Here is a 55980-nt window from a genome sequence, read left to right as displayed (position 1 = left end):
ACCCAGCGTTCGATGCTGTCGAGGAAGCTGGCCAGCGCGACCCGGTCGCTGGTGCCGAGCGCGTCGCCCAGGGCATGCAGCTCGCCGGCGTCGATTCGCGGCAGGCTCGCGAGCAGCGCTGCCGTGCGGGTCTGCAGTTGCAGCCCGTCGCCGCCCATCAGCATCAGGGTCCTGGAGACGCTGCCCTCGGAGGCCTTGGCGGCCTCGCGCAGCGCCGGCTCGCCGCCATCCATGCCGATGGCCTCGGCCGCGGCGCTGATGACGTCCTCGGTCGACAAGGCTCGCAACGACAGCCGGCGGCAGCGCGATTTGATGGTGGCGAGCACCCGCGCCGGCGCGTGGCTGACGAGCAGGAACAGCGATTGCTGCGGCGGCTCTTCGAGGATCTTCAATAGCGCGTTCGCTGCGTTGGGATTGAGCTCGTCGACGGTGTCGACGATGCAGATGCGCCAGCCCTCGACCGCTGCCGTCGAGCCGAAGAACGAGATCGTCTCGCGCGTCTCGTCGACCGTGATGACGGTGCGCAGCACGCCCTTGTCGTTCGCCGACCGCTCCAGGGTCAGCAGCCCGCCATGCGCTTCCGAGGCGATCAGCCGGGTGACGTGATCGTCCGCATCGACATGGAGCGATTCGGCGGCAAGCACCTCCGCAGCCCTGGGATCGCGGTGCGTCAGCACGAAGCGCGCCATGCGATAGGCCAAGGTCGCCTTGCCGATGCCCTGGGGCCCACCGATCAGCCAGGCATGCGCCATCCGTCCGCTGCGGTAGGCCGACAGCAGCGCCGCCTCCGCCTCGCAATGCCCGAACAGCGCCGTGGTCTCGCGCGGATGCCGGACCGCAATCTCAGGCTCGACCTTGCGCGCGCTCATGACGCCGCCGCCACGGCCGTGAACAATCGCTCGCGCACCGCGTCCCAGACGATATTCGACACAGCCTCGGCGCTCGCGGTCGCGTCGATCAGCACGCAGCGCCTGGGCTCAGTCGCCGCAATCTTGTGAAAGGCGTCGCGCAGACCCTTGTGGAACTTGATGTCCTCGCTTTCGAACCGGTCCGGCGCGCCGCTGCCCCGCCGCGCCGAGGCGCGCTGCAGTCCGACCTCGACGGGCACGTCGAGGATCAGCGTCAGATCCGGCTTGAGATCGCCGATCGTGACCCGCTGCATCGCGTTGAGCACGTCGGGCGCGACTTTGCCCTGGCTGCCCTGATAGGCCCGCGTCGAATCGAAGAAGCGGTCGCAAAGCACCCAGCTGCCCTGGTTGAGCGCCGGCAGAATCACGTTGCGGACATGGTCGTCGCGAGCGGCCGCGAACAGCAGCGTCTCCGCCTCCGCGCCGAGCAGCTTGCCCATGCCGGACAGTACGAGGTGGCGCATGATCTCTGCGCCCGGCGAGCCGCCGGGCTCACGGGTCAGCACGACGCGCACACCGTCTTTCTCCAGGCGGTCTGCCAACATCTTGATCTGCGTGGATTTTCCGGCGCCCTCGCCGCCCTCGAAGGTGACGAACCGGCCGCGGCCAGGACCACGTTTCAAAGCTGCATCCGCCATGTCTTCAGAGCTTCTCGGCCCCGGCGCGGAACATTCCGATCACGAGCTCGCTGGCCCCATCGATCGCGCGCCGCATCGTGGACCCCATGCCCACTGCCTCGCCGGCATAGACGGGGGCCTCCATGGCGATATTGGGGCCGCGCCAAACCCTGACAACCCCGACCTTCTGCCCGGCCTCGACCGGCGCCTTGACCGGGCCGCTATAGATGATGCGCGCGAGCAGCTTCTCGCCGCCGTTCTTCTGCACCATCACTTTGACCGGCACCGGGCTCGACAGCTTCACCGAGCGGCTCTCGCCACCGAATACTTTGGCGTAGCCGAGCGTCTGGTCGGCCGCGAAAAGGGTGCGGGTCTCGAAGTTGCGGAAGCCCCATTCCAGCATCTTCTTGGCCTCGGTGGCGCGGTCCTCGGGATCCTCCAGGCCGTTGACGACGACGATCAAGCGCGTGCCGTTCTGCACGGCGGAGCCGACCATGCCGTAGCCGCCCTCCTTGGTGTAGCCGGTCTTCAGCCCGTCCGCGCCTTCCATCGCGTTCAGCAATGGATTGCGGTTCTGCTGGCGGATCTTGTTCCAGGTGAATTCCTTCTCGCCGAAGATCTTATAGAACTCCGGGAAATCCAGGATGATGTGGCGCGCCAGCATCGACAGCTCGCGCACCGTCATCTTGTTGCCGGGATCCGGCAAGCCGTTGGAATTGGCGAAGGTCGATTTGGACAGGCCAAGCTCGCGGGCGCGCTTGGTCATGTAGTCCGCGGCAAAGATCTTCTCGTTGCCAGCCATGCCCTCGGCGAGCGCGATGCAGGCATCGTTGCCGCTCTGGATGATCGCGCCATGCAGGAGGTCGCTGACCGGGACCTTGCTGTTCAGCGCGGCGAACATCGTCGAGGTGCCGGACGGCGCCCCGCCCTTGCGCCACGCGTTCTCGCTGATCCGGTATTCGTCGTTGAGCTTGACCGTGCCCTCCTTGACGGCGTTGAACACCACCTCGGCGGTCATCAGTTTCATCATGCTGGAGGGCGCGCGCAACTCGTCGGCGTTCTTCTCGAACAGCACGCTGCCGCTGGTCGCTTCAACGAGGATCGCGGTCGGTGCATCGCCATCGAAGCCGCCATCGTCTTTCTTCGCGCCTTGGACGCTCTGGTTGGCGGCGTAGAGCATCCCGCTCCAGCCGATCACCAACGCCGCCGTCACGACAAGGAGCGCGCGCGCCGTCCATCCGGTCGTGAAACCGGAGCGGCGGAACGGTGAGGTCATGAAAGCCATCGGCCAAGCCCTGGAGCGCACGCCATTTCTACCAGCTGGCTGCAGCGCAAACAACTCGGCAGTCATGCGGGTGCAGCTGCTGTCCCATGGTTTGCGCGGTCGCGCGTGTGGTGCGATAGGGTGGGGAAACATCAGAAGAGCAAAGGCTCAACGGGAGGGCGGAATGTCATCCACGCGGATGGTAAAGGCAAATGGGATCGAGCTGTTCGTGCGGGAACAGGGTGAAGGTCCGCTCGTCCTGCTGTGTCATGGCTGGCCGGAGCTGTCCTATTCCTGGCGGCACCAGATTCCGGCCATTGCCGCGGCCGGCTATCGGGTCGTGGCGCCCGACATGCGCGGCTTCGGCCGCACGCAGGCATCTTCCGACGTCACCGCCTATTCGATCTTCGATCATGTCGGCGACATGGTCGCGCTGGTCACCGCGCTCGACGCGGACAAGGCCGTCATCATCGGCCACGACTGGGGCGCGCCGGTGGCCTGGCACGCGGCTTTGTTCCGGCCCGACATGTTCACCGCGGTTGCCGGCCTGAGCGTGCCGCCGCCGTTCCGCGGCCGCGGCAAGCCGCTCGACACGCTCAAGGCCGGCGGCATCGCGAACTTTTACTGGCAGTACTTCCAGACGCCAGGCATCGCCGAGACCGAGCTCGAGCGCGACGTCGCGCTGACCATGCGCACAATGCTGGCGCGCGGCTTCTCCGACCCGCAATCGCTGTTCGTGGCGCCGGACAAGGGCTTCCTCGGCGAAGCGGATCCCAATCTGCCGCTGCCCGTGTGGCTCAGCGAGTGCGACCTCGCCGAGTTCGTCGCGGCCTATCGCGCCTCCGGCTTCCGCGGCGGTCTCAACTGGTATCGCAACATCGATCGCAACTGGGAGCTGACCGCGCCGTGGCAGGATGCGCCAATCCGCCAGCCCTCGCTGTTCATCGCCGGCAGCGACGATGCCGTAATCAAGGGGATCATCGGTGCCAAGCGGGTCCAGGACATGGAGCGCGTGCTGCCGAATCTCCGGCGCAAGCTGATCATCGACGGCGCCGGTCACTGGATCCAGCAGGAATGCGCCGATGAGGTGAACGCGGCGCTGATCGGGTTCCTGCAAGAGGTGGCGCCAGCCTGCTAGCGCGCCAGCGCCAGCTCCATCCGGCGATGCGACGGCGTCGCGTCGCCGGCGATATCAAGGAAGCCGAGCCGTGCGTAAAACCGCATCGCATCCTCATTGCTGGCCGCCAGCGGCAGGGACAGCATTTCGGCGCCCGGCTCGCGCCCCGCCGTGGCGACAGCCTCCATGATCTCGCGCCCGACGCCGGCGTTGCGGGTGCCCGGCAGCAGCGCCAGATCGACCACATGCGATTGCGCCGCTGTACGGTCGAGCAGCAGCCGCCCGACCGGCGAACCATCGCGCAGGATGACGAGCGATTGCGCCTGCGGATACTGCACCGCATAGCCCGCGACCTGCGCGCGGTATTGCTGCGCCAGCGAGCCACACGTCAATCGCGCGATGTCAGCACGCTGCAGTTTGACGGCTGAAGCCCGCAAATCGCCGGATGAGTTCAAACCGCCAGGCGGGTCCGTCGTTTGCGGATGAGTTCGCAAGGCATCTCGGATGTCCGTATCCATCCGGGCCATCAGCGCTCGCCCTGAAATCAATTGGTTAATTTTATCTGGCTAATCGAGATTAAGAAGGTTCCCGTGAGATTCGGAACCGCGGCGACGACGCCGGGCAAATCAGCCGATCAGAGATCATCCTCTAGATGAGCGAACCAAATCGGACGGTGCTTGATCGAGACTCAGGTTCTTTCCGGGAGCGCCTGAGCGAATGATGGGCCGATCGGCGAACGGTCTTGAGTTGATCCGGCTGAGCCTGCGGCGCGCGCTCATGCCTGTCTGGGTCGCCGTCGTCCTGCTGCTCGGCTCGATCCCCGCTGCTGAGGCCGGCTGCAATCTCACGTCCAACTCGGCGACCAGTGCGACGATCATCATGCTCGGGACGGGCCCGGCCAATACACTCGGCGTGTGCGTCACCAAGGACGCCGTGCTCTGGGGGCTCTACGGCACATCGAACGGCGCCAATCCGAATGCCGACGCGAAGAACAATCTTCCGATGACCGCGAACGGCCAAACCTACACGAGCCTGAGCTACACGACCTCGAAGGCAAGCTATTCGCTGGTGCCCGTTCCGATCGGCGGCGACACGTCGCAGCTGCCGGAGTACGACCTCACGATCAACACGCTCGCGGGCTCCGGCACCGACACGATCACGTTGTGGTATGCGAGCGACTGCTCACATGCCGCCAACGGCTGTAGCGGCGCGGGCACGACCAACACCACCTTCACCATCAACGTCGTCCTGCCCTCGCCGACCGTGACCGCGATTGCGCCGTCCGCCGGCCCGATATCGGGCGGAACGAGCGTCACGATCTCCGGCACGGGATTTACCGGGGCCAGCGCCGTCAAGTTCGGCGCCGCCAACGCGACGAGTTTTACCGTCAATTCGTCGGCCTCGATCACCGCCACCTCGCCGGTGGGCACGGCCGGCGCCGTCGATGTGACCGTCACCAATTCCGGCAAGACCTCGGCGACGTCGGCCGCCGATCAGTTCACCTACACGCCGGCGCCGACGGTGACTGCGATCTCACCGGCGACCGGGACCGCGGCGGGGGGAACGTCCGTGACAATCACCGGCACCAACCTGGCCGCGGCCTCCGCAGTCAGGTTCGGAAGCACGTCCGCGGCGAGCTACACGGTCAACTCGGCGACGCAGATCACCGCGACGTCCCCGGCCGGCAGTGGAACGGTGGACGTGACCGTCACGACGGCCGGCGGAACATCGGCGACCTCGGCCGCCGATCAGTTCACTTACATTCCCCTCGTGACAGCAATCTCGCCGGCATCCGGGCCGACCACCGGCAGCACCGCTGTCACGATCACCGGCAACGGCTTCACCGGTGCGTCGGCGGTCAAGTTCGGCGCCGCGAATGCAACGAGCTTCACGGTCAACTCGGCGACGCAGATCACCGCGACATCGCCGTCGGGGGCGGCCGGGACGATCGACGTGACCGTGACGACCAGCGGGCAGACCTCGCCGACCTCCGCGGCCGATCAGTTCACCTATGCCGCCGCCCCGACGGTCACATCGATCTCGCCGAGCTCTGGTCCAGCCTCCGGCAGCACCTCCGTCATCATCACCGGCACAGGTTTCACGGCAGCAACCGCGGTCAGCTTCGGCGCGACGGCGGCGACGAGCTACACGGTGAACTCCGCCACTCAGATCACGGCCTTCGCCCCGGCCGGCACCGGCACGGTCGACGTGCGCGTGACGGGCGTGGGAGGCACGTCGGCGACATCAGCGGCCGATCAGTTCAGCTATCTCGGCGCGCCCGCGATCACCGCGATCTCGCCGGCCACGGGTCCGTCCGCCGGAGGGACATCCGTGACAATCTCCGGGTCAGGGTTCGCGGGGACGACGGGGCTGGGCGCGGTGAAGTTCGGAGCGGTGAACGCCACGAGTTATACTGTCAACTCGGCAAGCTCCATCACGGCGATCGCGCCGGCCGGGACTGGAGCCGTCGACGTGACCGTCACCAACAATGCGCAGACATCGGCCGTGACGGCTGCAGGCCGGTTCAGCTACGTGACGACAGCGACTCAGACCTCACTTGCCTCATCGCGGAACCCGAGCGAGTTTCGCCAGCCAGTCACCTTCACCGCGACGGTGACGGCCGTCAGTGGCACCGCGACGGGCACAGTCACCTTCGCCGACGGCGGCTCGCCGATCGGCTCGGCGACCCTGTCGGCCGGCGTCGCCACGTTGACGATCTCGATGCTCGCGGTCGGCAGCCACAGCATCACCGCGAGCTATGCCGGCAGCACTCTGTTTTCGGCCAGCACCTCGCCCGCTCTCGCCCAGACCGTGAACGTGCCGATCGACAGCGTACGGCTGCGCTCGCTCCAGCAGACCGTCAGCAAGATGGTGGCGCAGAATTCGGGACAGGCGCTCTCCGGCGCGATCGACGATGCCATCGCCGACGGCTTCAGCGATGGCGGCGGGACGTTCATGACGCCCGGCAGCACCCGCATGCGCTTCAACTTCTCCGTCGATCCGCGCGATCAGGACGAGCGGGCGGCCGACCGGGTCGGCGGCGGCACCGACGCCTATTCGTCCGGACTGCCGGGCGCGCCGCAGCGCGGCCGCGCCGTCAACCGCAATCGCGTCGACGATGCCTTCGCCGCCATCGATCGCGGCGAGAAGAAGCAGGCGGCGCCGAACTGGCACGAGCAGAAGGAGTGGCTGCTGTGGGCCGACGTCCGCAACAGCGGCGTGGATCGTTGGGGAACGACGACAACCGGCGGCGTCACCCAGGCCAGTCAGGCCTCGCTCTACGGCCAGCAGCTCAACGCCGCGATGGGCCTGACCTATCGCGCCACCCCGAGTGTCCTGGTCGGTGTGCTCGGCGGCTACGAGACGTTCAGCTACACCCAGCAGGACATCAACGGCAAGCTGAAGGGCGATGGATGGACCACCGGCGCCTATCTCGGCTGGAAGATCGTGCCGACCTTGCGCTTCGACGCCGCACTCGCCTATTCAGGCACCGGCTACAATGGCAGCGCCGGCACCGCGCAGGGCAGCTTCACTGGGCAGCGCTGGATGGCCTCCACGGGGCTGACCGGCACCTACAAATGGGCGGGCTTCGTGATCGAGCCATCGGCCAAGGTCTATGCACTGTGGGAGCACCAGAACGCCTACACGGATTCGCTCGGCACCCGGCAGGGCTCCTATGACTTCGCCAGCGGCCGCGCCTCCGGCGGTCTGCGCGCCGCCTACACCGTGGCCTCGCTGGACAGCGGCCTCATGCTGACGCCCTTCCTCGGCATGTATGGCGACTATTACTTCAACAAGGAGGACGCCAACGCGCTGGTTGCCAATGCGCCGGCGTCGACGCCGCTGCTGCAGGGCTGGTCGGCACGCGCGACCGGCGGGTTGGGTATCCGGACCGCTGGAGGCGCCGCCCTGGGCTTTGGCGCCGAGCGCGGCGGCATCGGCGGCAGCATCCGCGCCTGGACCTTCGCGGCCAGGGCGCGCTTGCCGTTCGATGCGCGATGATGTCGACGCGCCGCCCGGGGTTCAAGCCGCCCCGTCACGGGGCGGTCAGGCTGACCGGCCGCGTCTCGAAGTCAGGGAAGACTGTCGTCAGTAAAGGCCGCGGCCACTCATGATGTCGCGGGCCTCGTCGGCGCCATCATTGCCGCTGGCTTGACCCTGCGGGACATAGCGGCCGTCCTGGTCATACGAGACTGCGCGCGGGTTATCGAGGATGCGCCCGCGCGTCCGGCTCGAGGCCGACATTTCCGATGCGGCGCCCATCGAGGCCATGGCGGCCGACGTGTCGCCGAGCGTATAGGGGCGTCCCTCCGGCAGCGGGATCTCGCCGCGAATCGGCCGGCCGGAGCCGACCTCGGGAACGAACGGCTTGGCTGAGGCGACGCGCACCAGGGATGGCGCCGGCGCCGGGATGCCGGTGCGCAAGGTGGCGATCAACTGCGTGTCGTCCGAGCCCTCGAGCGGCGCCCGGCCGACATATTCGACCCGGACACGCGCCACGCCGCTGCCCTTGAACTCGAGCAGGTCGGCCGCCTTGTTCGAAACGTCGATCAGACGGTTGGCATGGTAGGGGCCGCGGTCGTTGATTCGAACGATCAGCGATTTGCCATTGGCGAGGTTGGTGACGCGCGCATAGCTCGGCATCGGCAGCGTCGGGTGTGCCGCCGTCAGCGAGGTCATGTCGAACACCTCGCCATTGGCGGTCAGGCGGCCGTGGAAATCATCGCCGTACCAGGACGCCATGCCCTCGGCGCGGTAATTGACGTCCTCCTCCGGCACGTAGGTCTTGCCGGCGACCGTATACGGCTTGCCGATCCGGTAGACGCCACCGCCCTTCGGCACCGGCTCGCCGAAGCCGACGACGCGCGGGCTCGACGACACGCCATATTTCGGATCGACCTTGCTGGCGAACTTGTTCGATGAGGCGCAATTCGCGACCATCAGGCAGGCCAGGATAGCGACGGCACTGCGCACCGCTCGCCCGGCCGGATCTGTTTGAGCAATCCCCATCGACCCCGAATACCACTATGCCGGTCGTCGCCCGAGCCCCATCCATCGGCCCGCACGTCCCAGCGTCTCCCCGAGTCGCGTCCCCCGCAACTCACTGCACAAGAATAACGCAACCCGAACACGGCGGAAATGGGGTGGCCCCAGCCGTGGTTAACCGGAGCTTTCCGGAGCGTCTCGCCCCTGTCACAGCAGTTGATCACCCGTGCGTTAGCTGCCCAGGCGTGCAGTCATCAGCACGGCATGGTTGCAAGTGCACCTTTTTAGACACATATGTTGCGTGGAATCCTCACCGCGTGCCGTTCTCATTTACCGGTCCCTGAATCATTTTGACTGTGCAGGGCTGCACGTCGTTTCCTTCACACGGGGCGCAACAAGGGTGTGTTCACGATGATCGAAGCAATGACAGCGGTGATGGGCTTGGTTGGCGCCGGCATCTTCCTCGCTCACGCATTTGAAGGTGTCCGTTCGCGGGCCTGAGATGGAACGGTCGGACAGCCGGCGTCATGGCCGGCTTTCGTCCGCTCACCTGTTCCGACTGACGACAGCGACACTTCAGGATGACCTGAAGCCAGGATTTCCATCAGCAGCGTTTCAGCGACCATTTTTGAAAGCCTTTGATTGAGTTCGGACCGGCGCTCCTGCCGCATCCGTTGAACTGCAGATCGATTTGACCCGACGATACCCGCCTGTCCGCTGACGGGTGGAGTCGATAGACCTGAAGCGATCGGCAAAGCGCGAATGCAAAGATAATTCCAGCGCTGGACGGCGAAATCTGTCGCCGCCCTCACCCAGGCGACTGCGCGGAATGTAGCGCAAACTGACATTGCTCGTCGTTGTTGCTCGTCTTCGACGCTGGCCGGACTGGCTCGGTCGCACGCAAAGCCGAGTCTCCTTGCTCGCGGGGGCAGCCGCAAATTATCAGCCATGATCGTCCGTCCCCCCAAACGAGCACCTCTCGGGGGCAGCCCGGGCGACGTCTTGGCCGCAATCGCCGACGATCCGCAGAGAGGCGACATCCTTCGCCTTGCGTTCAATCGCCCCATTCGCTAAGCGGTTGAAACTGCTGAGACGGAAGGGTGGCCGAGTGGTTTAAGGCACCGGTCTTGAAAACCGGCGTGCCCGCAAGGGTACCGTGGGTTCGAATCCCACCCCTTCCGCCAGGGTCTGCCAATGATCTCTGACGAGAGACGGCACCTGCATCTCAGACAGCGACGAGCGCAGTCGGACTCCGGAACTGAGCGCCGACGTGTCCGACAGACGCGGAGCAGCCGGTCAACTTGAGCGAAAGATCAGAGACCTGCGCCGCCGTCGGGCCGACGCCTGCTCGACTAACTAGTCCAGCCCCCTCTCCCGGCTGAGGCGCACCATTTCGTCGATGAAGATCTGCTTCTGCTTGTCGTCGAGGCTGGTGAACAGCGGCTCGGAGGCATCGGCGACGGCGCGCTGGTCGGCGGCGCGGTCGACCAGGAACTGCGCCTCGTTGCGCATCTGCTCGACGATATCGTCGGGCGGATCGCGCTTGGCCCGGGCGATGCGCAGGTTCAGACGCTCGGCGCCGTTGCGGCCGAGCGCATGCATCGCGTTGGCGAACGGCCCCCAGGTCTTGGCCTGCTCCTCGGTGAGAGCCAGCCCGTTCTTCAAGCGCTCGACATTGGCATCGCTGTTGGCGACGATCTGCTCGGCGGTGAGCTCCGGAACGCCCGGCTGTGTCAGCATCGGCGCCGCCTTGGCCACCTTCGTCTTCTTTGCTGACCTCGTCGTCTTGGCGTCAGTCTTGCCGTCCGTCTTGGTGTCGGTCTTACCCTCAGTTTTGGCCTCACGCGCCGGAGCCGACGGCTGCACGCTCGGCTGTCCGGCATTGCCGGTGAACGCGCCCGTCACGCCAGTCACGACGCCGACGACACCGCCGATGGCGCCGCCGAGCGCCCCGCCGACCGGGCCGGCGGCCCTGTTGCCTTCGCGTGCGCCCTGCTCGACGCCTTTGAGCAATCCCTGCGCGACAAGCTGACGCGGCAATGCCACCGACATGGTGAGCGAGAGCAGAAGACCCGCTGCGATGCGGAGAGGTCCGCGTCTCGCCTTGCACCATCGACTGCTTTTCATCGACGCTTCTCCCTTGCGACCGGCCCGTCACGGCGACGACCGACCGGGCTTTCGAGTCGGCTGAAATTCTAGCGTTCTCGCAACGCGGACGTCCATCTGGGCGCACGGCGCACCTCAATGGCCGAGGGCGCAGCGAATGAGACCTGAGCACGACACCGTTCGCAGGATGCACTCCATGCGTTGCGCTGCAGCGCTCGTCGGTGCGATGCAATCAGTTGCGGATCCCACGACCGATTGTGCACGCCATGAGTTGTAAATTTCGCTCAACCTGTTTTCTCGACAGCCGCTCGCAATTCTGCTCTGATTACACCCAAGCGAAATCCATGCGCGCATGATGCGACGCAATAACTAACAAACAGGATTCGCCATCAACCAATGCTTGGCTCACCAGGGAGGGAACGCCATGTCACGGAGGAAGCTGAACCGCCGCCAATTCGTTGCCGCGACCGCTGCCACCTCGGCGGTCATGATCGCCGCGCCCTATGTGCGCGGTGCCTACGCCGCCGGCACCTTGACAATCGGACTGTGGGATCACTGGGTTCCCGGCGCCAACCAGGCTTCGACCGATCTCGTCAAGGAATGGGGAGCGAAGGAAAAGGTCGAGGTCACAATCGATTACATCACCAGCAACAACAAGAAGCTGGAACTGACGGTTGCGGCCGAGGCCCAGGCCAAATCGGGCCACGATATCCTGCAGATGCCGACCTGGTGGCCGCACGCCTATGCGGATCAGCTCGAGCCTGTCAACGATGTGATGGAGCCGCTGATCAAGCAGAACGGCGACGTCAACGGCACAGTCAAGTATCTCGGCCAGGTCGGCGGCAAGTGGCTGGCCGTTCCGGCGACTCCGGGCAGTCAGATCAAGGGGCCCTGCTCCCGGATCGATCTCATGAAGAAACTAGCCGGGATCGACGTACAGGAGATGTATCCGGCCGGCAGCCCGCCGAAAGCCGACAACTGGACCATGGAGACCTTCCTGAAGGCGGCGGAGGCCTGCCAGAAGGGCGGTTTCCCGTTCGGCATCGGGCTCGGCGAGACCACCGACAGCGTCGACACCGCGGGCGCCATCTTCCAGTCATTCGGTGCCGAGCTCGTGAATGCCAAGGGCGACATTACGGTCAAGACCGACGCTGTCCGCCAGGCGCTCGAGTTCTACAAGAAGCTCATTGCCGTGCTGCCGCCCGACGCACCGTCCTGGGACGACGCGTCCAACAACAAATGGCTGATCTCCGGCAAGGGTGCGCTGATCATGAATCCGCCGAGCGCCTGGGCCGTCGCCAAGCGCGACGCCCCGCAGATCGCCGAGCAATGCTGGACCCACGGCTTCCCGGCCGGCCCGAAAGGACGCTTCGCGCCGTTCCTGCCGTACTTCTGGGGCGTCTGGAACTTCGGCAAGAACAAGCAGGCGGCCAAGAGTCTGCTCACTCATTTGTCGCAGCCGTCCTCGATCGAGAAGTTCGTCGCGGTCAGCGGCGGCTATGACCTGCCAGCCTACGCCAACATGACGACCTTGAAGACCTGGGCCGAGCAAGGCCCGCCAACGGGTACGCTCTACCACTATCCAAACCCGTATAATCATCAGACCCTCTCGATCGCAGCCTCGCCGGCACCGCCGAAGATCGCGCAGCAGATCTACTTCCAGGCGACGCTGACCAAGCTGGCGCTGCGCTTTGCGCAGGGCGAGAAGATGGACACCGCTCTCGCCTGGGCCGAGAGCGAGTGCGAAGGCTTCATGCGCAGCTGAGGCGCATCTTTCTGACATGGGCGGTCCGCGGTCGCGGGCCGCCGCCGTCACGTTATTGCCATGGTCGCGCTTGTCCGCCGACCAGGGGCTGGAAAGTCACGAGGAGCCCGCTCATGGTTGATGCCGCAATCGGCGAGAACGCCGCCGCACGGCCGCGCCCCATCGCCCGCCGCAAGGGCCTGCGCAATGCGCTCAAGCGCAAGTCGACGGTGGCGTTCCTGATGACCCTGCCGCTGATCCTTCTGATCGCCGTCCTCGTGCTCTACCCCGCCTTCTACTCGATTCATCTGGCGACGCTGAACAAGTCGATGCAGCGCTTCGTCGGCTTCGGCAACTTCACCTTCCTTTTCAAGCGCGAGACGTTCTGGATGGTGGTGAAGCAGTCCTGCATCTTCGCGATTACAGCCGTCATCTTCAAAGCCTTGATGGGCTTCATCGTCGCGCATTTCGTGCACAACATTCCTGCCAAGGGGCAGCGCAAATGGCGCGGCATCCTGCTCGTGCCCTGGGTCATTCCGCCCGCGATGAGCACGCTGGCCTGGCTGTGGCTATTCGATCCGTCGTACAGCGCGTTCAACTATACGCTCTCCTTCTTCGGCATCGGACCGATCCCCTGGCTCGGCGAAACCGCCTGGGCGCGGTTCTCGGTCATCCTGGTCAACGTCTGGTACGGCGCGCCGTTCTTCATGATCATGTATCTGGCGGCGCTGAAATCGGTCCCCGACCAGCTCTACGAGGCGGCCGCGATCGACGGCGCCAATTGGTGGCAGCGGATCTGGTACGTGACCCTGCCGATGATGCGAAACATCATCGCGATCACCACGCTGTTCTCGCTGATCGTCACCTTCGCCAATTTCGACATCGTCCGCATCCTGACATCCGGCGGCCCGCTGGATACGACGCATCTGTTTGCGACATGGGCGTTCCAGGTCGGCATTCAGAGCAGCGATATTCCGCTCGGCGCAAGCGTGTCGCTGTTCATGGTGCCGATCCTGGCGGTCGCCGCCATCTTCATCCTGCGTGACGTATCCAAGCGGGGAAATGAATCCTGATGAGCACCCTGACCGTCGACAAGGCCGGCCCGACCCGCACCGTCAAGCACGGCTCGATGAGCCGCGACCGCGCCTGGGCGCTGCGCTGGTCGTATTTCTTCCTGGTGCTGTTCGCGATCTTCTCGCTGGTGCCGCCGTTCTATATGCTGATCACGTCGCTGAAGAGCAGCGCCGAGATTTCGGCCGCGACCAATCCGTGGTGGGTGTTCCATCCCACGCTGTCCAACTATGTCGAGCTGCTCAGCTCGAACCAGTTCCTGCGCTTCTTCTGGAACTCGGCCATGGTGTCGGTCATCGTCGTCATCGTCACGATGCTGATCAGCATTCCTGCAGCCTTCGCGCTGGCACGCATGAAGTTCTGGGGATCGGCGACGCTGGCCACCGGCGTGTTCCTGACCTATCTCATTCCCGACAGCCTGCTGTTCATTCCGCTGTTCAAGATGCTCGCGGTGGTCCAGGACCTGACCGGGATCACTTTGCTCAACAGATGGTACGTGCTGCTGTTCATCTATCCGACGCTGACGGTGCCGTTCTGCACCTGGATCATGATCGGCTATTTCGCCTCGATTCCGAAGGAACTCGACGAGGCCGCGATCATCGACGGCGCCTCCTGGCTGCAGACGTTGACGCGGATCTTCATCCCCGTCGCCCTGCCCGGTCTGATCGCGGCAACCATCTTCGCCTTCACGGTGTCCTGGGCGCAGTTTCTCTATCCGCTGGTGCTGACGACGTCCGTCGACCAGCTGGTGCTGCCGGTCGGCATCACCACCACCCTGATCAAGGGGGACGTCTTCAATTGGGGGCAGATCATGACCGGCGCGCTGCTCGGCGCGGCGCCGCCGCTGATCATCTACGCATTCCTGATGGACTATTACATCGCCGGTCTCACCGCCGGCGCGACCAAGGGCTGATGACGGGGGTTGATCCGATATGGCTGAAGTGAGCTTGCGCAAGGTCGTGAAACGCTACGACGACGTCGAGGCCGTCCGCGGCATCGATCTCGACATCGCCGATCATGAATTCGTCGTGCTGGTCGGACCGTCCGGCTGCGGCAAGTCGACGACGTTGCGGATGATCGCGGGGCTCGAGGACATCTCCGACGGCGACATCACCATCGGCGGCGACGTCGTCAACGATGTGCCGCCGAAGGACCGCGACATCGCGATGGTGTTCCAGAACTATGCCCTCTATCCGCATATGACGGTGGCGGAGAACATGTCGTTCGGGCTGCGCCTCAAGCATTATCCGAAGGCCGAGATCAAGAGCCGCGTCGCGGAAGCCGCCCGTATGCTGGATATCGCCGACCTCGTGGACCGCAAGCCGAAGCAGCTCTCCGGCGGCCAGCGCCAGCGCGTGGCGATGGGCCGCGCCATCGTGCGCAATCCCAAGGTGTTCCTGTTCGACGAGCCGCTGTCCAACCTCGACGCCAAGCTGCGCGTGCAGATGCGCATCGAGATCAAGAAGGTGCACCAGAAGGTGCGCACCACCACGGTCTACGTCACCCACGACCAGGTCGAGGCCATGACGCTGGCCGATCGCGTTGTCGTCATGAACAAGGGGCGCATCGAGCAGATCGGCACGCCGACCGAGCTGTATCACAGTCCGGCAACGCGCTTCGTCGCCGGCTTCATCGGCTCGCCGGCGATGAACTTCGTGCCGTGCCGACTCGAGGAGGCGAACAGCCAGCTCCACATCCGCCTCACCGACCGCATCGCCTTCCCGCTGCCGCCGGCCCGCGCCGCGCGTTATCAATCCGTGTCGCGGAATGAGCCGCTGCTGCTCGGCATCCGGCCGGAGCACATCACCGAGACGAAGCCGCATGCCGAGCCCGGCGTCGAGACGTTCGAGGCGATGCTCGACGTCACCGAGCCGATGGGCATGGAGACACTGGTCTACTTCACCCTCAATGACACGCCGATCTGCGGGCGCGTCAATCCCAATGCCGGCGCGCGGGATGGCAGCCCCCTGCGCATGGCAATGGACCTCAACAACATGCACCTGTTAAATGAGGCGACCGGGCTCGTGATCTGACGAGCACAAGAAGCTTCAAGGGCAGGACATGACCACCAGGACGGCAACGAACAAGAACAAGATCCTCGTCACGCAATCCTTCTCGGCCAAGGGGCGCGCGCTGCTGTCGGCGCGCGAGGACGTCGAGATGATCGAATTCCCCAACATGATCTCGGCGGCGGATTTCTCCGCGCTGCTCAGCTCGCATGCGCCCGTGCACGGCGTCGCGCTCGGCGCCACGCGATTCGGCGAGCCGGAACTGCTCGCCGCCGGCGACATGAAGGTCGTCACCCGGATCGGCGTCGGCTTCGACGCGGTCGACGTACCCGCGCTCTCCAGGCACAAGGTGCCGCTGATGGTCGCGGGGACCGCCAACTCGCCCTCGGTGGCCGAGCAGGCGTTGTTCATGATGCTGACCTTGGCCAAGCGCGCCAGCGAGATGCATGCGATGGTCAAGGACGGCACCTGGGGCTCCCGCCTCGGCGTGCTGCCGTTCGACCTCTACGGCAAGACCGTGCTGATCATCGGCTTCGGCCGCATCGGCACCCGCACCGCCAAGCGCTGTCTCGCGATGGAGATGCAGGTCCTGGTCTACGACCCCTACAAGCCCGCCGCCGAGATTACCGCGGCCGGCTGCGAGCCGGTTGCCGACCTCGACGCCGCGCTGCCGCGCGCCGATTTCGTCAGCATCCACTGTCCAAAAACGCAAGAGACCATCGGCCTGTTCAACGCCGCGCGTCTCCGTCTGATGAAGCCGACCGCGTACCTGATCAACACCGCGCGCGGCGGCCTGATCGACGAGGCCGCGCTGTATGACGCGCTGTCAACGGGCCGGCTCGCCGGGGCCGGTCTCGACGTGTTCGAGCAGGAGCCGCCGCCGGTCGGTCACGCGCTGCATGCGCTGCCCAACGTGATCATGGCGCCGCACGTCGCCGGCGTCACCCGCGAGGCAGTCGACCGGATGAGCGAGCAGACCGCGCGCAACATTCTCAGCGTGCTCGATCGCGAGCCGATTCGGCAAAACGTGATCAATCAGGACGTGCTCTGAACGCGTGGGGTTCCATCATGCCGGTCCTCCGCCGGCAGCGAGAGGACCGGATCAGAGGTGACATGACGGGCTCATTCATCCACCGCTTTGTTGCCCAAATTTGAACGTATTGTTGCATCGCGCCCCATTTTCGCTACAACTGTGACTGTTGGCGACGGTATTTGCGCGCGCCAGTAGGAACCGAGGCGGCAATGAGTGTTGCGACCGAGCATGCGCTCGCAACGATAGCGAGCATTTTGGATCAGCCGGAGACCGCGAAACCGGCGGAGATGGCAACACAGCCGTCCAAGAAGGCCGCCGCCACCGTCGCATTCGATCAGGCCGACGGCTACGCCAAGGTCGGACCAGGTCCGATTTCGGCGATCCGCTTCCGCTGGACCGCGCGCCGCGGCGAGGACGGTTACTATGTCGACGAGACGGTCGGGCCGACGTCGATTGCCGTCAGCAGCGGTCCGATGACCGCCGAGGCCGCCGTCAAGACGGTCGATGCAAGGGCGCGCGAGGCGATCGAACGGTTCGAGGCGCTGAAAAACGAGATGACGGGCAAGGGTCCGGTCGCTGCGGCTGGCCGCAGCGAGACGTAGCCGCGCACCCGCAAAGCTGAAGCGACGACATCGTCATGGCCGGCCTTGCGCCGGCCATTCGTCTCTGAAGGCCTCATCTTGGCACGCCCAGATAATCCGACTTCGCCAGCGGCACGCCGGCGTGACGCAGAATGTCGTAGGCCGTGGTGACGTGAAAGAAGAACTGCGGCAGGCTGAACGTCAGCAACAATGCGCTTCCATCGGCGAACCGGCGCGTGTTGCCGTTGCGGAAGGTGAAGACCGCCTCGCGCATGGCGCCCTCTTCGATCGCCGCGTGCGGTACGCTCTGGAGATCATCGATCGCAGTCGCGAGCCTCGTCTTCAGGCCGGCAATGTCCGTCTCGCTCTCGTCGACCGAGGGCTGCGGACGTCCCGCCAACAGCGCGGAGGCGATGGTGGCGTGGCGGTTGGCCTCGCAGACCTGGCGGAGGAAACTGTACATGTCGGGCGCGAGCCGGGCCTGCAGCAGCGCCGCAGCATCGATCCCGCGGCTATCCGCAAAGGCGGATGCCTTGTCGAGCAGTGCCGAGAGGTTGCGGAGATTGGGGACGAACACCCCAACCGATGCCTCACTGATCGATATGCCCACGGATCCGACCTCGCTGTTGGTAAGCTGCCCTGCGCCACCCCTCGTCGGGCGCGCTGACGTCGGCTAAGACTAATGCGGCCCAACCGAACGAGGTATTTCAATATGGGATTTTTCAACCGGACGATCGCCACCTTGAGCGCGGTTGCGCTGGTCTGCGGGCTCGCCGCGCAGGCGCTGGCGGATCAGGCCTCGCGCCTCGACGAGATCATGCAGCGCGGTGCCCTGCGCGTCGGCATGACCGGCGACTACAAGCCGTTCACCTACCTGGACAAGGCCACCGGCAAGTTCTCCGGCTTCGACGTCGACATGGCCGAGGCGCTCGGCAAGGCGATGGGCGTCAAGGTCGAGTTCGTGCCGACCAGCTGGCCGCAGCTGATGAAGGATTTCGAGGCCGACAAGTTCGACGTCGCGATGGGCGGCGTGTCGATCACGCTCGACCGCCAGAAGAAGGGCTTCTTCTCGACGCCGATCATGCGCGAGGGCAAGACCCCGATCGCCCGCTGCAGCGACACCGGCAAGTACCAGACGCTCGCCGATATCGACAGACCGGGCACCCGTGTGGTCGTCAACCCCGGCGGCACCAACGAGCGTTTCGCCCGCGCCAACATCAAGGCGGCCGACATCCGCGTCCACCCCGACAACGTCACGATCTTCGACGAGATCGCCAAGGGTGACGCCGACCTGATGATGACCGATGCCTCCGAAACCCGCTACCAGCAGAAGCTGCATCCCGGCGTGCTTTGCGCCGTCCATCCCGACAAGCCGTTCGACTTCTCCGAGAAGGCCTATTGGCTGCAGCGTGACGTCGCGCTGAAGGCGTTCGTCGACCAGTGGCTGCACATGTCGACCGAAAATGGCAGCTACCAGGCGATCTACAAGACCTGGTTCGACTGACGAACGACCTCATCCTCCGCGGTCCGGCTGATGCGCTGGACCGCGACCGAACACCCTAGCGGCAGTGCTTCGACGGACCGCGGAAGCAGTCAGCGGTTGACCCGCATAGGGTACCCCCCTATCTTATCGGGATGTCGCACACCATCAAGCACAAGCCGAAGCTGCTGGCGCGAGTCCGGCGCATCAAAGGTCAGATCGACGCGGTGGAGCGCGCGCTCGAGGCGGAGCTCGGCTGCGCCGACGTGCTGATGCTCGTCGCGTCCGTGAGAGGCGCGATCGGCGGGCTGACGACCGAACTGCTGGAAGATCACATCCGGCACCATGTCGTGGATCCCGCCCATGAGACCGACCCCGACAGGGCCAAGGGTGCCGCGGACCTGATCGAGGTCGTCAGGACCTATCTGAAATGAGGGCCGCATGACCGACCTGTCCCACCTGCTGCAGCAAGGCAGCGCGCATGCGTGGCTGTTCGCGCCGAGCGCGATCCTCCTCGGCGCGCTGCACGGCCTCGAGCCCGGCCATTCCAAGACCATGATGGCCGCGTTCATCGTCGCGATCCGCGGCACCGTTCTGCAGGCCGTGCTGCTCGGCCTCTCCGCGACCATCTCCCACACGGCGATCGTCTGGGTGGTCGCGCTCGCCGGGCTTCATTTCGGCCAAGAACTGTCCGGGGAACGCAGCGAGGCCTATCTGCAGCTGATCTCGGCGGTCATCATCATCGGCATCGCGACCTGGATGATCTGGCGCACCTGGCGCGATCAGAACGGTCACCACCACCATCATCACCATCACGAGGCGACGCAATCGGTCGTGCTGGCCGGGCACTCGCTCGCCGTCGAGATTTTCGAGGACGGCGTGCCGCCCCGCTGGCGGATCCGCAGCGCCAGCGGAGCGCTCCCGTCGGCCGAGTCGGTCCGGCTTACGACCCTCCGCGGCGACGGGGGCGAGCAGCGGTTCAGCTTCCGCTCTGACGGCAGTTATCTGGAAAGCATCGAGGAGATCCCGGAGCCCCACGCCTTCAAGGCGCGCATCGCACTCGCTGGCGACACGGCCGAGATGCTGTACGAGGAGCACGCCCACGATCACATGGATCTCGGCGAGGAGGACGACGCCCACGCGCGCGCGCACGCGGCCGACATTCGCAGGCGCTTCGCCGGCCGCACCGTCACGACGGCCCAGATCGTTCTGTTCGGACTGTCCGGCGGACTCATCCCCTGCCCGGCCGCCATCACGGTCCTGCTGCTGTGCATTCAGCTGCAGCAGTTCAGCCTGGGCTTCGTCCTCGTTCTGTGCTTTGGCATCGGCCTGGCCATCACCATGGTGTCCGCCGGCGTCCTGGCGGCCCTGAGCCTTCGGCATGTCGAGCGCCGCTGGTCCGGCTTCAGCCGTTTCGCGCACCGCGCTCCCTACGTCTCGGCGGCCCTGATCGTGCTGGTCGGCCTGTACACGGGCTGGCTCGGCCTGCATGAGGTCATGACGTGAGGTGGCCGGTTGAGGCGAACAGATCATGTCCCATGAGATCCGATCCATCGAAGCAAGCGACATCGCGGCGTTTCGTGCCGTGCTGGATAGCGTGGCGCGCGAGCGGCGCTTCCTCTCGTTCCTCGAAGCGCCGTCGCTCGACGAGATCAGAGCCTTCGTCCTGAACAACATCGGCAAGGCCCAGCCGCAATTCGTGGTCGTCGACGATGGCCGGATCGTCGGCTGGTGCGACATCCTGACGGATACGCGCAGGACGATCTATGCCCATTGCGGCACCCTGGGCATGGGCCTGCTGCCGCCCTGGCGCGGCCGCGGCATCGGTCGGGCGCTCATCCGCCGGACGATGGACGCCGCGCTCGCCGGCGGGCTCACGCGGATCACGTTGACGGTGCGCGAGACCAATCTGAATGCGATCGCCTTGTACGAGTCCGTCGGCTTCGAGAAAGAAGGCCTGCATCGCAACGCTGTTCGGATCGATGGTCGCTACGAGCACGTGATCTCGATGGCGTTTCTGGCGAATTGAAGCGAGAATGAGATGAGCGGCTGCTCGCCGCTCATCTCTTGTTGTCGTCACGCCGTCGCGATCAGCTTCTCAGCGACGCCTATCGGCGCCGGCGCATAGCGCGAGAACGCCATCGCGTGGACGGCGCGCCCCTGCGACAGCGACCGCAGCGCGCTGACGTAGTTGAACAACCGCGCCAGCGGCACTTCGGCGATGACCTCCTGCCCGCGCGGGATCGGCTCGGTCGCGACGATGCGGCCGCGCCGGCTCTGCAGATCGCCGATGATGCCGCCGAGATAGTCCTCGGGCGTCGTCACCACGACCCGCATCACGGGCTCGAGCAGGATCGGAGCGGCCCGTTCGAAGCCGATCCGGAATGCCTCTCTGGTCGCCAGCTCGAAGGCCAGCCCGGACGAATCCTTCTGATGGAAGGCGCCGTCCAGGAGGGTCACTTGCTGGCCGAGCACGGGATATCCGCCCGGCCCGCCGTCGCGCAGCGACTGGCGCAGCGCCTTCTCGATCGACGGAATGAACTCGCGCGGGATCGCGCCGCCGACGGTCTCGTCGACGAATACGAGTCCCTCGCCGCCCTCCTCCAAGGGCGCGAAGGCGAGGCGAACGCGCGCCATCTGGCCGGGGCCGCCACTCTGCTTGCGCAGGGTGTGATCGACCTCGCTCGGCCGCGACGCGGCCGCACGATAGGCCACCTCCGGGGCGCCGATGACAGCATCGACATTGTAGTCCTCCTTCAATCGTTCGACGGCGATCTGCAGATGCAACTCGCCCATGCCGCGGAGCAGCGTCTGGCCGCTGTCCGCGTCGACGACGACGCGCAGCGACGGATCGCTGCGCGCCATCAGCGCCAGGGCCTGCCCCAGCCGTTCCTGGTCCTGGCCAAGCCGCGGCTCGACCACCGCCTCGATCACCGGCTCCGGAATGACAAAGCCGTCCAGCACGATCGGGTGCGCCGGATCGCTCAACGTGTCGCCGGCTACGACCGACTTCAGGCCAACGACCGCGACGACGTCGCCCGCACGGGCTTCGTCGATCTCGATCTGCGCATCGGCCTGCATCCGCAGCAGCCGGCCGATCCGCTCGGTCCGATCGGACGTCGCATTGGTCACCGACGTGCCCGCCGTGACACGACCGGCGTAGACCCTGACGAACGCCAGCGTGCCGAAACGGCTCGCCTGCACCTTCGACACCAGCGCCGCGAATGGCTGGTCCGCACGCGGCAACCGATGCTCGGCCGCGCCGCTGCGCGGGTCTAGCCCCGCGACCGCCGGCCGGTCCTCCGGACCCGGCGCGTAGTCGACGATGGCGTCGAGCAGCGGATGCACGCCGACGTTCCGGTAGGCCGAGCCGCACAGCACAGGCGTAAGCCGTCCCGCGAGGCACGCCCTGCGGATCGCCGCCTTGAGGTCAGCCGCGCTGATCGTCTCACCGCCGACATAGGCCGCCATGATCGCCGCGTCCTGATCCGCCAGCGTCTCCAGCAGACGCTGTCGCTGTCGCTCGGCCGCGCTGCGCAGCTCTTCCGGGATGGCGCCGGCCGATGGCTGCGGCTGCGCTCCATCCCAGTACAACGCCTTCATCGCCACGAGGTCGACCACGCCGGCGAAGCCGTCCTCGCCTCGAAGCGGCAGTTGCAGGACGAGCGGCGTGGCGCCGAGACGATCGGCGATCATCTCGACCGTCCGCTGCAGATCGGCTCCGACCTGGTCCATCTTGTTGACGAAGCACAGCCGCGGCACGCCGAGCCGGTCGGCCTGTCGCCAGACCGTTTCCGACTGCGGCTCGACGCCGGAGACCGCCGAGAACACGGCGATCGCGCCGTCGAGCACGCGCAGTGAGCGCTCGACCTCGATCTGGAAATCGACATGGCCGGGCGTGTCGATGATGGTGATGAACGCATCACGCCATTCGCACGAGATCGCCGCCGCCGAGATCGTGATCCCATGCTTCTTCTCGAGTGCATGGGAGTCGGTCTCGGTGTTGCCGGTGTGAACGTCGCCGGCCTGATGGATCTTGCCGGTGTCGAGCAGGATGCGCTCGGTCAAGGTGGTCTTGCCGGCGTCGACATGCGCCATGATGCCGATATTTCTTAACGTGCGGGTCATCTTCAAACTCCGCTGGAGTCTCTTCAGGACAAGACGAGCCATGCGGCATCGCGCCGCGAATCCGTGAGGACGCGCAGCGACAGGCTCGCAATGCGCCCATGCGCATCGCAGGCTTCGATGTCTCAGACTCGTTGTGAGGGGATGTGCCGGCGGCGTCGGCCGTCCGGCATCAGAAGGGAGGCGCGCAAGCACGCCTCGACGGACGCGCTAGCGAGACTCCCGGTGCTGGCTATCGTCTGTCATGCTACGCCTCTGTTCAATCCGCGCGGGTTGCGCGGGGTGGCGTTCCCTAAGGGCGGCAGAAGGGAAAGTCAAGCCGTTGCTGCATCCGGCGCGCTCACGCGGTCGACACACGACTAACAGGACCAGCGCGCCTTTGCCCACAACCTCTCGAGACGCCGGCTGACTCCCGTACGCCGCGGAGCCAGCGTTCACGACCAACTCTGCGAGCCCGAAGGCAAGCTGCCGCCTCGCCCTCCGTCGTCATCCCGGCGAACGCCGGGATCCATACTCGCAGGCCGCCGTGTCGCGGCAGGTCCGCGGCTCCGATCTCATCCAACCACTCCCGCCGCGGAGTATGGATCCCGGGTCGGCGCCTGCGCGGCGCTCTGCGCCGCTCCGGCTTGCCCGGGACGACGACGGAGTTTGCCAAAGCGCGCCCGGCCGATGACGCTGCTGGTGCCGCTCAGGAATGTTTCCGACAGATTTCAGGAAAAACATCTCGCCAATCCCTCTTGTCCAAAACATATCTCTTGCGTTTTTCCGAAATTTGTGGTTCACTGCCGCCATCCCGCCTCGACGAGAGGGGCGTTGCGCGCGATCGTCACGACACGCGAGGTGGGGAGGCGATGGCCGCTGATGTGCCGCAGCGCAGCTTGGGCTGCGCGGACGAACGGCATGATGCGGACGGGAAGTCGTGTGGTCCTGGCGCCGCGACGCTGGCGTCAAGTCCGGGGGTGATGATGATCCCCTCGGGCGACGGTGGCTAACAAGCCCGTACACCGGGGAGAACACGTATAACTGTTAAGACCATCGCGCAGGGAATGCCGGAGTTCGGCTGAACCTGTGGTGACTGCCGCCTGCTTTTTGTTTGCAGGCGGGCCATGGGTTGCGGCCAGCGCCCGGCATTCCCTGCGCCCTCTCATTTGCAGAGGGTCGACTGATGGATCACTCGGACGTGGATGCGTCGCGAGAACGCAATGTCGCGTTAGTAGTTATGTGGATCGCCCATGCCACACATTCGGTGTCGTCCCGGCCTCCGAGCCGGGACCCATAACCACAGGCCGAAGTTTGTGGCAGGCGCGGAGATGCAGTCGAATCCAACACGACGTTCGGTGGCTATGGGTCCCGGCTCGGAGGCCGGGACGACAGCGGAGTGTGAGGTGGGACCTCGGCTCACCGCGAGGCTGCAAGCAAGCTACAAGGCCGTCTCAGCCGTTGCGATAGGTGTAGCTGTAGCCGTTGATCGCCGGGGCGCCGCCGAGATGGGCGTAGAGGACCTTCGAGCCTTCCGGGAAGTAGCCCTTCTTGACGAGGTCGATCATGCCCTGCATCGACTTGCCCTCGTAGACCGGGTCGGTGATCATCGCCTCGGTGCGGGCGGCGAGGCGGATGGCCTCGTTGGTCTCGGCGCTCGGGACGCCATAGGCCGGATAGGCGTAGTCGTTGAGAATGACGATCTCGTCGTCGCGCACCTTGCGGCCGAGCTCGACGAGCTCGGCGGTGTTGTCGACGATCTGCCGCACCTGGGCACGGGTCTGCTCCGGCGTGCCGGAGGCGTCGATGCCGATGACGCGGTCGGCCCGGCCGTCGGCGGCGAAGCCGACGATCATGCCCCCTTGCGTCGAGCCGGTGACGACGCACACGATGATGTAGTCGAACTTGATGCCCATCTCGGCTTCCTGCGCCCTCACCTCCTCGGCGAAGCCGACATAGCCCAGGCCGCCGAACTTGTGCACGGAGGCGCCGGCCGGAATGCCATAGGGCTTGCCGCCGGCATCCTTCACCGACTGGATCGCGTTCTCCCAGCTCTTGCGGATGCCGATGTCGAAACCGTCCTCGACGATGCGGCTGTCGGCGCCCATCAGGCGGGTCATCAGGATGTTGCCGACGCGGTCATAGACGGCGTCCTCGTGAGGCACCCAGCTCTCCTGCACAACGACGCACTTCATGCCGATCTTGGCCGCGGTCGCCGCCACCATGCGGGTGTGGTTGGACTGCACGCCGCCGATCGACACCAGCGTGTCGGCGTTCGACTCGATCGCGTCGGGCACGATGTATTCGAGCTTGCGCAGCTTGTTGCCGCCCATCGCAAGGCCCGAGTTGCAGTCGTCGCGCTTGGCGTAGATCTGCACCTTGCCGCCGAGGGCGGCCGTCAGGCGCGGCAGATGCTCGATCGGGGTCACGCCGAAGGTGAGCGAATACTTCTTGAACTTGTCGAGCCGAAGCACGGGTCTCTCCGTGGATGGGGTGATGGGCTGACGTCATCTTACGTAAAAGCTCCGGAAAGGTGCTCTCTTTTTCGGCGACTATTTTCATGCTTACATCCGATTATTCCTTTGATACTGATGGAAACATCCGTTCATGGCGCCTTCAACGAAAGAAACTTCCGACGCGGATCTCGACCGTGTCGATCGCCGCATTCTGCAGCTGCTGCAGAAGGACGGCCGGATGAGCAATGCCGAGCTCGCCGCTGCCGTTCATGTCAGCCCGGCGACCTGCCATCGCCGCACCCAGCGCCTGTTCGAGGACGGCTATATCAAGAGCGTGCGTGCGCAGATCGCGCCGGAGAAGGTCGAGCGCAGCGCGCTCGTGCTGGTCGGCGTCGTCCTCGACCGCTCGACGCCGGAGAGCTTCCGCACCTTCGAAGCCGCGATCCGCAAGCTGAAATTCGTGCTCGATTGCCATCTCGTCGCCGGCGACTTCGACTTCTTTCTCAAGATCCGCGTCCGCGACATGCAGGATTTCAATCGCATGCATGGCGACCAGCTGATCTCGCTGCCCAGCGTACGGCAGACCCGCACGTTCTTCGTGATGAAGGAGGTGGTCGACAATGCGCCGCTGGATTTTTGAGCCCTCGGCGGATTGAACCGGAGGTGTGCGATGCGCGACTTACCAGCGCGTGAGCTCGCTCACATCAGCAACCGACATCGCGGAGATCCTGATGAAGAGGCTGTTGGCCGTTGCTGCCGTGGTTCTGGCCAGCAGTGCCGCCCAGGCGCAATACGTGATCGAATATGGCGGCAAGACCATCCGCATCGATCCCGACCGCGGCACCGTGCAGATCCCCGGCGTCTACGACAACACCGAGCAGAAGAAGCCCAAGCGCGCCAAGCGCGATCAGGATACGGCGGCCAGGCCGCAGCCGGGCGCGGACAAGCCGGCCCAAGCGCCTGCCGAGGCGGCGGTGACGCCATCCACACCCGCGCAGGCGCCTGCTGCGTCGCCCCCTGCCGCAGTGCCGGCCGCACCGGCGCCGACCGCAGCCGTGCCGGTGAGCCCGCCACCGGCGCCCGTCGCACCTGCCCCCGTCGCACCTGCCCCAGTCCAGGCAGCCGTGCCGTCAGCAGCCGTGGCTGCGCCAGCCGCGCCCGCGCCGGCAGCCGCTCCGCTGACGCCGCCTGCCGGAGCGCCGACCGTTGCTGCTCCCGTGGCGCCTCCGCCGGCGGCGGTCCAGCCACAGCCGCGCCCGGCCCAGGCTCCGGCCACCGTGGCGACAACAGTGGCGCCGCCGCCGTCCGTGCGCGATCAGAACTCGCCGGTTGGCATCTGGCTGACAGAGGAGAAGGAGGGCAAGATCCGCATCGAGCCATGCGGCGCCAATCTCTGCGGCTACTCGATCGACGCCAAGACCAACCAGAACGGCGAGCAGATCCTGATCAACATGCGGCCGAACGACAAAGAGAAGAAGTGGAGCGGCCGGATCTTCGACCCGAGCAGCGGCAGCACTTACGATTCGACCATCGCGCTCAAGGGCCCGGACAGCCTGCGCGTGCAGGGCTGCGCCTTTGGCGGCATGTTCTGCGGCGGCCAGACCTGGACGCGCGTGAACTGAGCGCTGCTGCTCCAAAGCAAAAGCGCGCGGCCTTGCGACCGCGCGCCCGACATCCTGTCAGTCCAGCCTTAGCCGACGGGCGTGGCGTATTCCTCGTCGGTGACGTGCTCCATCCAGGTCACGTGCTCGCCGTTGAGCGATTCATGCATCGCGACATGGACCATGCCCGTGGTCGGCGCGGCGCCATGCCAGTGTTTCTCTCCCGGCGGAATCCAGACGACGTCGCCGGCCTTGATCTCGCGCACCGGTCCGCCCTTTGCCTGCACCCGGCCGACGCCCTGGATGACGTAGAGAGTCTGGCCGAGCGGATGGGTATGCCAGGCGGTGCGGGCGCCGGGCTCGAACGCCACGCGCGCCGACGCCACGCGGGCGGGCGCCTGCGGCGTGATGATCGGGTCCTGCCAGACAGTCCCCGTGAAGCTTTCGGCCGCCGCCCGGCGCGTCGGGCGGGAGCCCGCGAGATAAACATCCACCATGGTCATGCCTTTCCTGGCTCTGTGCCGTCGATCGATTGTCGCGGCGAACTACTTCTTCGACGCGGCGTAGCGCGCCTTGGTTTCGGCGTTCATCGGATACAGGCCCGGCAGGACCGCGCCTTTGTTCACCTCGTCGACGATCCACGCCTCCATGCGCTCTTGCTCCGGGCCTTCGGCGAGCACGTGGTCGAGCATTGCCTGCGGGATCAGCACCGCGCCGTCCTGGTCGGCGACGACGACGTCGTTCGGGAACACCGCGACGCCGCCGCAGCCGATCGCCTCGCCCCAGCCGACGAAGGTCAGGCCCGCGACCGACGGCGGCGCGGCATAGCCGTCGCACCACACCGGAAGACCCGTGCCCATCACGCCCTCGAGGTCACGCACGACGCCGTCGGTGATCAGCGCGGTGACGCCGCGCTTGACCATGCGGGCGCAGAGAATGTCGCCGAAGATGCCGGCGTTCTTGACGCCCATCGCATCGACGACGGCGATGCAGCCCTCCGGCATGGCCTCGATCGCGGTGCGGGTCGAGATCGGCGACGACCAGGATTCCGGCGTCGCCAGATCCTCGCGCGCCGGCACGAAGCGCAAGGTGAAGGCCGGGCCGACCAGCCGCTTCTGTCCCGGGCGCAGCGGCCTGGCGCCGCGCATCCAGACATTGCGCAACCCCTTCTTCAGCAGGACCGTGGTGATGGTCGCGGTGGTGACCTGCGACAGGGTGGCGATGGCTTCGGGCGTGAGGGACATTGTGAGACTGGCGCTCCAAACGGGCTGGCGGAAAAGACGGCGCATCTTGCGAGCGACGAACGCTGCGTCAAGGGCATGCTCCGTGCACCCAGCGCATGCGGGGTTGCAGCGGCCCGATAAAGTCTGCTTATCGCAAGACATCCGATTAATTTATTGAATTTTCGAGAGTTTTTGATTTTGACCCAATTCCACTTGCAGCCGAAAGCAGCTAATCAGGAACCAGTACCCGAAACGATTTCGCGACTCATGGCCGATCCTTTTCCGCCCCCTCGCCTGCTGCCCAGCGGCGACAGCGCCGTCACCGTAGAGTTCAGCCGGACCATCGACGAGACGGCGAACCGCCGTGTGCTCGCGCTCGATCATGCGCTGGCGGCGGCGGGCATCGCGGGACTTACCGAGACGGTGCCGACCTATCGCTCGCTCCTGGTGCACTACGATCCGGGCTCGATCGATTACGATACGCTCTGCGCCAGGCTGCTGGCGCTGTCGGCCGGGTCGCTGGCGCCGGAGACCGATATCAGGCGCTGGCGGGTGCCGGTCTGCTATGGCGGCGAGAACGGTATCGACCTCGAGGACGTCGCCAAGGCGCTCAGACTGACGCCCGACGAGGTCGTCGCGCGCCATGTCGCGGGCACCTATCGCGTGGCGATGATCGGCTTCACGCCCGGCTGGTCCTATCTGTCGGGCCTCGATCCCTCACTGCAGATGTCACGCCGGCAGAACCCGCGGCTGGCGACGCCGGCCGGCATCATCGCGATCGGCGGCATCCAGACCGGCATCCAGTGCCTGGCCGGCCCGTGCGGCTGGCATCTGCTCGGCCGCACCGCCATGCGAACGTTCCAACTGCATCGCGAGCCGACCTTCCTGCTCGAGCCGGGCGACGAGGTCAGCTTCACGGCGGTGGACGAGAAGATCTTCGCCGAGCAGGAGCGCGCGGCCGCAGCCGGCGAGCTCATCGCGGAGCGGATCGCGGCATGAGCATGCTCGTCGTTGCGCAGATCGGTCCGGCAAGCTCGGTGCAGGATGGTGGCCGCTTCGGCGCGCAGCGCTACGGGCTGACGCCATCGGGCGCGATGGATAAGCTGGCGCTGGCGGCGGCGAACAGCCTCGTCGGCAACGCGCTGACGGCCGCCGCGATCGAGATCGGTCCGTTCGGTGCGACGTTTGTCGCCAGGGGCGGCGCTTTGCGCGTGGCGCTGTCCGGCGCAGCGCGGCCCGCTGATGTGGCCAAACGTCCTGTCGAGATGAATACGTCGGTCACCTTGAACGAGGGCGACAGGCTGACGCTCGGCTTCGCGCGCGGCGGCTCGTTCAGCTATCTCGCCATCGAAGGCGGCATCGCCGGTGAGCCGATGTTCGACAGTTTGTCGGTCAATGCGCGTGCGGGACTGGGCAGCCCCTACCCGCGCCCGCTGCAGTCGGGCGATGTGTTCCAGACGGCGCCTGCGAGTCAGACCCCGGAGATGCGGATCGAGCTCCCGAAGACAAGCGGCGCGATCCGGGTCGTCATGGGGCCGCAGGACGACGAGTTCAGCAACGAGATGAAGGCGCTGTTCCTGGGCAGCGACTGGACGGTCTCGGCAACCAGCGACCGCATGGGCTATCGCCTCGAAGGTCCGGTGATCCGTCATTTGCACGGCCACAACATCGTTTCCGACGGCACCGTGGAGGGCAGCATCCAGGTGCCCGGCAACGGCTCGCCGATCGTGCTGATGTCCGACCGCGGCACCAGCGGCGGCTATCCGAAGATCGCGACCGTCATCACTGCTGATTTCGGCCGTCTGGCGCAGACGCCGGCCGGCACGCCGTTCCGCTTCCAGGCGGTGAGCATGGCCGAGGCCCAGGCCGAACTGCGGCGCTACAGGGATCTGCTGCGCAGCCTGCCGGATCGTGTCCGCGAGCTGACGAGCAGCGAGTTCGACGTGGACGCGCTGTTCACGGCCAACGTGGCCGGGCATGCCGTCAGCGCAACCGACGTCACCACCTGGCCCGGAGTGACGCCCGATTAACCTGATCGCCGCTAACGCTGTTTCCGACCCCTCAACGCGCGGAGCCCTGACATGACCAGCACCGTCGACCTGAACTGCGACCTCGGAGAAAGCTTTGGCCCTTGGGAGATGGGCAACGACGCCGCAATGATCGAACTGGCGACGTCGGTCAACGTGGCCTGCGGCTTCCATGCCGGCGATGCCGACATCATGCGCCGGACGGTCGAGATGGCGAAGGCCAAAGGCGTCAGCATCGGCGCGCATCCCGGCTATCGCGATCTGCACGGCTTCGGCCGCCGTCCGGTGCCCGGTCTGAAATCATCGGAGATCGAGAACCTCGTCGCCTATCAGATCGGCGCGCTGCAGGCGATCGCGACTGCCGCCGGCCACAAGGTCACGCATGTGAAGGCGCATGGCGCATTGTCCAACGTCGCCTGCGAGGACGACATGACGGCGAACGCGATCGCGAAGGCGATCAAGGCCGTCGATCCCAGCCTGATCTTCGTCGTGCTGGCCAATTCGAAGCTGGTGACTGCGGGCGAGAAGGCGAACCTGTCGATGGCGCACGAGGTGTTCGCCGATCGCGCCTATGACGACAACGGCCTGCTGGTCTCACGCAGCAAGCCCGGCGCCGTGCTGCACGATCCCAAGCAGATTGCCGACCGCGTCGTGCGCATGGTCCAGGACGGCGCTGTCGTCTCGGTGACGGGCAAGGTGATGAAGATGCGCACCGACACCGTCTGCATTCACGGCGATACCGCCGGCGCCGTCGAGATCGCCCGCGAGGTGCGCCAGGCGCTCGACGCGGCGGGCATCAAGGTGGCGCCGTTCAAGAGGGCGCCGTGAGGAGAAGGAGCTTGATCAGAACGGATGCGTGAACGGCATGCCCAGCGTGATCGCTGCGATCAGGGCCACGGCCCCATAGAATGCGACCAGTGCCGCCGTCGTGTTCCGCTCGCGCATCGCCCGGGCCTGGGGCGTCGGGCGCAAGGGCGTCGTGATCGTCTGCATGGCCGGTCTCCTGGAGTTCCGACCACGAGAGAAAAGCGTTCTCGCAGGTCGATGCAAGGCAACCGGGCAAATAACGACAAGACTCCTGTTTCGGATCTGCAGGGAACCAAAACATTCTCGGCCGGAGTTCCGGCCGAGAATTTTATCCGCCGCCTTTCTTGAGGTTCCGGCGGGTTAATAAACGTCCAGCTGGAACCGGCCTTTCTTCTTGAGGTCCGCGACGAAGCTGACGGCCTCGTCGGTCGAGCGGGCGCCGAACTGGGCGACGATGTCGACGAGCGCGCGCTCGACATCCTTGGCCATGCGCTTAGCGTCGCCGCAGATGTAGAGATGCGCGCCGCCGGCGAGCCAGGTCCACACCTCGCGACCGACCTCGCGCATGCGGTCCTGGACGTAGAACTTCTTGTCGCCGTCGCGCGACCACGCCAGCGACAGCCGCGTCAACAGGCCAGAGGTCTTCATCGCATTGAGCTCATCGGCGTAGAAGAAGTCGCAGTCGCTGCGCTGGTGGCCGAAGAACAGCCAGTTCTTGCCCGGCGCACCGGTCGCCCTGCGATCATGCAGGAAGGCGCGGAACGGCGCGATGCCGGTGCCCGGGCCGACCATGATGATCGGCGTCTTCGGATCGGCCGGCAGTGCAAAGCCGTGCGCCTTCTGCACGTAGACGCGCAGTCTGTCGCCGGGATTGATACGCTCGGCGAGGAACGTCGAGGCAAGGCCAAGCCGCTTGCGCTTGCCGATGACGTAGCGGACGCAGTCGACGGTGAGCGAGAGTTTGCCGGGCGTGGCGTTGTGCGACGAGGAGATCGAGTACAGCCGCGGCTGCAGCGGCTCCAGCGCCTCGACGAACGCTTCCGGATGCGGCCGGACGCCGGAGAACTTCTGCAGCACAGCCATGACGTCGAGCGTCGCGGCATCGCCATCGGGATCCTCGCCCTGCGCCAGCCGCCGCGCCTTCTCGCGCGTGGCGCCGCCGGTGATGAAGGAGATCAGCTCGAATAGCGAATCCGGCGCCGGTGACAGCGAGACGTCCTCGAGCAGGCACTGCCGCAGCGGCTTGCCGTTGACCTCGGTCATGTGCGAGGCGCCGAGCAACGCGATGATCTGGTCGACGAGGCCGAGATCGTTCTTGGCAAAGATGCCGAAGGAATCGCCGACGACGTAGTCGAGCCCGGCCTCCGCGAGATCGAACTCGATGTGCCAGGTCTCCTTCTCCGAGCCCGGCTTGTTCAGCAGCCGCCGCGACAGGAACGTCGCCTCGACCGGATTGTCGCGCGAGCGGCCGGGCGCGCTGACGACAACGGAGACGTTGGCCGGCGTCGCGGTCACGGCCGCCGGCTTGGCGGCAGGCGAAGCCTTGTCGATCTCCTCATACAGCGCCTTCAGCATCCGCGCGGTTTCCTTGCCGCCGGGGACGCACAGATTGAGGCGCGTCTCGCTGTGATCGGCGATCGCGTCCGAGTAGTCGCTGCAATTGTAGCCGCACTGGCCGCAGTCCTGCTGCGCCATCGCCGCCATCATACGACGGCGCAGCGGGCGGCCTTCGGCAAGCTTCATGCGCTCGGTGATTGGCATGGTCTGATCGTGCCACGGCGCCTCGCCGTCATCGCCGTCGCCGGCGGGAGCAAGCGCGGTGCCGTTCTGCGCAGGAGCCAATGGCGTCGAGCCGTCGAGGCCGAGCGCGCCGGCGAGGAAGCCGTTGAGCCAGGAGCGCTGCGCTTCCGAGAACGGCGCGGTCGGAGGAATGATCTCGAGCTTCGGCATCGGTGTGATCTGGTTCATGCTGACACCTCGGACGAGGTCTGGGCTTCGGCGAGCTTGCGAAGAGCGTCGCCGTCATGGCGGCGGGCAAACGACAAGAAGGTCTCTTCCGGCGAAGTGCGATGGGCGAGATAGGCCTTGAGCAGCTTCTCGACGGTACCCGGCGCGTCCTCAGCTTTGAGGTCGCGATACACCTCGCGGCCGATATCGGCCTGCGGACCGAAGCCGCCACCGGCGAACAGATGATAGCCCTCGACCGTGTCATCGCCGTCGCCGACCGGCACCTTGGCCGCGATCATGCCGATGTCGCTGATGTAGTGCTGGGCGCAGGAGTGATGGCAGCCGGTGAGATGGATGTTCAGCGGCGTGTCCATCCCCACCCTGCCCTCGCACCAGTCGGCGATCTCGGCCGCGTGCTTCTTGGTGTTGGCCGCGGCGAATTTGCAGCCGGCATTGCCCGTGCAGGCGATCAGCCCGGCGCGGATGTGCGAGGCTGTCGTGGCGAGCCCGATCTGCGCGATCGCCGCACTGGCCAAGCTGACTTTGTCGTCGCTCACACCGGACAGCAGCAGGTTCTGCCAGACCGTCAGCCGGATGTCGCCGTCACCGAGATCGGCCGCGATCTTTGCGAGCGCGCGCATCTGATCGCTCGTCAGCTTGCCCAGCGGCAGCACGACGCCGATCCAGTTGAGCCCAGACTGTTTCTGAGGGTGCACGCCGATATGCGCCATGCGGTCCGCCTCGGGCCTTGGCTTCAGCGCCTCGTCCGGCACACGCGCGAGCGTGCGGCCGAGCCTCGCCTCGACGGCCTCCATGAACTTGTCATGGCCCATGCTGTCGAGAACGTATTTCAGCCGGGCCTTCAGCCGATTGGTGCGGTCGCCGGTCTCGATGAACAGCCGCACGATGGCATCAGCGACCTCGGTCGCCTTGTCCGGCTCGACAATGATGCCAGTCGGTTTGGCAAAGTCCTTATGGCCGGTGATGCCACCGAGGCCGAGCCTGAACCAAACGCCCGGCGCAACGCCAAAGCCGTCCTTCACCTCGACCGCGGAGAACGCGATGTCGTTGGTGTCCTCGAGCGCAGCGATGCGGCCGGCGCCGTCGAAGGCGACGTTGAACTTGCGCGGCAGGCTGTAGAGCGAGCGGTCGTTGAGGATGTGGAAGTGCCACTCGCGCGCATAGAGCCGTGTATCCAAGAGCTCCTGCGGATCGATGCCGGCGGTCGGAGTGCCCGTGACGTTGCGGATGTTGTCGGCGCCCGAGCCGCGCGCGGTGAGGCCGAGATCGGAGAGGCCTTCAAGCAGCATCACAGCATGCTTGGGCGGGATTTCGCGCAGCTGCAGATTGGCGCGCGTCGTGACGTGGCTGTAAGGACCGCAGAGCCGATCGGCGAGATCGGCGAGGCCGGACAGCTGCCAATGCTTCATGATGCCGTTGGGAATGCGCAGCCGGCACATGTAGGAGTTCTGCGCCGGCGCGACGTGGAACAGGCCGTGATAGCGCCAGCGGAAATTGTCGGCGGCCGAAGGTGCGGCATTGCTGCGGGCCTGCGCCTTCAGCCGCTCATAGGCGTCGAACGGATGCAGCTCGCGCTTGATTTTTTCCTGGTCGGCGAGCTTGCGGCCTGCCGCGAGCAGCTTGTCCTGCGCTTTGATATGAAGGGCGTCCGGCCCGGTCGGCTCGGTTGCGACAGCAGCAGCAGACTGGCCACGTCCGGCGAGCGTGACCTTCAGGCCGGCGGCCAAGCCTTCCAGATAGCGCTTCTGCTCGTCGTTGAAGTCGACAGACAACGGCTCGATTTTCATGATGGCGGACGAAGCTCCAGCGGCCATGGCGATTGGCGTCGGGGGATGGGATGAGGATCGCGGCGCCCGAACGGCCAGCCTTGGCCTTCTTCAGGAGAGCGATCCGACCAGCTTCGTTGCTGCGGAAATCCGACATGGATTGCAGCCAGCGGCATCTGCGGCGGCTGACTGCACTGCAATATTCAAGTTGCGTGCCAGCCGCGACGGTCAGGAAATATGAGGATTATCAGGAGCCTGAACGAATCATTAGCCCCGCGATGGCGGCCTCAAGCCCTCAAACGCGAGCACCCCGCCCAATTTTTGATCGGCGAAGAGCTCTGCCTGCTTTCTATCCGGACGAAAAATCAGGCCGTCCAGCGGCGAATCTTGAAGGCCTTCAGATGGCCCAGGACATCGTCCGCCGCGAACGGCGGGCCGGCGAAGGCGCCGATGGCGGCATCCTGGGCCTGCCCCTGGGTGCCAAGCGCCGCATCATAGATATCCGGGCGGAACACTCCCATCGCCGTGCTCAGCGCTTCGCTGCTGAGCGGCGTCTGGCTCCAGCGGACCATCTGCGCGTACAGCCAGGCCGCCTGGATCTTTTCCGGCCGCGCCGCCCCCTCGCGGCCGATCAGCAAATAGCGAGCGCTGTCACGAAAGGTGCCGTCCGGCGAGATCTTCAGCCGGCCATCGAGCGTTCGCTTGAGCACCTCGGCGTCGACGCCGATCCGCTCCGGTTGGGCCAGGACCCGCGCCGCGTCGTCGTGGTTCTGCTCGATGAAGTCAGCGGCGCGGGCGCAGGCCCGGACGAGGGCGGCCAAGGCATCGCGGTTCTTGTCCGCCCAACTCTGCCTGACCGCCAGAACCTTCTCGGCCGCGCGGACCAGGACGTCCGAGACGAAATGCAGGATGTGGCCAATTCCAAGATCGACGGCGATCGAATTCCAGGGCGCGCCGACGCAGAAGGCGTCGACGTGACCGTTGGCGATGCTCTCGACCATGTAGGGTGGCGGCAGCACCACCAAGCGAACGTCCTCGTCTGGATCGACGCCACCGGCCGCCATCCAGAACCGGAGCTGGTAGTTGTGGGTCGAGAACGGAAACGTCATGCCGAAGGTCAGCGGCTCGGCACCGGCCTTGCGGCGCGCGGCCACCACGCGCGAGAGCGCCAGCGCGGTGGCCATCGGATCGAAGCGATCGCCGTCGAGATGCGCCATGAGCTCGGCATGCAGCGCCGGCGTGACCGTGATCGCGTTGCCGTTCACGCCGAGACTGAACGGCGCCACGATCGGAACCTTCACATGGCCGATGCCGAGACTGGAAGCGATCGCGACCGGAGCCAGCAGATGCGCGGCATCGAACAGGCCGATGTTGAGCTTGTCGCGGACGTTGGACCAGGAGACCTCGCGCACCAGCGTGACGTCGAGCCCTTCGGCGGCCGTGAAGCCCTTGTCGACGGCGACGATCAGCGCCGCGGCATCGACCAGCGGAATGAAGCCAATGCGAAGCGACCCGGTCATTTCAGCATCTCCGAGGCGGTCAGGATCGACTGCGCGATCTCACCGATCTTTTTCTTCTCGCGCATCGCCGTGGAGCGCAGCAGCACATAGGCCTCCTCCTCGGTGAAGCCCTTCATCTTCATCAGAATGCCCTTGGCGCGGTCGATGACCTTGCGATCCTCCAGCGCGGACTTGGTGCGCTCCAGCTCGTCCTGCAGCTTCGAGAAGGCATTGAAGCGCGAGATGCAGAGGTCGAGGATCGGCTTGATCCGCTCCTTCTTCAGACCATCGACGATGTAGGCCGACACGCCGGCCTCGACCGACGCCTGGATCGAGGCGGCATCGCTCTGATCGACGAACATCGCGATCGGCCGTCGGACCGCCCTGCTCACCTGGAACATCTGCTCGAGCACGTCGCGGCTCGGGTTTTCCAGGTCGATGACGATGACGTCAGGGTCCAGCGCATAGATCCGCGCCAGCAGGCCCTGCATCTCGCTCACATGCACGACGCCGGTAAATCCCGCCTCCCGCAGACCCTCCTCCAGGATGGCGGCGCGGATCGGGCTCTCGTCGACGATCACGATTTTAGGCGACTGCTCGGCGCTCATCGTTCACCAGTTGTCCGGACCGAATCCATAGCATGGACGCCACCGGCTTAAAGCCTTGTCTTTCTGAGCAATTCGGACTAGCTGACGCGTATCCCATCAGGCAGTTCCAAGATGCAGCAGGGTTCCGCGCCCAATTCCGCGCCCAAGATCAGCTTTGTTTCGCTCGGTTGTCCGAAGGCGTTGGTCGATTCCGAGCGCATCATCACGCGGCTTCGCGCCGAGGGCTACGAGCTCGCCCGCAAGCATGACGGCGCCGACGTCGTCATCGTCAACACCTGCGGCTTCCTCGACAGCGCCAAGCAGGAATCGCTGGCGGCGATCGGCTCGGCCATGGCCGAGAACGGCAAGGTGATCGTCACCGGCTGCATGGGCGCCGAGCCCGAGCAGATCGAGCAGGCCTATCCCGGCGTGCTGTCGATCACCGGTCCCCAGCAGTACGAAAGCGTCCTGGACGCCGTTCACCGCGCGTCGCCGCCCGTGCACAACCCTCATCTGGATCTGGTTCCTCCCCAGGGCATCAAGCTGACGCCCCGGCACTACGCCTATCTGAAGATTTCCGAAGGCTGCAACAACAGGTGCAGCTTCTGCATCATCCCGAAGCTGCGCGGTGATCTGGTCTCGCGGCCGGCTGCGGATGTGCTGCGCGAGGCTGAGCGGCTGGTCGCAGCCGGCGTCAAGGAGCTGCTGGTCATCTCGCAGGACACGTCCGCCTATGGCCTCGACATCAAATACGCCGAGAGCCCGTGGAAGGACCGCAGCGTCCGGGCCCGTTTCCTCGACTTGGCCCGTGAGCTCGGCGAGCTCGGCGCCTGGGTGCGGCTGCACTATGTCTACCCCTACCCGCATGTCGACGAGGTCATCGGCCTCATGACCGACGGCAAGGTGCTGCCTTATCTCGACATCCCGTTCCAGCATGCCAGCCCCAACGTGCTGAAGGCCATGCGGCGGCCGGCGGCGCAGGACAAGACGCTGGACCGCATCAAGGCCTGGCGCGGGGCCTGCCCGGATCTGGCGCTGCGCTCGACCTTCATCGTCGGCTTCCCCGGCGAGACCGACGAGGATTTCGCCTATCTGCTGGACTGGCTGGACGAGGCGGAGATCGACCGGCTCGGCTGCTTCAAATATGAGCCGGTGGCCGGCGCGACGTCGAACGCGCTGCCCGGCCAGGTGCCCGACGAGGTCAAGCAGGAGCGCTGGAACGCCTTGATGGCGCGCCAGCAGAAGATCTCCGCGCGGCGGCTGAAGCGGAAAGTCGGAACCCGGCAGCAGATCATCATCGACGAGGTCGGTCCGACCGTCGCCAAGGGGCGTTCAAAGGCTGATGCACCGGAGATCGACGGGGCCGTCTATCTCTCCAGCCGGAGGCCGCTGCGGGCCGGCGAGATCGTCACGGCCAAGATCGAGCGCGCCGACGAATACGACCTGCACGGCACTGTGGCGGGGTTCTGATCCCGGCTCATGCACCGCTCGCCGACGAGCCCGCTCTGACGTTCCACAGCTTGATGAGCCGTGTCGCCTCGTCGAGCGTGAGCTCGAGATATTTGGCCTTCAGCTTCGTCAGCTCGTCCGGTTTGGTCGCGCCGGAAACGAAACGGCTGTCGAGGATTGCTGCGACAGTGGTCCAACTTAGTCCTGCCGCCTTGCAGGGCACGAGGATGCCATCGCTGCGCAGGCTCTGCATCAGCGGGCGCACGAGCTCGATGCTGCATTTCGCCAGCTCCGCGATCGCCGCAATGGTCTCCGTGTAGCGCCGCTGCCGCGCGAAATCGAACAGCATGGCCTCGTTGAGCTTGCCGCTCTGACGCAGCTGCCCGATGGTCAGCTTGGCCCCGCCGAAGTCGCGGCAACGCGACATATCCCGGTCCGTATCCGCCGTCGCCGAGGCGATCGCGCCACGAATCTCCTCGTAGAGGTGTGGCGGCGCCGAGGCGAGCAGCCTCGTTTTCACCGCCTCGCTTGCGCCCTGCAACAAGGCCCGGCGCAGCGCGGCCGGCAGATCGGCGCGAATGCCCGTGGCAATGGCCAGCTCGGGATCGCCGGCCGCCTGCGCCAGGATGATGGAGAAGCCGGCCGCCGAAATGCGAGCGCCCGGGTTCTTCATCAGCTTGCGGCTGACGCTCGGAAAGCGCCGGGCCAGCAGCGCGTCGGTCACCACCTCCTGAAGCCACCAGCGCCCGGCGATCGCGATCAGGTGCCTCTCGCCACAACTGCCGGCAATCTCGATCAGATCGTCATTGCTGAGCCGCGGCGACTCCGAGAGCACCGGGCCGGCGACGGCGATGTCGTCGTGATGCGCGAGCCGCCGGATGACGGTGACGGGCGTCTGCGGCACTGGCGCGAGCTGGGCGCTGAGCTCGGCGAGCGCGATCCGCGCACCGACGTCCGCCAGAGCCCGCAGCTCGATCGTGTTGACCAGACGTTCGAACACGTCGGCGAACAGAGCGTGCTGCTCGACGTCCATGTTGCCCGCGGATGCGATGAACAGCGATGCCACCCGCTCGGCCACGCCGGAGCAGCGTTCGGCTGAGCCGGTGGCGATCGCCGCCTGGACTTCATCGGCGATGGAAAGATGCGGGTTTGGCATCGCTCGTCCTGAGCGGGAGGGTTTGATCCGACAGCACGGTAAATCCTGCCGCTAAATGTTTGGTAAAAATTGAACTAAAGGGTTGCACGCCAGGACTATCCCGGTTGCTGTTGCGCCAGCCGGATGTGATGTGCTCACCCAACGAGCGAGCTCGGCCGCCTCGCTCACACGATCCCGGCAACGCCGTATGTTGACAGCCCTCCCGGTTTCCCTGTATGGCCGCTACATGATCTTCAACCGGACCAACCGCCGCGCCGCCGTTTGCCGTCGTCACCGCCGTGACGATGTCGGGGCGCGCCATGTCCGAAGACGTTGCTGATCAGTTAAGCTCATCAGCTCCAGGTTTTCGAGAAGGCCGCTCCCGCAAAGGAGCGGCCTTCTCGCTTTTGCGCCCCCACCTTCCCCTCGAGCACAGGAGACCGACCATGCTGACCGCCTCGCATCCGTACGACGCTCTGATGGAGATCACGGCGCGTCCGCGCACCGTCTTCGTCCAGGGCAAGGGCTCCTGGCTGTGGGACGACGGCGGCAAGCGCTATCTCGACTTCATCCAGGGCTGGGCGGTAAATACGCTCGGCCATGCCCCGCCCGAGCTAGCCAAGGCGCTCGCGGACCAGGCGGCCCGGCTGATCACACCGAGCCCGGCCTGTTTCAACGACACCAGCCTGCAACTGGCGAAAGCACTCACCGAGCGCTCCTGCTTCGACCAGGTGTTCTTCGCGAACTCGGGCGCGGAGGCCAATGAGGGCGCCATCAAGCTGGCGCGCAAGTACGGCGCGCTGCGCAAGAACGGCGCCTATGAGATCATCACCTTCGAGGGCGGCTTTCATGGCCGGACGCTCGCCACCATGTCAGCCTCCGGCAAGAAGGCGTTCGAGCCGCTGTTCGAGCCGAAGGTGCCGGGCTTCCCCAAGGCGCGCCTGAACGATATCGCCTCGGTCGAGGCGCTGGTCTCCGACAGCACCGTCGCGATCATGCTGGAGCCGATCCAGGGCGAAGCCGGCGTGTGGCCGGCGACGGACAAGTTCCTGCAGCAGCTGCAGACGCTCACCACCAGGCACGGCCTGCTGCTGATCGTCGACGAGATCCAGACCGGGATGGGCCGGACCGGCAAGCTGTTCGGCTATGAGCATGCCGACGTCCTTCCGGACATCATGACGCTCGGCAAGGGCATCGGCGGCGGCGTCCCGCTCGCCGCCCTGCTCGCGACCAGCGAGGCGTCCTGCTTCGAGCATGGCGATCAGGGAGGCACCTTCAACGGCAACCCGCTGATGTGTGCGGCCGGCCTCGCCATCCTCGACATCGTCGCCAAGCCGGAGTTTCTCAAGGCCGTGACCGACAACGGCCTCTATCTGGAAAGCGAGCTGCAGCGTTTGTCGGCGCGGCACGGCCTGGGCCAGGTGCGCGGTCACGGCCTGCTGCTGGCGCTCGACGTCGTCAGGCCGATCGCTCCCTCGATCGTGGCGCATGCATTCGAACTCGGCCTGCTCTTGAACGCGCCCCGGCCGGATACGCTGCGCTTCATGCCGGCGCTCAACGTCACGCGCGACGAGATCGCGGCGATGATCGAGATGCTGGATGGCATCCTGACCAAGACCGGCGCGGCGCGCTGCGTGGCCTGAGCAGGCTGGTCCAAAGCGGCGGTGCCGCGTCAGCCGGGCCGCCCCTCCAGGACGTGGGTGCGGAACGTTTCGAGCAGCTCGCAGCGGCGCAGCGCGTCGGTGCTGGTCGGGACCAGCAGCACGCTGCGCGGGCCAGCCGTGGCGAGCTCGACGAGCTTGGCGCGGACCTCGTCATGGCTGCCGATCAGTGAGCGCGCGAGGAAGCCGTCGACGTTGGTCGGCGGCACTTCGGCGCCGGGAGCGGCGGACAGCCGGCGGCGGCGATCGAAGAATTGTTGCAGGAACGGGGCCGCCTCGGTCATGGCCGCCTCCCGCGTCCGAGCGCTGCAATAGAAGCGCGACACCGCAAGGCGCGGATCGGCGCCGGGGCGCCGTGCCTGATAGCTTCGCAGCATCTGTCTGACGTCATCGATCGTCGAGGTCAGCCCGGCCATCAGCCCATGACCATGCGCGGCCGCGTCATCGAGCGCGACATCGCTGGCCGATGCGATCCAGGTCGGAACCGGCTGCTGCAGCGGGCGCGGCGTCAGCCTGAGACGATCGACCCGAAAGTAATGGCCGTGGTGCGAGACCTCGTCCTCCGTCAGTAGACGTTGGATCAGATGCAGCGCCTCGAGCATGCGCGGGCGCGTCTCCTCGGGCGGCACTCCGAAATTCCGGTTCTGCTCCGGAAACGGCCCGCCGCGCGCGACGCCGAAATCAAGCCGCCCATTGCTCAGGATGTCGATCGTGGCGATGTCCTCGGCGACCTCGATGGGCCGGCGGAACGGCAGCAGCACGGCCGCCGTGCCCAGACGGATCCTTGAGGTTCGCGCGGCGAGATAGCCGAGCAGCGGAGAGATCGACGGGCTCGAGCTGCCGGCGTCGAAATGATGCTCCGAGATCCAGGCCTCGTCGAAGGCGAGTGCCTCAGCCTTGAGCACCAGATCGGTTTCGGCCTGAATGGCCGCGGCATGGCCGTGGCCGTGATTGTCGTAGGGGCAGAAGATGCCAATGCGCACAGGAGTCATGACGCCGAAGTCTACCGACATCCTCAGCGGCTTTCCAGCCGATTGACCCAGATCAAAGACAAATACCCCTTGGAACAACGATCTTGGCGGGGCCAAACACCTGCGATCCGATGCATGACGTTGTATCTCACGGGATATAGCGTCGTACGGGATGTGATCAGCTCGTCAGGGACGAGGCTTGCCGGACCAAGCTGATGATCATCCCGCCGACAACGACGTCGGCACGCAAGAAGGAGATGCAAATATGGCGAGAGACAATCTGGCGCGGGTGCTGCCCGTCGAGGACACGCGCAGCCACATCGCCCCCGCTGCCGCCACTGAAGAAGTGTTGATCCACGTCCGCTTCTTCCCGAATTCCGACATCAACATGATCGGCGAGAAGCCCGCCGGCCTGACCGCCAACCAGTGGTACGAGCGGCTGCTGGACGTCGCCCGTCCGCATTATCAGACGTTCGCCGGCGGCCGCGGCTTCTTCCGCATTCCCCGCCCCTGCTTCGAGGCGATCCTCAAGGACGTCGCGGCCTGATCGAGGCTCGTTTCGAATGAGGCGGTGAGCGTCCTCTCCGCCTCATTCCTGTCGACCGCGGCGCGCCGGGTGCGCCGCGGCCGCTGGCGTTCATCGTCACGGCAATGGCGGAGGATGGGGATGAGCGACGCGGCCTTTCGTGAACTGCAGCGCAGTTTCGCTGCGCTTGTTGCCTCGACCGCCGGGCCGAACCTGGCGGACACGCTGGCCGATCGGGCCTTCGATCTGTTCGAAGCCAACATCGATGCGCAGACGGCGCATCTGCCGGCACTCGCCTGCGCCAAGGGCTGTCCCTCATGCTGCGCGCTGCGGGTCACGGCCACCGCACCCGAAATCTTTCTGCTCGCCCGCTACATCCGCCAGATCGACACGCGCATGGCGGCCACGGCGCTCGGCTCGCTGGCGCGCCGAGTCAAACTGGCCAATCGCACCACACGTGGCCTCGGCGAGACCGAGCGGATGGCGCTGCGCCAGCCCTGTCCATTCGTGGTCCGCGGCGGCTGCATCATTCATGCGGTGCGCCCGCTCGCCTGTCGCGGGCATGCCTCGTTCGATCGTCGCGCCTGCGCGCAGGCGATGGCCGGGCGGGATGTCGAGGTGCCGGTCTCGGCGCCGCATGTCGCGCTGCGCAGCCTGGTGCAGGATTCGCTTCGGGCGGCGCTGGATTCGGCAGGACTCGCCTCGGGGCTCTATGAGCTGAACCAGGGGCTTGCACTGGCGCTCGAGGATCCCAAGCGCGAGAGCGCCTGGCGCCGCGGAGAGGATAGCCTCGCGCCGGCGCGGATCGAGCCGGCCATGGCGGCCCAGACGGATCAGGTGTTCTGGAGCCGGGCGGCCGGCGACGAGGCCGCCCTCCGCGACGAGGCTTGAGCCACGGCCTCGCGCATCACGGCTTCAGGATCGACGCGCCCGTGGTGGCGCGGCTCTCGAGATCGGCATGGGCGCGCGCGGCGTCCTTCAGCGCGTAGGCGTGATTGATCGGCACGTGTAGCTTGCCGCTGATCACCGCGGAGAACAGCGTGTCCGCGCCTTCCAGCAGTTCCGAGCGCTTGCCGACATAGTCGTTGAGCTTCGGCCGGGTCGCGAACAGCGAGCCGTGGCTGTTCAACTCGGCGATCGAGAATGGTGGTACCGGACCCGAGGCGTTGCCGAAGCTGACGAACAGGCCGCGCGGCTTGAGGCAGGACAGCGATCCCGGGAAGGTCGACTTGCCGACGCCGTCATAGACCACGTCGCATCCTTCCCCGCGGCTGATCTGCTTCACCCGCGCGACGAAATCCTCTTCATTGTAGAGGATGACGTGATCGCAGCCATTGGCGAGCGCGAGATCGGCCTTGGCCTTGGAGCCGACGGTGCCGATCACATGCGCGCCGAGCGCGCGCGCCCATTGGCAGGCCAAGAGGCCGATGCCGCCGGCGGCGGCGTGGATCAGTACACGATGATGCGGTTCGACCTTGAAGGTCTTGTGCAGCAGGTACCACACGGTCAACCCCTTGAGCATCAGCACGGCGCCCTGTTCATAGGTGATGTGGTCGGGCAGCTTGACCAGGCGCTGCCAGCCGATGTTGCGCTCGGTGGCGTAGCCGCCCAGATTTTCGTAGTAGGCGACGCGGTCGCTGGGATGGAAGTGCGTCACGCCGGGGCCGACCGCGATCACCTCGCCCGCCGCCTCGTTGCCGGCCACGAATGGAAGACCAGGCGCCTTGTACAGGCCGGTGCGATAATACACGTCGATGAAGTTCAGGCCGATCGCATGCTGGCGGATGCGGACCTCGCCCGGCCCGGGGGCGGCCAGATCGACCGGCTCGTAGACGAGCGCCTCCGGCCCACCCACCTTGTGCACGCGCACCGCCTTGGCCATCCCGCGATCTCCCCTTCGGACTCCCTCCCGGCCGCATCTGAGAATCCGGCGCAAGAAGCTTTGATAATTACCTGATTCTCGGCGGACATTCGGTTCGTCGCGCGGGCCGGCGCGCGCTTTCGGCCGGCCGGCGCGTCAAGCCAAGGCGATCAAGCGAGCCTTGTCAACTCGGCCCGGCGGCATCTCGGCCTCAGCCTCAGTCTCAGCCTCGGCGCTTCCTGCGGTTGCGCGAGGCCATGACGTTGAAGGCCTCGACCGCGAGTGCGAAGGCGATTGCGAAGTAGATGTAGCCGCGCGGGATGTGGAACTCGAAGCCGTCGGCCACCAGCGCGACGCCGATCAGCACCAGGAAGGCAAGCGCCAGCATCTTGGTGGTCGGATGATTGGCGACGAAGCGCGCGACCGGCCCGGACGAAACGTACATGATCACGACCGCGATGATCACCGCCGCGATCATGATCTCGAGATCCTGCGCCATGCCGATCGCCGTGATGATCGAGTCGAGCGAAAACACGAGATCGATGACGATGATCTGTGCGATCACCCAGAAGAAGCTGCTGCGCCCGCCGGCCTGCGGCCCCTCCTCCTCCCGGGCCTCGACCTCGGCGTGGATCTCGTGCGTCGCCTTGGCGATCAGGAACAGGCCGCCGCCGATCAGGATGATGTCGCGCCAGGAGAAGCCGAGCTTGCCGATCGAGAATACCGGCTGGGTGAGGCCGATCAGCCAGACCAGCACGCTGAGCAGCATGATGCGGAAGATCAGCGCCAGCGCCAGCCCGATCTGCCGGGCGCGCGTCGACTGCGGCTCGGGGATGCGCGCGGTGATCACCGACAGGAAGATGACGTTGTCGATGCCGAGAACGATTTCCAGCGCGGTCAGCGTCAGCAAAGCCGCCCAGGCTTCGGGACTGGTGAGAAGGTCGATCATGCTTTCAAGGATCTCAACAGGCGGATCGCGGAGTCGCTCGCGACGATGTAAAGGCCGATCGCGCACAGCAGGACCGTCACGGCCGGGTGCACAATGAAGTTCTGCCGGAGAGCGTAAATCACCAGCACGCCCCACAGCACGACCAGCGGCAGCGTCAGCCAGCGCAGCCGCTGCACGCGTACCGGATGGATGACGTGGAATGGTGCAAAGGTGAGCGCGATCAGGAGCGCGAGGCCGAGCGTGGCGAGCAGCGGCGAGGGATGCAGCAGGAACAGATACAGCGCGGCAATGTTCCACAGGCCGGGGAAGCCTCGGAAATGATTGTCGTCGCTCTTCATGCGGCGGTCGGCGAAATACAGCGCGCCGGTCACCGCGATGCCGACGCCGATCACCGGTGCTGCCAGCGGCAGCAGCAGGCCGCTTGCGGTGATCGCATAGGCCGGCACGAACACATAAGTCGTGAAGTCGACGACGAGATCGAGCACGTCCCCCGACCAGTCCGGCTGCACATGGACGACGTCGAGCCAGCGCGCGAAGGGACCATCGATGCCGTCGATGACCAGCGCGACGCCGAGCCACCAGAACATCGCGGTCCAGTGCTCGCGCACCGCCTCGAGCATGGCAAGCAGCGCGACGCCGGCGCCAAGCGCCGTGAACACATGGACCGAAAACGCGGCCGCGCGATGCGCGGGCGTCGGGGATACCGCGCTCTCTGGTCTGACCTGATCCATGCTGGCTCACTGCTATCAGGAATCGGAGCGAATTGCATATCGCCGCTTGCGGCGATGCGCCGCGCAGGCGCGCGGGATCACTCTTGAAAATGCCGGCGGGAACGTCAAATGTTCCGGCATGACCCAGGCAGACACCAGCTCCGAACACACCAGCTTCGACGTCATCGTCGTCGGCGGCGGCCCCGCGGGGCTCGCGGCCGCGATCGCGCTTGCGCAGACCGGCGCCCGGACCGCGCTCGTCGCCCGGCATGCCCCCTATGCGGACAACCGCACCACCGCCCTGCTCGGCGGCTCGGTCGATTTTCTCGACGAGATCGGCGTCTGGTCGTCGTGCCGTGATCGCGCCGCCGGCCTGAAGACGATGCGGCTGGTCGACGATACCGGCCGGCTGATCCGCGCGCCCGAGGTGCGGTTCGTCGCCGAGGAGATCGGGCTCGACGTGTTCGGCTACAACATCGCCAATGCGGTGCTGGTCGAAGCGCTTGAAAAGCGCGCCGCCGAGATCAACGAATTGGTGCGGATCGCGGAGGACGCGGAAAGCGTTCAGAGCGGCATTGATGCGGTCACCGTCACCACTGCGTCCGGCCACATGCTGAGCGCGGCGCTCGTGGTTGGCGCCGACGGCCGGCATTCGCTGTGCCGCGAGGCGGCCGGCATCGGCGTCAGCCGGCGTCCGCTGCAGCAGGCGGCGCTGACGTTCAACATCAGCCACGCGCGCCCGCACCATAACGTCTCGACGGAATTCCACACACCACACGGTCCGTGCGTATTCGTACCGTTGCCCGGCGACCGCTGCAGCGTCGTATGGGTGGCTTCGCCGAAGGACGTGGAGCGACTGCAGGGGCTCGACGACGACGCGCTGTCGGCGGCGGCCGAGCGGCAATCGCATTCGATCTTCGGCCGTGTCCATGTCGAGCCCGGCCGTCATGTGTTTCCGCTCGCGATCGAGCGGCCGCAACGCTACGCGCAGAACCGCATCGCTCTGATCGGCGAGGCCGCGCATGTGGTGCCGCCGATCGGCGCGCAGGGCCTCAATCTCGGACTGCGCGACGGCATCGACATCGCTGCCGTCGTGGCCAAGGCCAAGGCGGCCGGCGAGGATCCCGGCGCACAGCAGGTGATCGCCCGCTATGGCGCCGCGCGCCGCGCCGATATCCTGAGCCGTACCTTCGTGATCGACGTCGCCAATCGCTCGCTGCTCAGCGACCTCCTGCCGATGCAGTCGGTACGCGCGGTCGGCATGCATCTGATCGGCGGCATCGGGCCGCTGCGGCGGCTGGCGATGCGTGAGGGTCTGGCGCCGTCCTGGCGCACGTCCCGCAAGGCCGGCTGAGAGCGGACTACGGGAACGCCAGCCGGCCGCTCTGGATCAGCCACATCGCCGTCGTGAGTGTCAGGACGGAAGCGAAGGTGCCGATCAGCACTGCCGATGACGCCGGCTCGATCCAGCTGTCGTGCTGGCGCGCGATCACGAACACGTTGAGCGCGGGCGGCAGCGCCGCCATCAGCACCGCGGTCGCGGCCCAGGGCTGCGCGAACGGCCCGAACAGCAGCATCAGGGCCAACGATACCAGCGGGTGAATCACGAGCTTCACGACCGTGAGCACCGGCACCTCCCAAGGCAGCCGCTCGAACGGGCGAAGCGCCACCGTCACGCCCAGCGCGAACAGCGCCGTCGGCGCCGCGGCGTTCTGCAGGAACTGCAGGGTGCGATCGATCACGGTCGGCGGATGCAGCTGCAATGCCGCCGCGAGGATGCCCGCCGCGGTCGCCATGATCAGCGGGTTCCGCAGGATCTGCTGCAGCACGGTGCGCACGGCATGCCCCAACGAGGCATGGTCGCGTTCGGTGAGCTCCACCAGCAGCGGCACGATCGAGAACAGGAAGATGCTGTCGCAGCAGAAGATCAGCGCTGTGGGCGCGGCGGCCTTCGGCCCGAGCACGGCGAGCGCCAGCCCCGGCCCCATATAGCCGATATTGCCGTAGCCGCCGGCGAGCCCGGCCATCGTCGCCTCGCGCAGCGACAGCCGGCCGATCAGCTTGCCCAGCACCAGCGCCAGCGTGAAGGTGAGCATGGTCGCAAGCGTCGTTGCAACCAGGAAGGGAGGGTTGCTCAGTTCCGCGAATGGCGTGCGTGCGATGAGGTTGAACATCAAGGCAGGCAGCGACACGTAGAGCAGGAAGAAGTTCATCCAGGACAGTCCGGACTCCGGCAGCCCCTTCCATTTACCGCAGGCGAACCCTATGAAAACGACGCCGAAATACGGCAGGGCGAGATTGAGAATGTCGAACATGGGTCTTTGCGGAGGCCCGTCGGGGGCCTTGGAATGCGGGGCGCGAATCAGGCGGTGTCCAGATTAAATCCGCCGCCCGGGCACTAGCATCGGCCTCAATCCTGGTCTATTCGACTAGAATGATCAAAGCGCGAACTGCCAAGTTTCAGATCGGCCAGATCGTCCGGCACCGAGTGTTCTCGTTCCGGGGCGTGATCTTCGACATCGACCCTGAGTTCAACAACACCGAGGAATGGTGGCTCTCCATCCCCGAGGAGGTTCGTCCGCATAAGGACCAGCCGTTCTACCATCTGCTGGCCGAGAACGCGGAATCCGAATACGTCGCCTATGTGTCCGAGCAGAACCTCGTTCCGGACGAGTCGGGCGAGCCCATTCGGCACTCTCAGGTGGCCGAGATCTTCATCAAGGACAAGTCCGGCGGCTATCGTCCCCGCAATCCGCTGTTGAACTGATCGCGGCGAAACTGAGCACCACCGGCGTTCGGCCGCAACTTGGCCCGAGGCAAGGTGAGGCGCCTCGCGCGCGGTGTTCACCAACAAATCCTGACCTGAATAAAAAAGGCGCTCCGACCGGAGCGCCTTTTGCGTGTCGATGCATCGAACCCTGGCGGCGTTACTACTTCGCCGGAGGCTGCGTCTGCTCCAGCTTCTTGCGCTGCTCCTCGGCGCGCTTCTGCAGCTCTTCCTGCAGCTTCTGCTGGGTCTTCTCGAACTCCTTCGGATCGGTCGGCGGGCCGTCATAGGCCTTGGCGAAGCTGCTGTTGCCTTCCTGCAGCGGCAGCGGCAGGGTCAGCGCGGTGCCGTTGGAGTTGATCGCCTGCACGTAGAGGGTCTGGCCCTTCTTGAGGCTGCCGAGGAAGTCCGCGGTCGCTTCGTAGTCGGACATGCAACCGTTCTGGAAGCAGATCACATAGGGGCTCTGCAGCGCCTGGTTGCTGTCGACCACGATACGGGTGCCGGGCTGCAGCTGCATGCCGAGCGGCAGGGTCACGCGCAGGATCTTCTTCGGCTCGCCTTCCGGCTCGATGATGACGGCTGCAACCACAGGCTGACCGGATTCGATACGCCCGTCCTTGCCGATGAAGCAGACCTGCTTGGCATTGGCGTCCTGGCCCTTGAGGCAGAACTTGGTCCAGGGCGCATAGATCAGCTGCGGCATTTCCTGCTGCTGCGCCTGCTGCTGAGGCTGGCCGGCGGCGGGAGGAGCGGCCGGCGCCTGCGCGGCCGGAGCGGGAGCCTTGGGAGCGGCCGGAGCCGGAGCCTTCGCCTTGGGTGCCGCGGGCGGCTGGGCCTGCGCCTGCACCTCCGAGGCGAACGAAACGGCCAGCGCGGTGACTGCCAGCAGGGCGACGAGCCGCCCACGCGGCCCAACCGACGAGGCCAAGTCACGGAAATTCATTGCGGAAAACCCTTTCTGAACGGCAGCGCCCGAGACCGCCAAAGGCGCCACACCAAGCCGTTGAAGCGGCTGTCTCCTCAGGAAATGAGGCGGATAAGTGACAGGCGTTGCCGCGCTGCTCAATTGACCGCTTTCATAACGTGGTACACGGAAAGATCAATGCCGCGACGCCATCTCGGAGACGCCGTTTAGCGCGCGCGGCGCTGTGGTAAAAGCCCTTCGTGGCCCGTTTCGAATCAATTGCTTGCGCCTTGATCCTGAAGCTGCAGCGCATGTCGGGCGCCGGCGCGGCGCTGGCCGGCGCGATTCTGGCGCTGTTGCAGCCAGTCTACAGTTGCGGCGCAAACGCCGCCGAAACTGCGGCAATCGCCATGCACGGCGCGCCGGCCATGCCGGCCGGCTTCGATCACATGCCCTATGTGAATCCGGATGCTCCCAAGGGCGGCCGGCTCGTCTGGGGGCTTCTCGGCACCTTCGACAGCCTGAATCCGTTCATCGTCCGCGGCGTTGCGGTGCAGCAGATCCGTAGCCATGTGGTAGAGAGCCTGCTCACCCGCGGCAATGACGAGGCGTTCACGCTCTATGGCCTGCTCGCCCGCAGCGTCGAGACGGATGACCGCAGGACCTATGTCACGTTCCACCTCGACCCCCGCGCCCGCTTCTCCGATGGCACGCAGGTCGTGGCCGATGACGTGGCGTTCTCCTTCGCGCTGCTGCGCGATCATGGCCGTCCCAACCACCGGCAATTCTACGGCAAGGTCGCGAAGGCCGATGTGCTCGATCCCCTGACGATCCGGTTCGACTTCGGCGGCACCGGGGATCGCGAGCTGCCGCTGATTCTCGGGCTGATGCCGATCCTGCCGAAGCACGCCACTGACGTTGCGAGCTTCGAGAATACGACGATGACCGCGCCGCTCGGTTCCGGCCCATATCGCGTCAGCGCGGTGCAGCCGGGCTCCAGCGTCACCTTGACCCGCAATCCCGACTATTGGGGCCGCGATCTCCCGGTCAACCGCGGGCTGTGGAACTTCGACGAGGTGCGGCTCGATTATTACCGCGAATCCAACGGCCAGTTCGAGGCGTTCAAGCGCGGCCTGTACGATTTCCGCGTCGAGACCGAGCCGCTGCGCTGGCACGACGGCTACGACTTCCCGGCTGCGCGCAATGGCGAGGTCATCCGCGACAGCTCCACCTCGGGGATGCCGCAGCCGTCGCAGTTCCTGGTGTTCAACACCCGCCGTCCGGTATTCGCCGACATCAGGGTGCGCCGTGCGTTGACCTTGTTGTTCGACTTCGAATGGATCAACCGCAACTACTTCTTCGGGCTGTACCGCCGCAGCGGCGGCTATTTCGCGGGCTCCGAGCTGTCGGCCTATGGCCGCGCGGCCGACGCCACCGAGCGCGAGCTGCTGAAGCCATTCGCAGCGCAGATTCCGACCGACATCATGGACGGCAGCTATCGCCTCCCCGTCACGGATGGCTCGGGGCGCGATCGTGCCACGCTCAAGGCCGCCCTCGATCTGCTTGCCGACGCCGGTTACGGCCTCGAAGGCACCGTGTTGCGGCACCGGGCGACGCAGGCGCCCTTGGCATTCGAGATTCTCGTGACGACGCGCGACCAGGAGCGCATCGCCCTCGCCTATGCCGGCAGCCTCAAGCGGGCCGGTATCACCGCATCGATCCGTGTGGTCGATCCCGTGCAGTTCGACCAGCGCCGGCTCTCCTTCGAGTTCGACATGATCCAGAACCGCTGGGACCAGTCGCTGTCGCCGGGCAACGAGCAGGCGTTCTACTGGGGCAGCGAGGCGGCAGACCGGACCGGAACGCGGAACTACATGGGCGCCAAGGATCCGGCGATCGATGCCATGATCGCCGCGCTGTTGCGGGCCCGCGACAGGCCGGAATTTATCTCGACCGTTCGCGCATTGGACCGTACCCTGATGGCGGGGTTCTACGCTATTCCAGTGCTCAATGCCGCCGAGGAATGGATCGCTCGGTGGAATCGTATAGAACGGCCCAAGAGAACAGCTTTGACGGGAGCGCTCCCGGAGAGCTGGTGGCAGCGGCCGGAGCCGGCATCGAAATGACCAACCGGGGCAGTTGGTCGGCCGGATCCGTGAAAGTACGGGGCAGAAGGTGAATCAGGCCAATACGTCGCCGACGCTCGACGCGTTGTTTCAACGCATCCTGGCGCGCAAGCCGGATGCCGTCGCCCTCGTCGATCCGAGCAACAAGCAGCGCGTCACCGGGCGTCCCCCGATGCGGCTCACCTACTCCGAAGCCGATCGCGTGATCTCGGCGCTGGCAGCGCATTTCATTGACGCCGGACTGCCCGCGCATTCGGTGATCGCCGTGCAACTGCCCAACACGATCGAGTTTGTGCTGACGGTGCTCGCCGCGCACCGCGCCGGCCTCGTCGTCGCTGTGTTCCCGTTGCTGTGGCGTCAGTCCGAGCTGGTCGCGGCGCTCAACCGCACCAGCGCGCGCGCGATCGTGACCATGTCCAAGATCGACGGCGTCATCCACGCGGATCTCGCGATGAACGCCGCCGCGGAGGCGTTCTCGATCCGGCACGTCTGCGGTTTCGGCAGCGATCTGCCCGAGGGCATGTATTCGCTCGACCAGTCGATCGCAAAGCCCTCCCGCTCGACGCGCGGGATCATGCCGGACGGTCGCAAGGCAGCGATCGTGTCGTTCGACGTCACGGCCGATGGTTTTCGCGCGGTGCCACGGACGCATCTCAGCCTGATCGCCGGCGGGCTCGCGGTCTCGCTCGAAAGCGATCTGCCGCAGGGCGTGAATATGATGTCGGCGTTCCTGCCGTCGTCCTTCGCCGGGCTCGCCGCCTCCGTCGTCACCTGGCTGCTGTCGGGCGGCAGCCTCGCGCTGCATCATCCGTTCGATGCCGACGCCCTGGAGCAGCAGCTCGCGCAGCTCGGCTGCGATACCCTGATCGTGCCGGCGCAGCTCGCGTTCCGTCTCGACGAAGGCGAGCTCGCGGCCCGCCTGCCCAGCCTGCGCTATGTGCTCGGCATGTGGCGCGCGCCCGAGCAGGTCGCCTCGAGCCCGGCCTGGAAGACCCACGCGATCGAGCTGACCGACGTCTATCTGTTCGGCGAGGCCGGACTGTTCGCCATCCGCCGGACCTCGGCTGACGGCAGTCCCGGTCCGGTCAAGCCGGGTCGCCAGGGTGCCCCGCGCGAGCAGCCGGGATCGTCGATCGCCGGCGAGATCCTGGTGACGCCCAAGGGGACGCTCGGCCTGCGTGGACCGATGGTCGTGGTGGCCGCCTATGCGCCGCCGCCGCCTCCGAGCGACTCGCTGATGCCGGCGCCGCCGCGTGATTTCGTCGACACCGAATACGCCGTGCGGCTCGACCGCGTCCACGACACGATCTCGATCACCGCGCCGCCGGCCGGCGTGATGGCCGTGGGCGGCTACCGCTTCCTTGCACAAGACCTGCACGAATGGTCGCGGCGCCTCGGCCAGGGCGCGCTGCTGACGGCCCTGCCCGACCGTCTGAGCGGCCATCGGCTTGCGGGCCGCGCAATGGACAATGCCCGCGCGCGCGAGGCGTTGGCCGAGCTCGGACTCAATCCGCTGATGGTCGAGGCCTTCCGCGACCGCGCCGGCTCAGGCGGCTGAAGCTGCCGTCCGGGCGAATGCGGTGCGTGCGTGTTCGGAACAGTGTTGACGGCGCGTTAACGGGAGCGACCTAGGATCGCGACAGTATCGTCAGCGTATCCTGAGTTCCCTGGATGTCCCAACAAGGCCCGCTTCTCATCGTCTCTCCGTCCACGCGGCCTTCGCTGACAGCGGCCCTCGCGGCAGCGCAAATTCTCCCGACCACGGAAGCGCGCTGGGCCGATGCGGCCAGTGCGATATCCCGGGTTCAACCGGCCGCCGTGCTCGCCGTGATGGACGGCGCCGACGCCTCCGATATCGCCGCGCTGTCGCGTCATGTCGGCGCACGCAAGCCCTACATCCCGATGATCGCGATCGCGCCTGGCGACGCCGCTCTGCCCGACAACGCCATTCCCCTGCACGGCAGCGACAATCATGAGCGGCTGCTGGCGCGGCTGCGCGCCGCGCTGCGCGTCCGCACGCTGCATACGACCGTTCTGCGCCGTCTCGATGAGAAGAAGACGCCGGACGCCGTGCTGCCCGACACCGATCCACTGAACGACGCCACCGTCCTGCTGCTCGGCCGCGGTGCCTCGATGCCCGGACTCTCCGTTGCGCTCGGCGAGCGCATGGCCGTGGTCGGCGCGCTCAGAATCGAGGCGGCGGCAAAACATCTGTCGAGCCGCGACATCGACGGCATCGTGCTCGGCGAAGGTTTTTCGCCGCGGGTGGTCGATGCGTTCCTCGCCGTGCTCGCCGAGGACACCCGCTTCCGCAATCTCGGCGTCGTCGTCACCGCGAACCAGCCGGCGCCGTTCCAGGAGCTCGCCAATCTCGAGATCATCGCCGGCGATCCGCAGCGCATCGCGGCGCATGCGCTGCCGCTGATCCGCCAGCACGCCTTCGAGACCCGGCTCAATCGCACGCTGCGCGCGATCGAAGCCGGCGGCATGCTCGATCCCTTGACGGGGCTTCTCACCAGGAGCGCCTTTGCGCGCGATTTCGCCACCGCCGTCAGCCAGACTCAGAAGAGCGGCGGCAGCCTCGCGGTCGCCCGCTTCGCCTTCGACCCGGTCAATCCGCGCGCACAATATGACGGCGCCCGCATCATCAGCCGCCTGATGCGGCGGATGGATTTCGGCACTCACGAGGACAACGGCTCCGTCGTGGTCGTGTTCGCCGAAACCGACCTCCGCTCCGCCCACGCCATCGCCCGCCGCCTCTCCAGCGTGATGCGCCACACCTCTCACGGCAAGCGCGACACGCGCAGCGAGCCCTCGATCACCGTGGCGGCACTGCAGCCGAATGACACGGCGCGGACGCTGCTGGCCCGCGTCTACGGCGAGGCGCAACGCGCGGCGTCGTGAGATCGAGGCACAGCTAGTCCTACGTCATTGCGAGCGCAGCGAAGCAATCCAGAGTCCCACCGACGCCTTGGATAGATTCGCCACGCTCGCAATGACGCAATCAAGATCAGCCCGCGCCCCATTCAGATCGCCGACGTCGAACCGCATACAAAGCCTCGTCACATACAAGCTATCAGTTTGCGCCGTGCCCACCGGTTCGAGGCTCATCATCGGGCTCGACGATCAGCATCAGTTCGGCAGCCGGCCTCGAGCGCGCCTGCGATCTTGCCGCGAGCCCCTGCTGATGATCAACAAAAGACACACAATTTCAGATTGTTTTTCTCGTTGAATACACATAGCCTCTCTCTGGCAGTGAGGGACCGGCCGTCGACAGGACTACGCGGTCGGTCGAAGCACCAGGGAGAGATCGATGGAGACGATCATTCTGGTCCCCGGCATCACGGGCTCGTGCCTCAGCATCGGTGAGACCCAGGTATGGCCGCCAACGATCGACGAAATCGTCTGGGAGGGCTATCACCGGATCGGCGAGCTGCGCGATCCGAGCGCGACGGCGACCGGGATTTGGGCCGAGCTTCCGGTGTTCGACGGCTACACTTATCCGGTCTATCGCCCGATCATGACCAAGCTGGATGAGATCGCAGCGCGGCTCTCCCCGGCGGCCAGCCGCATCGACTTCTACTATGACTGGCGTGTGGATCTGTGGCAGGCGAACGCGCCGTTCGTCGCCTCGTCCGAGATGCTGGCCCGGCGTATCGCGCAGGCCGTTCACGATGGGGCGACGACGATCACGCTGGTCTGCCATTCCATGGGCAATCTGGTGGCTCGGCTGATGCTCGAAAGCCGGAGATACCGGAACGAGCCGTGGTTCGGAAAGATCACGCGTCTGATCTGCCTCTGCGGACCGCATCTGGGCGCTGCGACCGCTCTGGGACAGGCGCTGGGTTGCGAAGCCGGCTCGCTCGGCATGAGCCGAGACGATTTGCGAACCGTCGCCAACGATCCGAGATACCCGGCCTGCTTCCAGTGCTTTCCGATGCCCGAGACGGATGTCCTGCTCGAC

51 protein-coding genes and 1 tRNA gene (2 of these 52 cut by a window edge) are annotated in these 55980 nt (G+C 66.0%); 28 read left to right on the top strand and 24 right to left on the bottom strand.

Features of this window, described 5'->3' with window-relative positions; genetic code table 11:
- The 3 genes in view from BRADO_RS17880 to BRADO_RS17870 are tightly spaced (at most 4 nt apart) and all read right to left on the bottom strand, a layout consistent with a single transcriptional unit that may run on beyond the window.
- Window positions 1-869, bottom strand: partial view of a DNA polymerase III subunit delta' gene (locus BRADO_RS17880; RefSeq protein ID WP_011926731.1) — the 5' portion only. 172 nt of this gene lie to the left of the window's left edge; 869 of the gene's 1041 nt are visible here — the first part of the coding sequence; the start codon lies at window positions 867-869; the stop codon falls past the left edge of the window.
- Complete coding sequence (gene tmk, locus BRADO_RS17875) at window positions 866-1546, bottom strand: dTMP kinase (RefSeq protein ID WP_011926730.1); 681 nt, start codon at window positions 1544-1546, stop codon at window positions 866-868. Before tmk ends, BRADO_RS17880 begins: the two co-directional genes overlap by 4 nt.
- 4 nt (window positions 1547-1550) lie before the next feature.
- A complete protein-coding gene (locus BRADO_RS17870; protein ID WP_041756672.1) occupies window positions 1551-2810 on the bottom strand; it encodes a D-alanyl-D-alanine carboxypeptidase family protein in 1260 nt (419 codons plus the stop codon).
- A 163-nt stretch (window positions 2811-2973) separates the two neighbouring features.
- Between BRADO_RS17870 and BRADO_RS17865 the strand changes: the two genes are divergently transcribed.
- Window positions 2974-3927: an alpha/beta fold hydrolase gene (locus BRADO_RS17865; protein WP_041756671.1), complete on the top strand. Its 954-nt coding sequence runs from the start codon at window positions 2974-2976 to the stop codon at window positions 3925-3927.
- On the opposite strand, the gene BRADO_RS17860 is transcribed toward BRADO_RS17865, so the two are convergent.
- On the bottom strand, window positions 3924-4298 hold the full coding sequence (locus tag BRADO_RS17860) for a GNAT family N-acetyltransferase (RefSeq protein WP_011926727.1): 375 nt from the start codon (window positions 4296-4298) through the stop codon (window positions 3924-3926). The genes BRADO_RS17865 and BRADO_RS17860 overlap by 4 nt on opposite strands.
- Before the next feature lie 385 nt (window positions 4299-4683).
- On the opposite strand from BRADO_RS17860, the gene BRADO_RS17855 reads away from it, so the two are divergent.
- On the top strand, window positions 4684-7908 hold the full coding sequence (locus BRADO_RS17855; RefSeq protein ID WP_244422839.1) for an IPT/TIG domain-containing protein: 3225 nt from the start codon (window positions 4684-4686) through the stop codon (window positions 7906-7908).
- Between the two features lie 87 nt (window positions 7909-7995).
- On the opposite strand, the gene BRADO_RS17850 is transcribed toward BRADO_RS17855, so the two are convergent.
- Together BRADO_RS17850 and BRADO_RS35060 are read right to left on the bottom strand one after the other, a co-directional pair.
- Window positions 7996-8916, bottom strand: a complete 921-nt coding sequence (locus tag BRADO_RS17850) for a septal ring lytic transglycosylase RlpA family protein (protein WP_083794904.1) — start codon at window positions 8914-8916, stop codon at window positions 7996-7998.
- A 443-nt stretch (window positions 8917-9359) separates the two neighbouring features.
- A complete protein-coding gene (locus BRADO_RS35060) occupies window positions 9360-9842 on the bottom strand; it encodes a hypothetical protein (RefSeq protein ID WP_157872584.1) in 483 nt (160 codons plus the stop codon).
- Between the two features lie 144 nt (window positions 9843-9986).
- Between BRADO_RS35060 and BRADO_RS17845 the strand changes: the two genes are divergently transcribed.
- Window positions 9987-10076: transfer RNA gene (locus BRADO_RS17845), tRNA-Ser, on the top strand.
- A gap of 172 nt (window positions 10077-10248) precedes the next feature.
- Here BRADO_RS17845 and BRADO_RS17840 read toward each other — a convergent pair.
- Window positions 10249-10944 (bottom strand): Spy/CpxP family protein refolding chaperone, encoded by a 696-nt coding sequence (locus tag BRADO_RS17840; protein WP_371259367.1) that lies wholly within the window; start codon window positions 10942-10944, stop codon window positions 10249-10251.
- 478 nt (window positions 10945-11422) lie between these two features.
- Between BRADO_RS17840 and BRADO_RS17835 the strand changes: the two genes are divergently transcribed.
- From BRADO_RS17835 to BRADO_RS17810, 6 genes are all read left to right on the top strand, one after another.
- Window positions 11423-12763, top strand: a complete 1341-nt coding sequence (locus BRADO_RS17835; protein ID WP_041756669.1) for an ABC transporter substrate-binding protein — start codon at window positions 11423-11425, stop codon at window positions 12761-12763.
- A 113-nt stretch (window positions 12764-12876) separates the two neighbouring features.
- The gene (locus tag BRADO_RS17830) at window positions 12877-13815 is read left to right on the top strand and encodes a carbohydrate ABC transporter permease (protein ID WP_011926720.1); all 939 of its coding nucleotides are present in this window, start codon (window positions 12877-12879) and stop codon (window positions 13813-13815) included.
- On the top strand, window positions 13815-14726 hold the full coding sequence (locus BRADO_RS17825) for a carbohydrate ABC transporter permease (RefSeq protein WP_011926719.1): 912 nt from the start codon (window positions 13815-13817) through the stop codon (window positions 14724-14726). Before BRADO_RS17830 ends, BRADO_RS17825 begins: the two co-directional genes overlap by 1 nt.
- Window positions 14727-14745: 19 nt before the next feature.
- Complete coding sequence (locus BRADO_RS17820; RefSeq protein WP_011926718.1) at window positions 14746-15846, top strand: ABC transporter ATP-binding protein; 1101 nt, start codon at window positions 14746-14748, stop codon at window positions 15844-15846.
- Window positions 15847-15874: 28 nt separating this feature from the next.
- On the top strand, window positions 15875-16873 hold the full coding sequence (locus BRADO_RS17815) for a hydroxyacid dehydrogenase (RefSeq protein WP_011926717.1): 999 nt from the start codon (window positions 15875-15877) through the stop codon (window positions 16871-16873).
- A 191-nt stretch (window positions 16874-17064) separates the two neighbouring features.
- Complete coding sequence (locus BRADO_RS17810) at window positions 17065-17457, top strand: hypothetical protein (RefSeq protein ID WP_041756667.1); 393 nt, start codon at window positions 17065-17067, stop codon at window positions 17455-17457.
- Window positions 17458-17530: 73 nt separating this feature from the next.
- Here BRADO_RS17810 and BRADO_RS17805 read toward each other — a convergent pair whose 3' ends face one another.
- A complete protein-coding gene (locus BRADO_RS17805; RefSeq protein ID WP_011926715.1) occupies window positions 17531-18046 on the bottom strand; it encodes a DUF1993 family protein in 516 nt (171 codons plus the stop codon).
- A 102-nt stretch (window positions 18047-18148) separates the two neighbouring features.
- On the opposite strand from BRADO_RS17805, the gene BRADO_RS17800 reads away from it, so the two are divergent.
- The 4 genes from BRADO_RS17800 (at window position 18149) to BRADO_RS17785 (ending at window position 20945) form a co-directional block, all read left to right on the top strand.
- Window positions 18149-18940: a transporter substrate-binding domain-containing protein gene (locus BRADO_RS17800; RefSeq protein WP_041756666.1), complete on the top strand. Its 792-nt coding sequence runs from the start codon at window positions 18149-18151 to the stop codon at window positions 18938-18940.
- 131 nt (window positions 18941-19071) lie between these two features.
- Complete coding sequence (locus BRADO_RS17795; RefSeq protein WP_011926713.1) at window positions 19072-19350, top strand: metal/formaldehyde-sensitive transcriptional repressor; 279 nt, start codon at window positions 19072-19074, stop codon at window positions 19348-19350.
- Window positions 19351-19357: 7 nt separating this feature from the next.
- Window positions 19358-20422 (top strand): nickel/cobalt efflux transporter, encoded by a 1065-nt coding sequence (locus BRADO_RS17790; protein WP_011926712.1) that lies wholly within the window; start codon window positions 19358-19360, stop codon window positions 20420-20422.
- Between the two features lie 25 nt (window positions 20423-20447).
- Window positions 20448-20945: a GNAT family N-acetyltransferase gene (locus tag BRADO_RS17785; protein WP_011926711.1), complete on the top strand. Its 498-nt coding sequence runs from the start codon at window positions 20448-20450 to the stop codon at window positions 20943-20945.
- Between the two features lie 47 nt (window positions 20946-20992).
- On the opposite strand, the gene fusA is transcribed toward BRADO_RS17785, so the two are convergent.
- Together fusA and BRADO_RS17775 are read right to left on the bottom strand one after the other, a co-directional pair.
- Window positions 20993-23044: an elongation factor G gene (fusA, locus tag BRADO_RS17780; protein WP_041757583.1), complete on the bottom strand. Its 2052-nt coding sequence runs from the start codon at window positions 23042-23044 to the stop codon at window positions 20993-20995.
- A gap of 1430 nt (window positions 23045-24474) precedes the next feature.
- Window positions 24475-25494 (bottom strand): 1-aminocyclopropane-1-carboxylate deaminase, encoded by a 1020-nt coding sequence (locus BRADO_RS17775; protein ID WP_011926709.1) that lies wholly within the window; start codon window positions 25492-25494, stop codon window positions 24475-24477.
- Between the two features lie 133 nt (window positions 25495-25627).
- On the opposite strand from BRADO_RS17775, the gene BRADO_RS17770 reads away from it, so the two are divergent.
- A complete protein-coding gene (locus BRADO_RS17770) occupies window positions 25628-26116 on the top strand; it encodes an Lrp/AsnC family transcriptional regulator (protein ID WP_011926708.1) in 489 nt (162 codons plus the stop codon).
- Between the two features lie 91 nt (window positions 26117-26207).
- Window positions 26208-27098 carry a DUF2147 domain-containing protein gene (locus tag BRADO_RS17765; protein WP_041757582.1) on the top strand — a complete coding sequence of 297 codons (891 nt, stop codon included), beginning with the start codon at window positions 26208-26210 and terminating at the stop codon, window positions 27096-27098.
- A 68-nt stretch (window positions 27099-27166) separates the two neighbouring features.
- Here the strand turns inward: BRADO_RS17765 and BRADO_RS17760 are convergent, their stop codons facing one another.
- Together BRADO_RS17760 and BRADO_RS17755 are read right to left on the bottom strand one after the other, a co-directional pair.
- Entirely contained in the window at window positions 27167-27574 is a 408-nt protein-coding gene (locus BRADO_RS17760; protein WP_008965351.1) for a cupin domain-containing protein, read from the bottom strand.
- Window positions 27575-27622: 48 nt separating this feature from the next.
- A complete protein-coding gene (locus tag BRADO_RS17755; protein WP_011926705.1) occupies window positions 27623-28321 on the bottom strand; it encodes a ribonuclease activity regulator RraA in 699 nt (232 codons plus the stop codon).
- A gap of 246 nt (window positions 28322-28567) precedes the next feature.
- Between BRADO_RS17755 and pxpB the strand changes: the two genes are divergently transcribed.
- Genes pxpB through BRADO_RS17740 form a run of 3 tightly spaced genes read left to right on the top strand, consistent with a single transcriptional unit; the run spans window position 28568 to window position 31155 of the window.
- Window positions 28568-29299, top strand: a complete 732-nt coding sequence (pxpB, locus tag BRADO_RS17750) for a 5-oxoprolinase subunit PxpB (protein WP_011926704.1) — start codon at window positions 28568-28570, stop codon at window positions 29297-29299.
- Window positions 29296-30330, top strand: a complete 1035-nt coding sequence (locus BRADO_RS17745) for a biotin-dependent carboxyltransferase family protein (RefSeq protein WP_041756665.1) — start codon at window positions 29296-29298, stop codon at window positions 30328-30330. Before pxpB ends, BRADO_RS17745 begins: the two co-directional genes overlap by 4 nt.
- A gap of 51 nt (window positions 30331-30381) precedes the next feature.
- Window positions 30382-31155, top strand: coding sequence for a LamB/YcsF family protein (locus BRADO_RS17740; RefSeq protein WP_011926702.1), 774 nt, complete (start codon window positions 30382-30384; stop codon window positions 31153-31155).
- Window positions 31156-31170: 15 nt separating this feature from the next.
- Here the strand turns inward: BRADO_RS17740 and BRADO_RS35445 are convergent, their stop codons facing one another.
- From BRADO_RS35445 to BRADO_RS17715, 5 genes are all read right to left on the bottom strand, one after another.
- A complete protein-coding gene (locus BRADO_RS35445; protein ID WP_173363506.1) occupies window positions 31171-31320 on the bottom strand; it encodes a hypothetical protein in 150 nt (49 codons plus the stop codon).
- A 174-nt stretch (window positions 31321-31494) separates the two neighbouring features.
- Entirely contained in the window at window positions 31495-33102 is a 1608-nt protein-coding gene (locus tag BRADO_RS17735; protein WP_011926701.1) for a sulfite reductase subunit alpha, read from the bottom strand.
- Window positions 33099-34889, bottom strand: coding sequence for a NirA family protein (locus tag BRADO_RS17730; RefSeq protein ID WP_041756664.1), 1791 nt, complete (start codon window positions 34887-34889; stop codon window positions 33099-33101). Before BRADO_RS17730 ends, BRADO_RS17735 begins: the two co-directional genes overlap by 4 nt.
- Window positions 34890-35233: 344 nt before the next feature.
- Complete coding sequence (locus tag BRADO_RS17720) at window positions 35234-36388, bottom strand: CmpA/NrtA family ABC transporter substrate-binding protein (RefSeq protein WP_011926699.1); 1155 nt, start codon at window positions 36386-36388, stop codon at window positions 35234-35236.
- Window positions 36385-36975: an ANTAR domain-containing response regulator gene (locus BRADO_RS17715; protein ID WP_008965342.1), complete on the bottom strand. Its 591-nt coding sequence runs from the start codon at window positions 36973-36975 to the stop codon at window positions 36385-36387. Before BRADO_RS17715 ends, BRADO_RS17720 begins: the two co-directional genes overlap by 4 nt.
- Window positions 36976-37086: 111 nt before the next feature.
- Here BRADO_RS17715 and rimO point away from each other — a divergent pair, with 111 nt between their 5' ends.
- Window positions 37087-38424 (top strand): 30S ribosomal protein S12 methylthiotransferase RimO, encoded by a 1338-nt coding sequence (gene rimO, locus BRADO_RS17710; RefSeq protein WP_011926698.1) that lies wholly within the window; start codon window positions 37087-37089, stop codon window positions 38422-38424.
- A 7-nt stretch (window positions 38425-38431) separates the two neighbouring features.
- Here rimO and BRADO_RS17705 read toward each other — a convergent pair whose 3' ends face one another.
- Window positions 38432-39559 carry a DUF2336 domain-containing protein gene (locus BRADO_RS17705; protein WP_011926697.1) on the bottom strand — a complete coding sequence of 376 codons (1128 nt, stop codon included), beginning with the start codon at window positions 39557-39559 and terminating at the stop codon, window positions 38432-38434.
- Window positions 39560-39984: 425 nt separating this feature from the next.
- On the opposite strand from BRADO_RS17705, the gene BRADO_RS17700 reads away from it, so the two are divergent.
- Window positions 39985-41181 (top strand): acetylornithine transaminase, encoded by a 1197-nt coding sequence (locus BRADO_RS17700; RefSeq protein WP_011926696.1) that lies wholly within the window; start codon window positions 39985-39987, stop codon window positions 41179-41181.
- A 29-nt stretch (window positions 41182-41210) separates the two neighbouring features.
- Here the strand turns inward: BRADO_RS17700 and BRADO_RS17695 are convergent, their stop codons facing one another.
- Window positions 41211-42212, bottom strand: a complete 1002-nt coding sequence (locus BRADO_RS17695) for an LLM class flavin-dependent oxidoreductase (RefSeq protein ID WP_244422838.1) — start codon at window positions 42210-42212, stop codon at window positions 41211-41213.
- A gap of 223 nt (window positions 42213-42435) precedes the next feature.
- Here BRADO_RS17695 and BRADO_RS17690 point away from each other — a divergent pair, with 223 nt between their 5' ends.
- Both BRADO_RS17690 and BRADO_RS17685 read left to right on the top strand, forming a co-directional pair.
- A complete protein-coding gene (locus tag BRADO_RS17690; RefSeq protein WP_011926694.1) occupies window positions 42436-42717 on the top strand; it encodes a hypothetical protein in 282 nt (93 codons plus the stop codon).
- A 120-nt stretch (window positions 42718-42837) separates the two neighbouring features.
- Window positions 42838-43587: a hypothetical protein gene (locus tag BRADO_RS17685; RefSeq protein WP_011926693.1), complete on the top strand. Its 750-nt coding sequence runs from the start codon at window positions 42838-42840 to the stop codon at window positions 43585-43587.
- A 16-nt stretch (window positions 43588-43603) separates the two neighbouring features.
- Here BRADO_RS17685 and BRADO_RS17680 read toward each other — a convergent pair whose 3' ends face one another.
- The 3 genes from BRADO_RS17680 to pcsA form a co-directional block, all read right to left on the bottom strand.
- On the bottom strand, window positions 43604-44578 hold the full coding sequence (locus BRADO_RS17680) for a quinone oxidoreductase (protein ID WP_041756661.1): 975 nt from the start codon (window positions 44576-44578) through the stop codon (window positions 43604-43606).
- 202 nt (window positions 44579-44780) lie between these two features.
- Window positions 44781-45506: a TerC family protein gene (locus BRADO_RS17675; protein WP_011926691.1), complete on the bottom strand. Its 726-nt coding sequence runs from the start codon at window positions 45504-45506 to the stop codon at window positions 44781-44783.
- A complete protein-coding gene (gene pcsA, locus BRADO_RS17670; RefSeq protein ID WP_011926690.1) occupies window positions 45503-46237 on the bottom strand; it encodes a phosphatidylcholine synthase in 735 nt (244 codons plus the stop codon). Before pcsA ends, BRADO_RS17675 begins: the two co-directional genes overlap by 4 nt.
- 118 nt (window positions 46238-46355) lie before the next feature.
- Between pcsA and BRADO_RS17665 the strand changes: the two genes are divergently transcribed.
- Window positions 46356-47570, top strand: coding sequence for a UbiH/UbiF family hydroxylase (locus tag BRADO_RS17665; RefSeq protein ID WP_011926689.1), 1215 nt, complete (start codon window positions 46356-46358; stop codon window positions 47568-47570).
- Window positions 47571-47577: 7 nt separating this feature from the next.
- Here BRADO_RS17665 and BRADO_RS17660 read toward each other — a convergent pair whose 3' ends face one another.
- Window positions 47578-48531 (bottom strand): AEC family transporter, encoded by a 954-nt coding sequence (locus BRADO_RS17660; protein WP_011926688.1) that lies wholly within the window; start codon window positions 48529-48531, stop codon window positions 47578-47580.
- A gap of 119 nt (window positions 48532-48650) precedes the next feature.
- On the opposite strand from BRADO_RS17660, the gene hspQ reads away from it, so the two are divergent.
- Window positions 48651-48983 (top strand): heat shock protein HspQ, encoded by a 333-nt coding sequence (hspQ, locus tag BRADO_RS17655; protein WP_008965329.1) that lies wholly within the window; start codon window positions 48651-48653, stop codon window positions 48981-48983.
- Between the two features lie 163 nt (window positions 48984-49146).
- On the opposite strand, the gene BRADO_RS17650 is transcribed toward hspQ, so the two are convergent.
- A complete protein-coding gene (locus tag BRADO_RS17650) occupies window positions 49147-49929 on the bottom strand; it encodes an invasion associated locus B family protein (protein WP_041756660.1) in 783 nt (260 codons plus the stop codon).
- A 272-nt stretch (window positions 49930-50201) separates the two neighbouring features.
- Here BRADO_RS17650 and BRADO_RS17645 point away from each other — a divergent pair, with 272 nt between their 5' ends.
- The 4 genes from BRADO_RS17645 to BRADO_RS17625 all read left to right on the top strand — a co-directional run.
- The gene (locus BRADO_RS17645) at window positions 50202-52016 is read left to right on the top strand and encodes an extracellular solute-binding protein (protein WP_041757579.1); all 1815 of its coding nucleotides are present in this window, start codon (window positions 50202-50204) and stop codon (window positions 52014-52016) included.
- Window positions 52017-52065: 49 nt separating this feature from the next.
- Window positions 52066-53574: a class I adenylate-forming enzyme family protein gene (locus BRADO_RS17640; protein WP_041757577.1), complete on the top strand. Its 1509-nt coding sequence runs from the start codon at window positions 52066-52068 to the stop codon at window positions 53572-53574.
- Between the two features lie 113 nt (window positions 53575-53687).
- On the top strand, window positions 53688-54920 hold the full coding sequence (locus BRADO_RS17635) for a hypothetical protein (protein WP_011926684.1): 1233 nt from the start codon (window positions 53688-53690) through the stop codon (window positions 54918-54920).
- Window positions 54921-55329: 409 nt separating this feature from the next.
- On the top strand, window positions 55330-55980 hold the 5' end (the start) of the coding sequence (locus BRADO_RS17625; RefSeq protein ID WP_011926683.1) for a triacylglycerol lipase. Its footprint extends 750 nt past the window's final position; the window shows 651 of its 1401 coding nt (coding positions 1-651); the start codon lies at window positions 55330-55332; the stop codon falls past the right edge of the window.

Source organism: Bradyrhizobium sp. ORS 278, from assembly GCF_000026145.1.
In the GTDB taxonomy this organism is placed as follows: domain Bacteria; phylum Pseudomonadota; class Alphaproteobacteria; order Rhizobiales; family Xanthobacteraceae; genus Bradyrhizobium.
The sequence above is the reverse complement of the archived record's forward strand: the minus strand, read 5'-3'. Positions and strand labels throughout refer to the sequence as shown.

Excerpts from the sequence above, each read along its gene's own strand:
- BRADO_RS17715 (WP_008965342.1), bottom strand. The coding sequence starts at position 36,975 with ATGAGCGCCGAGCAGTCGCCTAAAATCGTGATCGTCGACGAGAGCCCG.
- BRADO_RS17740 (WP_011926702.1), top strand. The coding sequence starts at position 30,382 with ATGACCAGCACCGTCGACCTGAACTGCGACCTCGGAGAAAGCTTTGGC.
- BRADO_RS17650 (WP_041756660.1), bottom strand. The coding sequence starts at position 49,929 with ATGAATTTCCGTGACTTGGCCTCGTCGGTTGGGCCGCGTGGGCGGCTC.
- BRADO_RS17785 (WP_011926711.1), top strand. The coding sequence starts at position 20,448 with ATGTCCCATGAGATCCGATCCATCGAAGCAAGCGACATCGCGGCGTTT.
- BRADO_RS17835 (WP_041756669.1), top strand. The coding sequence starts at position 11,423 with ATGTCACGGAGGAAGCTGAACCGCCGCCAATTCGTTGCCGCGACCGCT.
- BRADO_RS17810 (WP_041756667.1), top strand. The coding sequence starts at position 17,065 with ATGAGTGTTGCGACCGAGCATGCGCTCGCAACGATAGCGAGCATTTTG.
- rimO (WP_011926698.1), top strand. The coding sequence starts at position 37,087 with ATGCAGCAGGGTTCCGCGCCCAATTCCGCGCCCAAGATCAGCTTTGTT.
- BRADO_RS17800 (WP_041756666.1), top strand. The coding sequence starts at position 18,149 with ATGGGATTTTTCAACCGGACGATCGCCACCTTGAGCGCGGTTGCGCTG.
- BRADO_RS17685 (WP_011926693.1), top strand. The coding sequence starts at position 42,838 with ATGAGCGACGCGGCCTTTCGTGAACTGCAGCGCAGTTTCGCTGCGCTT.
- pxpB (WP_011926704.1), top strand. The coding sequence starts at position 28,568 with ATGGCCGATCCTTTTCCGCCCCCTCGCCTGCTGCCCAGCGGCGACAGC.
- BRADO_RS17680 (WP_041756661.1), bottom strand. The coding sequence starts at position 44,578 with ATGGCCAAGGCGGTGCGCGTGCACAAGGTGGGTGGGCCGGAGGCGCTC.
- BRADO_RS17720 (WP_011926699.1), bottom strand. The coding sequence starts at position 36,388 with ATGACCGGGTCGCTTCGCATTGGCTTCATTCCGCTGGTCGATGCCGCG.
- hspQ (WP_008965329.1), top strand. The coding sequence starts at position 48,651 with ATGATCAAAGCGCGAACTGCCAAGTTTCAGATCGGCCAGATCGTCCGG.
- BRADO_RS17850 (WP_083794904.1), bottom strand. The coding sequence starts at position 8,916 with ATGGGGATTGCTCAAACAGATCCGGCCGGGCGAGCGGTGCGCAGTGCC.
- BRADO_RS17755 (WP_011926705.1), bottom strand. The coding sequence starts at position 28,321 with ATGTCCCTCACGCCCGAAGCCATCGCCACCCTGTCGCAGGTCACCACC.
- fusA (WP_041757583.1), bottom strand. The coding sequence starts at position 23,044 with ATGACCCGCACGTTAAGAAATATCGGCATCATGGCGCATGTCGACGCC.
- tmk (WP_011926730.1), bottom strand. The coding sequence starts at position 1,546 with ATGGCGGATGCAGCTTTGAAACGTGGTCCTGGCCGCGGCCGGTTCGTC.
- BRADO_RS17635 (WP_011926684.1), top strand. The coding sequence starts at position 53,688 with ATGTCCCAACAAGGCCCGCTTCTCATCGTCTCTCCGTCCACGCGGCCT.
- BRADO_RS17770 (WP_011926708.1), top strand. The coding sequence starts at position 25,628 with ATGGCGCCTTCAACGAAAGAAACTTCCGACGCGGATCTCGACCGTGTC.
- BRADO_RS17865 (WP_041756671.1), top strand. The coding sequence starts at position 2,974 with ATGTCATCCACGCGGATGGTAAAGGCAAATGGGATCGAGCTGTTCGTG.
- pcsA (WP_011926690.1), bottom strand. The coding sequence starts at position 46,237 with ATGGATCAGGTCAGACCAGAGAGCGCGGTATCCCCGACGCCCGCGCAT.
- BRADO_RS35445 (WP_173363506.1), bottom strand. The coding sequence starts at position 31,320 with ATGCAGACGATCACGACGCCCTTGCGCCCGACGCCCCAGGCCCGGGCG.
- BRADO_RS17645 (WP_041757579.1), top strand. The coding sequence starts at position 50,202 with ATGTCGGGCGCCGGCGCGGCGCTGGCCGGCGCGATTCTGGCGCTGTTG.
- BRADO_RS17730 (WP_041756664.1), bottom strand. The coding sequence starts at position 34,889 with ATGAAAATCGAGCCGTTGTCTGTCGACTTCAACGACGAGCAGAAGCGC.
- BRADO_RS17760 (WP_008965351.1), bottom strand. The coding sequence starts at position 27,574 with ATGGTGGATGTTTATCTCGCGGGCTCCCGCCCGACGCGCCGGGCGGCG.
- BRADO_RS17690 (WP_011926694.1), top strand. The coding sequence starts at position 42,436 with ATGGCGAGAGACAATCTGGCGCGGGTGCTGCCCGTCGAGGACACGCGC.
- BRADO_RS17795 (WP_011926713.1), top strand. The coding sequence starts at position 19,072 with ATGTCGCACACCATCAAGCACAAGCCGAAGCTGCTGGCGCGAGTCCGG.
- BRADO_RS17820 (WP_011926718.1), top strand. The coding sequence starts at position 14,746 with ATGGCTGAAGTGAGCTTGCGCAAGGTCGTGAAACGCTACGACGACGTC.
- BRADO_RS17695 (WP_244422838.1), bottom strand. The coding sequence starts at position 42,212 with ATGTCGGTAGACTTCGGCGTCATGACTCCTGTGCGCATTGGCATCTTC.
- BRADO_RS17870 (WP_041756672.1), bottom strand. The coding sequence starts at position 2,810 with ATGGCTTTCATGACCTCACCGTTCCGCCGCTCCGGTTTCACGACCGGA.
- BRADO_RS17675 (WP_011926691.1), bottom strand. The coding sequence starts at position 45,506 with ATGATCGACCTTCTCACCAGTCCCGAAGCCTGGGCGGCTTTGCTGACG.
- BRADO_RS17790 (WP_011926712.1), top strand. The coding sequence starts at position 19,358 with ATGACCGACCTGTCCCACCTGCTGCAGCAAGGCAGCGCGCATGCGTGG.
- BRADO_RS17840 (WP_371259367.1), bottom strand. The coding sequence starts at position 10,944 with ATGTCGGTGGCATTGCCGCGTCAGCTTGTCGCGCAGGGATTGCTCAAA.
- BRADO_RS17660 (WP_011926688.1), bottom strand. The coding sequence starts at position 48,531 with ATGTTCGACATTCTCAATCTCGCCCTGCCGTATTTCGGCGTCGTTTTC.
- BRADO_RS17765 (WP_041757582.1), top strand. The coding sequence starts at position 26,208 with ATGAAGAGGCTGTTGGCCGTTGCTGCCGTGGTTCTGGCCAGCAGTGCC.
- BRADO_RS17830 (WP_011926720.1), top strand. The coding sequence starts at position 12,877 with ATGGTTGATGCCGCAATCGGCGAGAACGCCGCCGCACGGCCGCGCCCC.
- BRADO_RS17745 (WP_041756665.1), top strand. The coding sequence starts at position 29,296 with ATGAGCATGCTCGTCGTTGCGCAGATCGGTCCGGCAAGCTCGGTGCAG.
- BRADO_RS17825 (WP_011926719.1), top strand. The coding sequence starts at position 13,815 with ATGAGCACCCTGACCGTCGACAAGGCCGGCCCGACCCGCACCGTCAAG.
- BRADO_RS17700 (WP_011926696.1), top strand. The coding sequence starts at position 39,985 with ATGCTGACCGCCTCGCATCCGTACGACGCTCTGATGGAGATCACGGCG.
- BRADO_RS35060 (WP_157872584.1), bottom strand. The coding sequence starts at position 9,842 with ATGGCTGATAATTTGCGGCTGCCCCCGCGAGCAAGGAGACTCGGCTTT.
- BRADO_RS17705 (WP_011926697.1), bottom strand. The coding sequence starts at position 39,559 with ATGCCAAACCCGCATCTTTCCATCGCCGATGAAGTCCAGGCGGCGATC.
- BRADO_RS17815 (WP_011926717.1), top strand. The coding sequence starts at position 15,875 with ATGACCACCAGGACGGCAACGAACAAGAACAAGATCCTCGTCACGCAA.
- BRADO_RS17855 (WP_244422839.1), top strand. The coding sequence starts at position 4,684 with ATGCCTGTCTGGGTCGCCGTCGTCCTGCTGCTCGGCTCGATCCCCGCT.
- BRADO_RS17665 (WP_011926689.1), top strand. The coding sequence starts at position 46,356 with ATGACCCAGGCAGACACCAGCTCCGAACACACCAGCTTCGACGTCATC.
- BRADO_RS17735 (WP_011926701.1), bottom strand. The coding sequence starts at position 33,102 with ATGAACCAGATCACACCGATGCCGAAGCTCGAGATCATTCCTCCGACC.